The sequence below is a fragment of the Kitasatospora sp. NPDC050463 genome, assembly GCF_040655255.1.
Classification (GTDB): Bacteria; Actinomycetota; Actinomycetes; order Streptomycetales; family Streptomycetaceae; genus Kitasatospora.
In genome coordinates this window covers 1-55,963 of record NZ_JBFAJO010000049.1, presented here as the reverse complement: position 1 = coordinate 55,963, position 55,963 = coordinate 1, and the positions used below count along the sequence as shown (strand labels likewise).

The 55,963-nt window shown below is 75.0% G+C and carries 50 protein-coding genes and 1 pseudogene (1 of these 51 cut by a window edge); 26 read left to right on the top strand and 25 right to left on the bottom strand.

What is annotated here, in order from left to right; all coding sequences use genetic code 11:
• A protein-coding gene (locus tag AB0J08_RS27355; RefSeq protein ID WP_360639738.1) for an ArsR family transcriptional regulator crosses the window boundary here: on the bottom strand, positions 1-470 show its 5' end (the start). Its footprint begins 523 nt before the window's first position; 470 of the gene's 993 nt are visible here — the first part of the coding sequence; its start codon is at positions 468-470; its stop codon lies beyond the left edge, outside the window.
• Positions 471-552: 82 nt separating this feature from the next.
• Here AB0J08_RS27355 and AB0J08_RS27350 point away from each other — a divergent pair, with 82 nt between their 5' ends.
• Positions 553-1,965 (top strand): MFS transporter, encoded by a 1,413-nt coding sequence (locus tag AB0J08_RS27350; protein ID WP_360639735.1) that lies wholly within the window; start codon positions 553-555, stop codon positions 1,963-1,965.
• Positions 1,966-2,006: 41 nt separating this feature from the next.
• On the opposite strand, the gene AB0J08_RS27345 is transcribed toward AB0J08_RS27350, so the two are convergent.
• Entirely contained in the window at positions 2,007-2,432 is a 426-nt protein-coding gene (locus tag AB0J08_RS27345) for a RidA family protein (protein WP_360639732.1), read from the bottom strand.
• Between the two features lie 58 nt (positions 2,433-2,490).
• Positions 2,491-3,288, bottom strand: coding sequence for an ATP-grasp domain-containing protein (locus tag AB0J08_RS27340; RefSeq protein WP_360639729.1), 798 nt, complete (start codon positions 3,286-3,288; stop codon positions 2,491-2,493).
• A gap of 222 nt (positions 3,289-3,510) precedes the next feature.
• Between AB0J08_RS27340 and AB0J08_RS27335 the strand changes: the two genes are divergently transcribed.
• Complete coding sequence (locus AB0J08_RS27335; protein WP_360639726.1) at positions 3,511-4,284, top strand: enoyl-CoA hydratase family protein; 774 nt, start codon at positions 3,511-3,513, stop codon at positions 4,282-4,284.
• A gap of 42 nt (positions 4,285-4,326) precedes the next feature.
• Here the strand turns inward: AB0J08_RS27335 and AB0J08_RS27330 are convergent, their stop codons facing one another.
• Positions 4,327-5,127 carry a maleylpyruvate isomerase N-terminal domain-containing protein gene (locus AB0J08_RS27330; RefSeq protein ID WP_360639723.1) on the bottom strand — a complete coding sequence of 267 codons (801 nt, stop codon included), beginning with the start codon at positions 5,125-5,127 and terminating at the stop codon, positions 4,327-4,329.
• A 120-nt stretch (positions 5,128-5,247) separates the two neighbouring features.
• Here AB0J08_RS27330 and AB0J08_RS27325 point away from each other — a divergent pair, with 120 nt between their 5' ends.
• Positions 5,248-6,006 (top strand): DapH/DapD/GlmU-related protein, encoded by a 759-nt coding sequence (locus AB0J08_RS27325; RefSeq protein ID WP_360639720.1) that lies wholly within the window; start codon positions 5,248-5,250, stop codon positions 6,004-6,006.
• 85 nt (positions 6,007-6,091) lie between these two features.
• Here the strand turns inward: AB0J08_RS27325 and AB0J08_RS27320 are convergent, their stop codons facing one another.
• On the bottom strand, positions 6,092-7,369 hold the full coding sequence (locus AB0J08_RS27320; protein ID WP_360639717.1) for a helix-turn-helix domain-containing protein: 1,278 nt from the start codon (positions 7,367-7,369) through the stop codon (positions 6,092-6,094).
• A 114-nt stretch (positions 7,370-7,483) separates the two neighbouring features.
• Here AB0J08_RS27320 and AB0J08_RS27315 point away from each other — a divergent pair, with 114 nt between their 5' ends.
• The gene (locus tag AB0J08_RS27315; RefSeq protein ID WP_360639714.1) at positions 7,484-8,449 is read left to right on the top strand and encodes an alpha/beta fold hydrolase; all 966 of its coding nucleotides are present in this window, start codon (positions 7,484-7,486) and stop codon (positions 8,447-8,449) included.
• A gap of 158 nt (positions 8,450-8,607) precedes the next feature.
• Here AB0J08_RS27315 and AB0J08_RS27310 read toward each other — a convergent pair whose 3' ends face one another.
• Together AB0J08_RS27310 and AB0J08_RS27305 are read right to left on the bottom strand one after the other, a co-directional pair.
• Positions 8,608-9,183: a HutD family protein gene (locus tag AB0J08_RS27310; protein ID WP_360639711.1), complete on the bottom strand. Its 576-nt coding sequence runs from the start codon at positions 9,181-9,183 to the stop codon at positions 8,608-8,610.
• Between the two features lie 218 nt (positions 9,184-9,401).
• Positions 9,402-10,607 carry an MFS transporter gene (locus tag AB0J08_RS27305; protein ID WP_360639767.1) on the bottom strand — a complete coding sequence of 402 codons (1,206 nt, stop codon included), beginning with the start codon at positions 10,605-10,607 and terminating at the stop codon, positions 9,402-9,404.
• A 200-nt stretch (positions 10,608-10,807) separates the two neighbouring features.
• Between AB0J08_RS27305 and AB0J08_RS27300 the strand changes: the two genes are divergently transcribed.
• Both AB0J08_RS27300 and AB0J08_RS27295 read left to right on the top strand, forming a co-directional pair.
• Positions 10,808-11,989 (top strand): ROK family protein, encoded by a 1,182-nt coding sequence (locus AB0J08_RS27300; RefSeq protein WP_360639763.1) that lies wholly within the window; start codon positions 10,808-10,810, stop codon positions 11,987-11,989.
• A 165-nt stretch (positions 11,990-12,154) separates the two neighbouring features.
• On the top strand, positions 12,155-13,273 hold the full coding sequence (locus tag AB0J08_RS27295) for a PLP-dependent cysteine synthase family protein (RefSeq protein WP_360639708.1): 1,119 nt from the start codon (positions 12,155-12,157) through the stop codon (positions 13,271-13,273).
• Between the two features lie 91 nt (positions 13,274-13,364).
• On the opposite strand, the gene AB0J08_RS27290 is transcribed toward AB0J08_RS27295, so the two are convergent.
• The gene (locus AB0J08_RS27290) at positions 13,365-13,838 is read right to left on the bottom strand and encodes a DUF4267 domain-containing protein (protein ID WP_360639705.1); all 474 of its coding nucleotides are present in this window, start codon (positions 13,836-13,838) and stop codon (positions 13,365-13,367) included.
• 118 nt (positions 13,839-13,956) lie between these two features.
• On the opposite strand from AB0J08_RS27290, the gene AB0J08_RS27285 reads away from it, so the two are divergent.
• A complete protein-coding gene (locus AB0J08_RS27285) occupies positions 13,957-14,553 on the top strand; it encodes a TetR/AcrR family transcriptional regulator (RefSeq protein WP_360639702.1) in 597 nt (198 codons plus the stop codon).
• A 108-nt stretch (positions 14,554-14,661) separates the two neighbouring features.
• On the opposite strand, the gene AB0J08_RS27280 is transcribed toward AB0J08_RS27285, so the two are convergent.
• The 10 genes and pseudogenes from AB0J08_RS27280 to AB0J08_RS27235 form a co-directional block, all read right to left on the bottom strand.
• Entirely contained in the window at positions 14,662-17,064 is a 2,403-nt protein-coding gene (locus tag AB0J08_RS27280) for a right-handed parallel beta-helix repeat-containing protein (RefSeq protein ID WP_360639699.1), read from the bottom strand.
• 416 nt (positions 17,065-17,480) lie between these two features.
• Positions 17,481-18,359, bottom strand: coding sequence for an MOSC N-terminal beta barrel domain-containing protein (locus AB0J08_RS27275; RefSeq protein ID WP_360639696.1), 879 nt, complete (start codon positions 18,357-18,359; stop codon positions 17,481-17,483).
• Between the two features lie 628 nt (positions 18,360-18,987).
• Positions 18,988-19,404, bottom strand: a pseudogene (locus AB0J08_RS27270) (DUF6643 family protein); the annotation flags it as partial.
• Between the two features lie 355 nt (positions 19,405-19,759).
• Entirely contained in the window at positions 19,760-20,215 is a 456-nt protein-coding gene (gene mscL / locus AB0J08_RS27265; RefSeq protein WP_360639693.1) for a large conductance mechanosensitive channel protein MscL, read from the bottom strand.
• Positions 20,216-20,343: 128 nt separating this feature from the next.
• Positions 20,344-21,537 carry an aminotransferase class I/II-fold pyridoxal phosphate-dependent enzyme gene (locus AB0J08_RS27260; RefSeq protein ID WP_360639690.1) on the bottom strand — a complete coding sequence of 398 codons (1,194 nt, stop codon included), beginning with the start codon at positions 21,535-21,537 and terminating at the stop codon, positions 20,344-20,346.
• A complete protein-coding gene (locus AB0J08_RS27255; protein ID WP_360639687.1) occupies positions 21,534-23,222 on the bottom strand; it encodes a hypothetical protein in 1,689 nt (562 codons plus the stop codon). The genes AB0J08_RS27260 and AB0J08_RS27255 overlap by 4 nt, the downstream gene beginning before the upstream one ends.
• Complete coding sequence (locus AB0J08_RS27250; RefSeq protein ID WP_360639684.1) at positions 23,222-24,388, bottom strand: GNAT family N-acetyltransferase; 1,167 nt, start codon at positions 24,386-24,388, stop codon at positions 23,222-23,224. The genes AB0J08_RS27255 and AB0J08_RS27250 overlap by 1 nt, the downstream gene beginning before the upstream one ends.
• A 68-nt stretch (positions 24,389-24,456) precedes the next feature.
• Complete coding sequence (locus tag AB0J08_RS27245; protein WP_360639681.1) at positions 24,457-25,596, bottom strand: glycosyltransferase; 1,140 nt, start codon at positions 25,594-25,596, stop codon at positions 24,457-24,459.
• On the bottom strand, positions 25,593-27,446 hold the full coding sequence (locus tag AB0J08_RS27240; protein ID WP_360639678.1) for a P-loop NTPase: 1,854 nt from the start codon (positions 27,444-27,446) through the stop codon (positions 25,593-25,595). Before AB0J08_RS27240 ends, AB0J08_RS27245 begins: the two co-directional genes overlap by 4 nt.
• A gap of 328 nt (positions 27,447-27,774) precedes the next feature.
• Complete coding sequence (locus tag AB0J08_RS27235; RefSeq protein ID WP_360639675.1) at positions 27,775-28,911, bottom strand: glycosyltransferase family 4 protein; 1,137 nt, start codon at positions 28,909-28,911, stop codon at positions 27,775-27,777.
• A 300-nt stretch (positions 28,912-29,211) separates the two neighbouring features.
• Here AB0J08_RS27235 and AB0J08_RS27230 point away from each other — a divergent pair, with 300 nt between their 5' ends.
• The 5 genes from AB0J08_RS27230 to AB0J08_RS27210 all read left to right on the top strand — a co-directional run bounded on the left by AB0J08_RS27230 (position 29,212) and on the right by AB0J08_RS27210 (position 34,580).
• Positions 29,212-30,324 carry a glycosyltransferase family 4 protein gene (locus AB0J08_RS27230; RefSeq protein ID WP_360639672.1) on the top strand — a complete coding sequence of 371 codons (1,113 nt, stop codon included), beginning with the start codon at positions 29,212-29,214 and terminating at the stop codon, positions 30,322-30,324.
• Between the two features lie 124 nt (positions 30,325-30,448).
• The gene (locus AB0J08_RS27225) at positions 30,449-31,126 is read left to right on the top strand and encodes a thiol:disulfide interchange protein DsbA/DsbL (protein WP_360639669.1); all 678 of its coding nucleotides are present in this window, start codon (positions 30,449-30,451) and stop codon (positions 31,124-31,126) included.
• Positions 31,127-31,282: 156 nt separating this feature from the next.
• Entirely contained in the window at positions 31,283-32,188 is a 906-nt protein-coding gene (locus tag AB0J08_RS27220) for an ABC transporter permease (RefSeq protein WP_360639666.1), read from the top strand.
• Positions 32,178-33,377: an ABC transporter ATP-binding protein gene (locus tag AB0J08_RS27215; RefSeq protein WP_360639663.1), complete on the top strand. Its 1,200-nt coding sequence runs from the start codon at positions 32,178-32,180 to the stop codon at positions 33,375-33,377. The genes AB0J08_RS27220 and AB0J08_RS27215 overlap by 11 nt, the downstream gene beginning before the upstream one ends.
• Before the next feature lie 3 nt (positions 33,378-33,380).
• The gene (locus tag AB0J08_RS27210; RefSeq protein ID WP_360639660.1) at positions 33,381-34,580 is read left to right on the top strand and encodes a glycosyltransferase family 4 protein; all 1,200 of its coding nucleotides are present in this window, start codon (positions 33,381-33,383) and stop codon (positions 34,578-34,580) included.
• Here the strand turns inward: AB0J08_RS27210 and AB0J08_RS27205 are convergent.
• Together AB0J08_RS27205 and AB0J08_RS27200 are read right to left on the bottom strand one after the other, a co-directional pair.
• A complete protein-coding gene (locus AB0J08_RS27205; protein WP_360639657.1) occupies positions 34,560-35,333 on the bottom strand; it encodes a class I SAM-dependent methyltransferase in 774 nt (257 codons plus the stop codon). The genes AB0J08_RS27210 and AB0J08_RS27205 overlap by 21 nt on opposite strands.
• Positions 35,334-35,358: 25 nt before the next feature.
• Positions 35,359-36,498 (bottom strand): glycosyltransferase, encoded by a 1,140-nt coding sequence (locus AB0J08_RS27200; RefSeq protein ID WP_360639654.1) that lies wholly within the window; start codon positions 36,496-36,498, stop codon positions 35,359-35,361.
• Positions 36,499-36,555: 57 nt separating this feature from the next.
• Here AB0J08_RS27200 and AB0J08_RS27195 point away from each other — a divergent pair, with 57 nt between their 5' ends.
• Positions 36,556-37,335: an aspartate/glutamate racemase family protein gene (locus AB0J08_RS27195; protein ID WP_360639651.1), complete on the top strand. Its 780-nt coding sequence runs from the start codon at positions 36,556-36,558 to the stop codon at positions 37,333-37,335.
• Positions 37,336-37,447: 112 nt separating this feature from the next.
• On the top strand, positions 37,448-37,735 hold the full coding sequence (locus AB0J08_RS27190; protein ID WP_360639648.1) for a hypothetical protein: 288 nt from the start codon (positions 37,448-37,450) through the stop codon (positions 37,733-37,735).
• Positions 37,736-37,868: 133 nt separating this feature from the next.
• Here the strand turns inward: AB0J08_RS27190 and AB0J08_RS27185 are convergent, their stop codons facing one another.
• Positions 37,869-39,071, bottom strand: a complete 1,203-nt coding sequence (locus AB0J08_RS27185; protein ID WP_360639645.1) for a polysaccharide deacetylase family protein — start codon at positions 39,069-39,071, stop codon at positions 37,869-37,871.
• A 400-nt stretch (positions 39,072-39,471) separates the two neighbouring features.
• On the opposite strand from AB0J08_RS27185, the gene AB0J08_RS27180 reads away from it, so the two are divergent.
• The 7 genes from AB0J08_RS27180 (at position 39,472) to AB0J08_RS27150 (ending at position 45,108) form a co-directional block, all read left to right on the top strand.
• Positions 39,472-39,696 carry a hypothetical protein gene (locus AB0J08_RS27180; RefSeq protein ID WP_360639642.1) on the top strand — a complete coding sequence of 75 codons (225 nt, stop codon included), beginning with the start codon at positions 39,472-39,474 and terminating at the stop codon, positions 39,694-39,696.
• Positions 39,697-39,968: 272 nt separating this feature from the next.
• Entirely contained in the window at positions 39,969-40,820 is an 852-nt protein-coding gene (locus tag AB0J08_RS27175; RefSeq protein ID WP_360639639.1) for a polysaccharide deacetylase family protein, read from the top strand.
• 31 nt (positions 40,821-40,851) lie between these two features.
• Positions 40,852-42,033, top strand: a complete 1,182-nt coding sequence (locus AB0J08_RS27170) for a glycosyltransferase family 4 protein (RefSeq protein WP_360639636.1) — start codon at positions 40,852-40,854, stop codon at positions 42,031-42,033.
• 42 nt (positions 42,034-42,075) lie between these two features.
• Complete coding sequence (locus tag AB0J08_RS27165) at positions 42,076-42,783, top strand: sugar transferase (protein ID WP_360639633.1); 708 nt, start codon at positions 42,076-42,078, stop codon at positions 42,781-42,783.
• A gap of 26 nt (positions 42,784-42,809) precedes the next feature.
• Positions 42,810-43,439, top strand: a complete 630-nt coding sequence (locus tag AB0J08_RS27160) for an acetyltransferase (protein ID WP_360639630.1) — start codon at positions 42,810-42,812, stop codon at positions 43,437-43,439.
• A gap of 53 nt (positions 43,440-43,492) precedes the next feature.
• Positions 43,493-43,981 (top strand): NUDIX domain-containing protein, encoded by a 489-nt coding sequence (locus tag AB0J08_RS27155; RefSeq protein ID WP_360639627.1) that lies wholly within the window; start codon positions 43,493-43,495, stop codon positions 43,979-43,981.
• A complete protein-coding gene (locus AB0J08_RS27150; protein ID WP_360639624.1) occupies positions 43,978-45,108 on the top strand; it encodes a GDSL-type esterase/lipase family protein in 1,131 nt (376 codons plus the stop codon). Before AB0J08_RS27155 ends, AB0J08_RS27150 begins: the two co-directional genes overlap by 4 nt.
• A gap of 72 nt (positions 45,109-45,180) precedes the next feature.
• Here the strand turns inward: AB0J08_RS27150 and AB0J08_RS27145 are convergent, their stop codons facing one another.
• Positions 45,181-46,110 carry an NAD-dependent epimerase/dehydratase family protein gene (locus tag AB0J08_RS27145; protein ID WP_360639621.1) on the bottom strand — a complete coding sequence of 310 codons (930 nt, stop codon included), beginning with the start codon at positions 46,108-46,110 and terminating at the stop codon, positions 45,181-45,183.
• A 119-nt stretch (positions 46,111-46,229) separates the two neighbouring features.
• Positions 46,230-46,769, bottom strand: coding sequence for a PTS fructose transporter subunit IIA (locus AB0J08_RS27140; protein ID WP_360639618.1), 540 nt, complete (start codon positions 46,767-46,769; stop codon positions 46,230-46,232).
• A gap of 353 nt (positions 46,770-47,122) precedes the next feature.
• Between AB0J08_RS27140 and AB0J08_RS27135 the strand changes: the two genes are divergently transcribed.
• The 3 genes from AB0J08_RS27135 to AB0J08_RS27125 all read left to right on the top strand — a co-directional run bounded on the left by AB0J08_RS27135 (position 47,123) and on the right by AB0J08_RS27125 (position 50,181).
• Positions 47,123-47,356 carry a DUF397 domain-containing protein gene (locus AB0J08_RS27135; protein WP_360639760.1) on the top strand — a complete coding sequence of 78 codons (234 nt, stop codon included), beginning with the start codon at positions 47,123-47,125 and terminating at the stop codon, positions 47,354-47,356.
• Positions 47,357-48,100: 744 nt separating this feature from the next.
• On the top strand, positions 48,101-48,595 hold the full coding sequence (locus AB0J08_RS27130; RefSeq protein ID WP_360639615.1) for a hypothetical protein: 495 nt from the start codon (positions 48,101-48,103) through the stop codon (positions 48,593-48,595).
• A gap of 338 nt (positions 48,596-48,933) precedes the next feature.
• Positions 48,934-50,181, top strand: coding sequence for an acyl-CoA dehydrogenase family protein (locus AB0J08_RS27125; RefSeq protein WP_360639612.1), 1,248 nt, complete (start codon positions 48,934-48,936; stop codon positions 50,179-50,181).
• A 108-nt stretch (positions 50,182-50,289) separates the two neighbouring features.
• Here the strand turns inward: AB0J08_RS27125 and AB0J08_RS27120 are convergent, their stop codons facing one another.
• A complete protein-coding gene (locus tag AB0J08_RS27120) occupies positions 50,290-51,504 on the bottom strand; it encodes a phosphotransferase (protein ID WP_360639609.1) in 1,215 nt (404 codons plus the stop codon).
• A gap of 475 nt (positions 51,505-51,979) precedes the next feature.
• On the opposite strand from AB0J08_RS27120, the gene AB0J08_RS27115 reads away from it, so the two are divergent.
• Positions 51,980-53,461, top strand: coding sequence for a hypothetical protein (locus AB0J08_RS27115; protein ID WP_360639606.1), 1,482 nt, complete (start codon positions 51,980-51,982; stop codon positions 53,459-53,461).
• A 156-nt stretch (positions 53,462-53,617) separates the two neighbouring features.
• Here the strand turns inward: AB0J08_RS27115 and AB0J08_RS27110 are convergent, their stop codons facing one another.
• Entirely contained in the window at positions 53,618-54,076 is a 459-nt protein-coding gene (locus AB0J08_RS27110; protein ID WP_360639603.1) for a hypothetical protein, read from the bottom strand.
• Between the two features lie 317 nt (positions 54,077-54,393).
• Here AB0J08_RS27110 and AB0J08_RS27105 point away from each other — a divergent pair, with 317 nt between their 5' ends.
• Complete coding sequence (locus AB0J08_RS27105; RefSeq protein ID WP_360639600.1) at positions 54,394-55,902, top strand: HEAT repeat domain-containing protein; 1,509 nt, start codon at positions 54,394-54,396, stop codon at positions 55,900-55,902.
• The last annotated feature ends 61 nt before the right edge of the window (positions 55,903-55,963 follow it).

Below are 55,963 nucleotides of genomic sequence, written 5' to 3'. Positions count from 1 at the left end.
TCCAGGACGGCGCGGGCCTGCGGCCACCAGGCGGGAGCCAGGCAGACCTCCCAGTACTCCTCCACCGCGTCGGCGATCCGGGCCAGCAACCGGGCCGGATCGGTGAGCCCGGCCGCCAACGGGGTGGGCAGCGGCCAGCCGTGCGGCAGGAAGGTCCGCTCCAGCTCGGGGCGCAGCTGCTCGGGTGGCAGCGCCCGGACCACGGCCAGCTCGGCACGGAAGTCGGGCCCGGGGCCGGGCGGGCGGGGCGTCAGGAAGTCGGGGATCCACCGGTTGGCGGCGACCAGCGAGAGCAGCAGTGTGGAGTCGAGCCGCTCGAAGCTCGGGCGCAGCCGCTCGAAGGCGGCGGACTGCAGCGGGTAGGCGCCCGGGTGGGTCCACATCCGCAGGCTGAGCGCGGCCTCCTGGATCGGTGAGCAGGCGAACCAGGTGGTGGCGAGATCGGCGAGGTCCAGCCTGAATCGGTGCATCTCTTCCCCCGCCTGCCCAGCTGCTTTGAGGCAGAGCCTAAATCAGTACTGCGGGCGGCGGGAACGCGGTGGGATCGGGGACATGACCACCCCACCGGCGCGAACCGCCGCGCCTTCGCCTGCCGCCGGCCCGCCCGGCTCCTCGGATCCGCACGACCCCGTCGAGTCGGTCGGCCCCACCGGCGCCGGTCAGCCCGCAGACGGCCCCGCCCGGGGCCGGCGGCTGCTGCACCCCGACCCGATGGTGCGCCGGCTCGCCGGAATCACCCTCGTCAACACCGTCGGCAGCGGGCTCTCGCTCGCCGTCGGCGTGCTCTTCTTCACCCGCGTCCTCGGGCTGAGCGCCGCCCAGCTCGGGTTCGGGCTCACCGCCGCCGGTCTCTGCGGAGTCGTCGCCAGCGTGCCGGCCGGGCGGGCCGCCGACCGCTGGGGTGCGCGGCCGGTGCTGGTGGTGCTGATCGCGCTGAACGCGGTGGCCACCGCCGGCTACGCCCTGGTGCACAGTTACCCGGCCTTCCTGGCGCTGGCCTGCGTGGTGAGCGCCGTCGACCGCGGCGCGGCCGCCGTGCGCAACGCGCTCTATGCCGAGGTGCTGCCCGCCGACCGCCGGGTGGCGGGCCGGGCCTACCTGCGGGTGGTGACCAACGTCGGCATGTGCCTGGGGACGGCGCTCGGCGCCGTCGCACTCCAGGTGGACAGCCGGCCGGCCTATCTGACGGCGATCCTGGTCGATGCCGTCTCCTACCTGGTGGTCGCGGTGCTGTTCCACCGGCTGGCCGCCCCGGCGTCGGTTCGGACGGCGTCGTCGGCAGGGCCGGCGCCGGCTCCGACGGCCGGGGAGAGCGGTCCGGCCGGAGGCGGTCCGGCCGGGCAGGCCGCCCGGCGGCGCAACCCCGCCCTGCGGGACGGGCCCTTCCTGGTGGTGACGGTGCTGAACGCGCTGCTCTGCCTGCAGTTCGCGATGCTGGAGGTCGGCGTGCCGCTCTGGGTCGTCCAGCACACCGAGGCGCCCCGGATCACGGTGGCCGGCACCCTGATCGTCAACACCCTGCTGGTGATCACCCTGCAGGTCCGGGCCACCCGGGGCACCGAGGATCCGGCAACGGCCGCCCGGGTCTGCGGCCGGGCCGGGTTGATCCTCGCCGCCTCCTGCCTGGTGCTCGCCCTCGCCCACGGCCTGCCCGCCGCCGTCGCCGCCGTGGTGGTGCTCGCCGGGGTGGCGCTCCAGGCGTTCGGCGAGGTGCTGAGCCAGGCCGGCGGGTGGGCACTCAGCTACGACCTGGCCGGCGAGCGCGACCACGGCGCCTACCAGGGCGTGTACAACGCCGGGTCGGCCGCCTCGCTGATGATCGGGCCGGCCGTGGTCAGCACCGCCGTCGTCGGATGGGGTCTGTTCGGCTGGGTCGCCCTCGGCGTGCTGCTCGCCGCGGCGGGCCTGGCCATGGGCCCCGCCGTCCGGTGGGCCCGGCGTCAGGGCCGGGCCACCGGAGGGTAGCCGGGGGTTGGAAACCGGGGCGGCCACGGCGGCCGGACCGGTCAGGGCCGTGCGGGAACCAGGGCGAGCGCCTCGATCTCGATCAGCACCTCGGGCAGGAACAGCGCGGCGACCTGCATCGCCGAACTGGCCGGGAGCGGCGTGGAGCCGACGTACTCGTCCCGGGCCTCCCGCACGGCGGGCATGAACGCGATGTCGGTGACGAAGTAGGTCAGCTTGATGACGTCGGCGAAGCCGGCGCCGGCGGCGGCCAGGCAGCGGCTCAGGTTCTCGAACACCTGCCGCGCCTGCGCCTTCGGGTCGCCGACCCCGACCAGCCGCCGCTGCTCGTCGAACGCGACCTGGCCGGAGACGGCCACCAGGCGGCCGGTGCCGGTGACGACCTGGGTGTAGCCGGTGGCGGGGGCGACCCCGGGTGGCTCGGCGATGTGGGTGAGGTGGGGGAGGCGCGGGGCATGGGAGGTCATGCCCTCCATCGTGCTCGACGGATGATCACCGCACCAGCGCCTTTCGCCGCCGCGCAGGTCAGTGCACCACCTCGGGCAGCTTCCGGCAGTACCGCCGGTCCGTCTCCGGGAGGTCGCCGGCCGGTCCGCCGGCCCGCAGCACCACGTCGAGCACGGCCTCCGGGGCGCAGGCGTACCCGCCGCTGGCCCAGGCCGAGTTGGCCTCCACGACCGCCCAGCGGTCGCCGTCCAGCGGGCCGACGTCGATCACGACGGCGCTCGGCAGCACCGCGGCCGAGGCGGCCAGCACGTCCGCGGCGAAGGCGGTCACCTCGGCGTGGTACGGGTCCTCGTCGAGCGGTGCGACGTCCAGGTCACCGTCCACCGCGTAGCGCGAGGCGGCGCGCACCTCGCCGTCCAGGACGAACAGCCGGTACTCGCGGTGGAACCGCACCACCTCGCTCGTCAGCACCGGGGTGTCGTCGTCCAGCGCGTCCGGACCGGGCAGGCCGGACCCGTCCGGGTAGACCTTGGCGGGGAACAGCTTGTCGCCCGGCGGCTTGAGGAACATCGGGCGGCGCAGCCGGCGGGCCTCGGCCAGCGTGGTGAGGGCGAGCCGCCGGCCGGTCAGCTCGGCCGGAAGGCCGGCCGCGAAGTCGTCCGGTGGCTGCAGCAGGGCCAGGCCGAACGCGCCGCCGACCGCGTCGGCGAACAGCGGGCCGCCGTAGAGGTGCACCGGCGAACCGAGCAGCTCCTCCGGGGCGCGCCAGGCGGTCGCGGTGTGCGTGCGCAGGCCGCGGTGGCCGGCGGCGGTGCGCAGCTGCAGGCCGGTGTCGTTGATCCGGGGTGTGAGCAGCAGGACGGCGTCGGTGGTCATGGTCCGATGCTCCCGTGGCGGGCGGCGGGCCGACCACCGGTTTTCCGGGCGAAGGGGTGACGGGTTTCGCGGCGGGTGGCTCTGGCCGAGCGGCGGGTGGGCGTGTCAGAGTCGTCCGGGCGCCGTCCGATCAGGTCCGGTCCGGCACGATCGGCCGGACCGGGCCCGGGGCGGACGCCGCGCAATCCGACCCACCCTCAGCCGGAAAGCAGGCCCGCACCGATGACCCGCGAAGTGCCCTTCGTCCGTGTCGCCACCACCGATGCCGTCACCACCCTGACGCTCGACTCGCCGCACAACCGCAATGCGCTCTCCACCCGGCTGATGGCCGAGCTGACCGCCGGCCTGGCCGCCGCCGCGGCCGACCCGGACGTGCGCGCGGTGGTGCTCGGCCACACCGGCAGGGTGTTCTGCGCCGGCGCGGACCTCTCCGAGGCGACCGGCACGGACCCGACGGTCGGCCCGCGCGGCCTGGTGGACCTCCAGCGGGCCATCGTGGACTGCGCGAAGCCGGTGATCGCGGTGATCGACGGGCACGTCCGGGCGGGCGGCCTCGGACTGGTCGGCGCGGCCGACCTGGCGCTGGCCGGCCCGGCCGCCACCTTCGCGTTCACCGAGGTGCGGCTCGGTCTGGCACCCGCCGTCATCTCGCTGCCGCTGCGCCCCAAGCTGGACCCGCGCGCGGCCTCCCGCTACTACCTGACCGGCGAGGTCTTCGACGCCACCGAGGCCGCCCGGATCGGCCTGATCACCGAGGCGACGGACTCCGCGGAGTCCACCGGCACCGCGCTGAAGGGCCTGCTGGACGCGCTGCGGCTCGGGTCGCCGCAGGGTCTCGCGCAGTCCAAGCGGCTGGCCAACGCCGAGGTGGTGCGGTCCTTCGAGCGGGACGCGGACGAGCTGGTCCGGCTCTCGGCGCGGCTGTTCGGTTCGGACGAGGCGCAGCAGGGCATGCGGGCGTTCCTGGAGAAGCGGCCCGCGCCCTGGGCGCGCTGAGGCCGTCCGGGCGCGGACTCGGCCCCGGACTCCGTCGCGGCCTCAGCTCCAGCGGACGACGGCCGTCTCCCGCCAGAGGTCCAGCAGGGCGCGGTCACCGGTGAGTTCGACCTGTCCGGCCTGCTCAGCCGGCAGCCGGTTCCAGAGCAGCAGGTAGAGGTCGCGGGCCGGCCCGTCGAGCGTGAGGTCGACCGGGCCCGCGGCCTCGTCGGCCGCGCTGTCGCGGCGGGCGACGGCGAGTGGCTCCTGGCTGATGGTGAGCAGCCAGTCGCCCGGCCCGTCGCCGGGCGCGGCGTCGGTGGCCCGGACCAGGACGGTGCGCGGCCGCTCGCTGCGCACCCGGGCCCGGCCGCGGGACATGAACCCGCGCAGCAGCTCGTCGATCCCGTCCAGTGCCAGGCCGGTGGCCACCCGGGGGCCCTCGGCCCCGGCGGCCGCGTCGGCGTCGAAGCGGTGCACCGCCGTCTCGTGCGCCTGGCGGCGGGCCCAGAACGCCTGCGGCGTCGGCGCGGGCAGGAAGCTCCAGCACTCCAGGTCGGCCGGCGCCGCCGCGAGCGCCTCCACCAGGGTGCTGTGGCCCGCGCGGAACCAGTCGACCAGGGTCGTGTCCGACGGCTCCGGCCCCCAGGCGGCACGCTCGCCGTCGGCGTCCAGTGGCGCCCGGTGTCCGTGCCGCACGTACGCGGTGGCCCAGCGGTGCACCCGGCCGGTGTGCAGCACGAGGTCGCGCAGCTGCCAGTCGGGGCAGGTGGGGACGGGCGCGGCGAGGTCGGTGCGGGCGGCCGCGTCGGCGAGCAGGACACCCTCGCGGTGCAGTGCGTCGATGTGCTCGGTGATCTCCATGGTCGACGAGTGTGGCACCGTTCGCGGATTTCGGACCCGCGGTGGCCGGGCCGCCGGGGCGGATGTGATGTTGGCCGCCTCCTCGGTGGCGGCGCCGGGGCGACCGGTAGCGTGGCCCGCATGTCGATCACCAGTTCCCTGCTCTCCGGCGTCCGGGCCGGCAGCCGACGCGTCGCGGGCCGCCTCGTCCACCGGGGCTGGACGTGGGTTCAGCGAGTCGGCGCGGTGTCCAGCGAGAGCCCCGGCCTGTACCGGTTCGGCGAGTTGGGCGCGGGGACGAAGCTGACCTTCCCGCTCGGCGCGGTCTTCAACGAGCAGTGGATCACGATCGGCCCGTTCTCGATCATCGGCGAGCGCGTCACCATCAGCGCGGGATTCCTGCCCGGCCTCGACCTCGGGCCGGAGCCGATCGTGCGGATCGGCGGCGGCTGCGTGATCGGCCGGGACAGCCACATCGTCGGCCACCAGTCGATCGTCCTGGGCGACGACGTCTGGACCGGCCCCGGCGTCTACATATCCGACCAGGCGCACGAGTACCGGGCCACCGACCTGCCGATCGGCAAGCAGTGGCCGCGCAACGAGCCGATCGAGATCGGCGCCGGCAGCTGGATCGGCACCGGCGCGGTGATCCTCCCCGGTGCCCGGCTCGGCCGCAACGTGGTGGTCGCGGCCGGCTCGGTGGTGCGCGGCGAGGTGCCCGCCCACGCTGTGGTGGCCGGTGCCCCCGCGAAGATCGTCCGCCGCTGGACCGCCGAGGAGGGCTGGCAGCCGCCGTTCCGCACCGACCCGCCCAGTCCGCTCCCCGACGGCATCACGGCCGACCAGCTGCGCGCCCTCGCGGGCTGGGACCTGCGGCTCCCCGGTGAGACAGGGGTGTGAGGCGCGACCTGGGGACGAGGCGGGCATCGGTGTGAGGCGCGGGGTGTGAGGCGGGCGGGTTCGACGAGGTGTGGGGCGCGGCCGGTCAGGCCGGCTCCTGGGCGCGCTCGGCGTCCCGGGCGGCGATGGCGGCGGTGATCCGGAGCAGGTCGGCCGGGCGGGTCGGGTCGAGGCCGGTGAGGACGGCCACCCGGCGCAGCCGGTAGTCGACGGTGTTCGGGTGCAGGTGCAGGGCACGGGCCGTGTGGCGGCGGTTGAGGCCGCCGGCCAGGTGGGTGCGGAGGGTGGCGAGCAGCTCGCCGCCGTCCTCCAACGGGGCGAGCAGCGAGGCGAGTCGGGATCTTGCCAGGCTCGGGCGGCTGAGCTGGTACTCCAACAGGACGTCGTCCAGGCGGTGCAGCCCGGGCGGGCGGCCGAACGCCCGGGCGACTCCCAGCACTTCGGACGCGAGAGCGACGGCCGCGGCCACCCCGGCGGGCGCGGCGACGGCCGCCCCGGCCTGGACGGGGACCCCGGCGGCCCGGGCCGTGCCGTCCACGGTGTCCGCGAGGCGCTGCCACGCGCCGGCCGGTACGCCGTCCGCCCGGTGGTCCAGCGGGATCAGCACCGGCCCGCCGGAGGAGGAGAGCGCCGAGAGCGCCGAATGCCGGGTGCGGTGGTCGAGTTCGGTGCGCAGCCGGCGCAGCTTGCGGTGGCCCGCCACGGTCCGGTCGACGCCGGGTGCCCGTTCGTCGGGGTGGTCGGCGACGGCGAGACACAGGACGGCGTAGCAGGGCGGCAGCCGGATCCCGGCTCTGGTGGCGGTCTCCTCGGCGGGGGCGCCGTCGAGCAGTGCGGCGAGCAGGGCGTGGCGGGCGGCCTGCTGCTCGTCGGCCATGGTGCGGCGTTCCTCGACGTAGCCGGCCCCGGCGGCGGAGGTGGCCTGACGGAGCTGGTCGAGCAGCAGTCGGTTGAGGACCAGGAGGTCGGCGGCGTCGTCGTCGCGGGCGTCCCGGGTGACCAGCTCCCAGCAGACCTCCATCCCGAGGTGGTGCGCGAGCAGGACGGCGTCCAGCGGCAGCCCCTCCTCGGCGCGCCGGGCGGCGGCCTCCCGGACGGAGCTGAACTCCTCCTCGTCGGCGGGCAGTCCGGTGCGGACGGCCTGGGCGAGGGCGCGGATCCGGCGTTCGGTGACCTGGCTGAGCTCGCCCGCCACCTGCTCGTGCGGCAGGCGGCGGTAGGTCGGCACCCGCGCCAGCAGGGTGGCGATGACGGCCTCGACCAACGCGGGCACGGCGCCGAGCAGTCGCTGGTCGGCGGGCACTCCGCCGATCACCGGGATCCGCCAACCGGGGGCGCAGGCGGGTGAATTGTGACCGGTCACAGAAAACACCGTCCAGGTCTGGGGGACACCCAAGGGCCGGGTCGGAGGGGCGACCGCATGATGGAGGCACTCGGGTTACCTGTTGGTAACAAACTTCCGCTGTGGAGGCAACAGTTGAGAACCCCACTTCTCCGCTACTCCGCCGAGCCGCTGCGCCGCAGACTCCTCGGAGCGCTCGGCTCGGCCCTGCTGGCCGGCGCGCTGCTCGCCGGTGCTCCCGCCGCCGCGCACGCCGCCGCCGTACCGGACGCGACCCCCACCGCGTCCGGCCCGGCGGCTCAACTGCCCCCGGACGGTGACTCGGTGGCCTCGCCGCCGGGGGCCAACGACTGGTCCTGCAAGCCGACGGCGGCGCACCCCAACCCGGTGGTCCTGGTGCACGGCACCTTCGCCAACCGCTACGAGAACTGGCTCGCGCTCTCGCCGCTGCTGAAGAGCCAGGGCTACTGCGTCTTCGCCCTGGACTACGGCATGGTCCCCGGCGTCACCTCCTCCGGCAGCGGTCTGCTGCTGCCGATCGGCGGCCTCGGCCCGGCCGCCGAGTCCGCCGCCCAGCTCGGCCGCTTCGTGGACCTGGTGCGCGGTGCGACCGGCGCGGCCAAGGTCGACCTGGTCGGCCACTCCCAGGGCGGCATGCTCCCGAACTACTACGTGAAGTTCCTCGGGGGAGCGGCGAAGGTCGACAAGTTGATCGGTCTGGCGCCCTCCAATCACGGGACGACGCTCTCCGGCATCGCCAACCTCGCCCCGTACTTCCCCGGGGTGGCCGATCTGATCTACACGGTCTGCGCGGCCTGCGAGGACCAGGTGGTGGACTCCGCCTTCAACCGGAAGATGGCCACGGCGGCGGACACCGTGCCCGGCGTCACCTACACGGTGATCGCGACCGTGTACGACGAGGTCGTCACGCCGTACCGGACGCAGTTCCTCGGCGGGGCGAACGTGAACAACGTTGTCCTGCAGGACCGTTGCCCGCTCTCGCTCGCCGAGCACGTGGCCATCGCGTTCTCGCCGACCGCGCTGCACCTGGTCGCCAACGCACTCGATCCGGCCCACGCGTCCCCGGTGTACTGCGGCTGACATCCGGTCGCCGATGGCCGGGGGCTGCACGGGAAGTCGGCGGGTCCGACTTCCCGTGCAGCGGTGTTCCGGCGGGCGCGGCGTGCTGCCGGGTGCGGCGTCCTGTCGGGCGAAGCGCGCTGCCGGGCAGGTGCGGTGGCGGGTGAACGGGAGTGGTGTCAGGCGGGCGGCGTGCGGAAGGTGACGGTGGCGGTCACGCCGTCGGGCCGCAGCTCGTACGGGCCGGGCCCGTCCAGCAGGGCGGCGTCGAAGCGGTCCAGGGCGGTGTCGGCGACGACGGCGCCGCCGGCCAGGCAGACCAGCAGGACGGTACCGCCGGCCGGGACGTCCACCGCGCGCGGTCCGGTGGCCAGCGCGAGTTCGGCGGTGGTGCGCCCGCGCCGGGTCATCACGTTGAAGTCCACCACCGGACCGTCGAGCAGCCGGCACCCGGTGTCGGCCTCGCCGGAGAACGCGAACGGGCGGAACGGGGTGTCGACGAGGTGCTCGACACCGTCGACGGTCAGGGCCATGCCCGGGCCGTCGACCAGGGTGATCACCCGGTCGACACCGGGGAACGCGGAGAACGGACCGGCGGTGGCGACGTCGGCGAGGCTGACCCGCCAGTCGAAGGCGTCCAGCCCCGCCCCGGCGGGGGACCCGGCGACCTCCCTGGTCACCCCGCCCCCGTTGAGCCACGCCGTCGCCGGGCGCTCACCCGCCCGCAGTACCTGGATCCGCCCGCTCGTCGTCATGGCGGCATCCTGCCACGGCGTCGGGCGGGCCGCGGAGCAGGACCACTTCGATCCGGCGCACCCGGCGCGGTAGGCGGACGGGAGAGGCGGCGGGCGGGGCCCGGCGCGGAACGGGTCGGTGGCGCCCGGGCATCGGCCCGGGGGCGTCGCCGGTCGGGCGCCGACGGGTGTGACACCCGTCGGATCGGGACGGGGTGCTCGACGGGGTACGCGGGTCGTCAGCGGCTGCGGGCGGTGAGGGGGAGGAGTGCGGCGAGCACGGCGGCGAAGGCGACCGTGGTGAGCGCGAGCGGGAGGCCGACGGCGTCGGCGAGGAACCCGATCACCGGTGGGCCGATCAGCATGCCGCCGTAGCCGAGGGTGGAGGCGAGGGCGACGCCCTGCGGGCCGCCGGTGGCGCCGGCCCGGGCGATGGCCAGCGGGAAGATGTTGGCCAGGCCGAGACCGACCAGCACGAACCCGGTCAGCGCGAGCGGGACCGACGGCGCGAGGGCGGCGAGCAGCATGCCGGCCGCGGCGGTGAGGCCGCCGAAGACCATCACCCGGGTCTGCCCCAGCCTGATGGAGAGCCAGGTGCCACCGACCCGGCCGCTGGTCATCGCGAAGGCGTACGCGGCGTAGGCGGCGGCGGCGGTGCCGGCACTGGCGTGGACGTCGTCGGTGAGGTGCAGGGTGGTCCAGTCCGCGATGGCGCCCTCGCCGTAGGCGCAGCAGAGTGCGGTGAGGCCGAGCAGCAGGACGAGCAGCCGGGCGTGCGGCACCCGGGCCGCCGCCGTGCGCGCGGCGGAGGAGGGGGCGTTCGAGGCGGGGGAGGTGGCGTCGGAGGAGGTGGCGGACGGGGCGGCCGGGCGGCCGGGTGCGACGACCGGTGCGGCCGGGCCGCGGAGCAGGACGACGCCGGCGCCCACCGTGACGGCCAGGCCCAGCAGGCCGCTCAGGCCCAGGGCCCACGCGGTGGTCAGGGTGCCGGCGAGCAGTCCGCCGACGCCCGCGCCGACCAGGCCGCCGAGGCTGTACCCGGCGTGGAAGCTGGGCATCACGGGACGCCGGAGCTGGGCCACCAGGTCGACGGCGGCACTGTTCATCGCGACGTTGGCGCCGCCGTACCCCGCCCCGAAGAGCAGCAGGACACCGCCGAGCGCCGCCACCGAGTGGGCGTGCGCGGGCAGCGGGACGGCGAGGGCGAGCAGAGCCAGCGAGCCGACGGTGACGGGCCGCGAGCCGTAGCGGAGGCAGAGCCGGCCGACCAGGGGCATGGTGGCGACGGCGCCGGCCGAGACGGAGAGCAGCGCGAGCCCGAGCGCGCTGTGGGAGGCGCTGACCTGGCTGCGGATGTCCGGGATGCGGACCACCCAGGCGGCGAAGAGGAAGCCGTCGACGGCGAAGAAAGCGGTGAGCGCGAGCCGCGCGGCACTCCAAGAGATGTCGGACGCACCCGGAGTGCTGCGAGACTGGGGGGACGGCCGGTCGGTTCGGTCATGGACGCGGATTTTGTTTCGGAGCGGCACAAAGTAACAATAGGGGTGTGCAGCTCACTCCATCAAGTCCGAAGCCCGGCTCCGCGGTCGATCACGACGCCCAGCGCGACGCCCACCGCCGCTCGGCCCCCGATCGCGGCCGCACGCTGCTCGGCCCGGCGCTCTCGCTCATCCACACCGGTCAGACCCCGACCCGTTCGGCGCTCACCCGCGCGCTGGACGTCACCCGGGCCACGGCCGGCGCGGTCACCGCGGAGCTGGAGGCGCTCGGCCTGATCACCGTCGACTCCAGGCCGGCCGGCGGCGGCCGGGGCCGCCCGTCGCACCGGCTGGCCATCGACCCCGCAGGCCCGGTCGTGATCGCCGGCCAGATCCACGCCGACGGACTGAGCGTCACCCTCGCCGGGCTCGGCGGACTGCTCGAACCGCCGGTGCACCGGCCGCTGCCCGCCGCCACCGACCCGGTCCGGATGCTGCGCGCCGTCGCCGAGGCCGGCGCCGAACTGGCCCGCCACAGCGGTCGCCGCTGCCTCGGCGCCGCCCTCGCGCTGCCCAACCCCGTCACCGAGCCGGACGGCACCGCGCTCGCCGCCCTGCACTTCGCCTGGCCCAGCGGCACGCCCGTCGCCGACCTGTACGACGTCGAGGTCGGCCGCGCGGACAACGGACCGCTCGCGCTCGACCCGCTGCCCACCTCCATCGCCAACGACGCCAACCTGGCCGCCCTCGCCGAGTACCGGCACGGCGCCGGCCGGGGCGCCCGCCACCTGCTGCTGGTCACCTCCGGTCACCGCGGCGTCGGTGGCGCCCTGGTGATCGACGGTCGGCTGCACACCGGCAGCGCCGGGCTCGCGCTGGAGGTCGGCCACCTCACCGTCGACCCGCAGGGCCGCCCCTGCCAGTGCGGCAACCGGGGCTGCCTCAACTCCGAGACCGACCCGGACGCGCTGTTCGCCGCGGCCGGGCTCACCCCCGGGCCGGACCGTCCGCTGCTCGACCAGGCCCGCGAGCTCTGCCGCGCCGCCGCCACCGACGAGCGGGCGCGGGCGGCCGTCGAGCACGTCATCGACCGGCTCGGCCTCGGGCTGGCCGGTGTCGCCAACATCCTCAACCCGGACCGGGTGGTGCTCAGCGGTCTGCACCTGGACCTGCTGGAGGCCGCACCGGACCGGCTGCGCGCGGTGGTCGCCGAGCGCAGCCTCTGGGGGCGCAGCGGTCGGGTGCCGATCGTCGGCGCCGAGCTGGCGCACAGCGCGCTGGCGGGCGCGGCCGAGCTGGCCTGGCGGCCGTATCTGGCCGACCCGCAGTCGGTGCAGGCGGGGGCGTAGCCGCGCGGGGGTGCCGGCCGGGGCGGTCCGCCGAGGGCCGTTGAGAGCTGTGGTGAGCGCCCGACCCGCGGATAAGCGGAAGCTGGGGCTGCGAAAACCGTCACTTATCGTGACTCTCATATACTCGTAGTGAGCAACCGGGGGGTTCGAGCGAGGAGAGTGACCATGGGTGCCCAGCTGAGCGCCGAACGGACCGACGATGTGGACCGCTCCGACGCGGCCTACCGGGGCTGGCTCAAGGAAGCGGTGCGCAAGGTCCACGCCGACGCCAACCGCTCGGCCGACACCCACCTGCTCCGCTTCCCGCTCCCCGTCGACTGGGGCATCGACCTGTACCTCAAGGACGAATCCACCCACCCCACCGGCTCGTTGAAGCACCGGCTGGCCCGCTCGCTCTTCCTGTACGGGCTCTGCAACGGCTGGATCCGCCCCGGCAAGCCGGTGATCGAGGCGTCCAGCGGCTCCACCGCCGTCTCCGAGGCCTACTTCGCCCAGCTGATCGGCGTGCCGTTCATCGCCGTGATGGCCAAGTCCACCAGCCAGGCCAAGATCGACCTGATCGAGTTCCACGGCGGCGAGTGCCACCTGGTCGAGCGCTCCGACGAGGTGTACGCGGCCTCCGCCCGGCTCGCCGAGGAGACCGGCGGCCACTACATGGACCAGTTCACCTACGCCGAGCGGGCCACCGACTGGCGGGGCAACAACAACATCGCCGAGTCGATGTTCGCTCAGCTGCGCCTGGAGCCGCACCCCGAGCCCGCCTGGATCGTCGCCACGGCCGGGACGGGCGGCACCTCGGCGACCATCGCCCGGTACGTGCACTACATGCAGCACGACACCCGGATCTGCGTCGCCGATCCGGAGAACTCCTGCTTCTTCGACGGCTGGGTCGGCCACGATCCGGACGCGGTCTGCGAGAGCGGGTCGCGGATCGAGGGGATCGGGCGGCCCCGGATGGAGCCGAGCTTCGTACCCGGGGCGATCGACCGGATGATGAAGGTGCCGGACGCCGCCTCGGTCGCCGCCGTGCGGGTGCTGGAGCAGATGCTCGGCAAGAAGGCCGGCGCGTCCACCGGGACGGGGCTGTGGAGCGCGCTGAAGATCGTCGCCGAGATGCGGGCGGCGGGGGAGCGGGGCAGCGTGGTCACCCTGATCTGCGACCCGGGCGACCGGTACCTCGACAAGTACTACTCGGACGACTGGCTGGCCGGTGAGCGGATCGACCTCGCGCCCTACCGCGCCCACCTGGAGGCGTTCCTGGCCGGCGCGGCCTGGGTCGGCTGACCCGGCTCGCGCCGAAGGCCGACCGTTCACGGCCCGGTGCCGCTTCCGGCACCGGGCTCCGTGTCGTGGGCGGTCAGGCGGGTCGGGCAGGTCAGGCGGGTCGGGCGGTCAGGGCGTGCGGGGCGGTCCGGCGCTCGGTCAGCAACAGGGCGGCGGTCACCGCGACGACGACGGCCGCCGCGCCGTGGACGCCGAAGGCGGTGGCCACTGAGCCGTGGTGGGTCAGCAGGGTGACGGCGTCGTCCAGCGGGATGAGCGCGTCCACCAGCAGCAGCCAGCCGAGGGCCCGCCGCTGGCCGGTGGCGAGCAGGACGAGCGGGGCGATGCCCGAGGCGAGATCCCGGATGCCCTTGGTGGAGAGGAACTCGGCGGCCTCGCCGCGCGGCCACTCGGGCAGGCCGAAGCCGGAGGCGGTGCTCTCCGGGGCGAACAGGTAGCTGACGCCCACGTAGCCGATGCCGAGCGCGATCAGCACGGTCAGGACGGTGGCGATCCGCCGTCGGACGGAGCCGGCGGCCGGGACGGCGGACGTGCGGGCGGTGGCTGCGGTGCTGGTGCCGGACATGGTGAATCCCCCTTGGAACCGTGAGGCTTGCGCTGAACTGACTGCTAGCGCCGCTAGGAACGAGAACGAAGCTAGCGCGTTCAGTGCTCGACTGTCTAGCGCTGCTAGGATCGATGTCATGGCAATCCAGGAGCGCCGCGAGCGCGAACGCGCCGAGCGGCATCAGCTGATCATCCGAATCGCCCGTGAGCTGGCGGAGGCCGAGGGGTGGGAGGCGGTGACGACCCGTCGACTGGCCGAGCGGATCGAGTACAGCCAGCCCGTGCTCTACAGCCACTTCGCCGGCAAGGACGCGATCGTGGCCGCCGTCGCGCTGGAGGGCTTCGCGGAGCTCGCCGCAGACCTGCGGGCGGCCACCCGGGAGGAGGCCGGGCCGGTCGAGGCCTTCCGTGCCGTCGCGGGCCGCTACCTGGCGTTCGCGGCGGCCAATCCGGCGCTCTACGACGCCATGTTCACCCTGGCGACGGACCTGCCGTTCGGGCGCCCGGACTCACCCGCCGCGCTGAAGGAAGGTTTCGCAGCCCTCGCCGGACCGGTGGCCGAGGTGGCCGGGGCCGAGGATCCGGAGCCCTTCACGGAGGTGGTCTGGGCGGCCCTGCACGGCCTGGCCACCCTCGGTCGGAGCGGCCGGCTCCGACCGGACCACGCGGAGTACCGCCTGGAGCTGCTGGTGGAGCGGATGCTGGGGAAGGAGGCGGCCCCGGAGCGCCGCTGAGCCCGTACCGCCGACCGGCATGGACAGGCCCGGCCCGGCATGGACCGCCCCGGTCAGGGCAGCGGGCCGGGTCACGCCGGTCGGCCACCGAACCCGGCCCCGCCCCGGTCAGGGCAGCCGGGCTCCCGGCAGGTCGGCGGGGACGAGCAGTTGGAGCTCCTCGGTGGACGGATCCGCGAGCTGGGCGACCCGCATGGCATGCCGTTCCACCATGGTCTCGAAGACCTGTCGGGCGGTGCGCCCGTTGCCGAAGTTCGGCCCGCGCTCCAGGGTGCCGAAGTGCTGGAGCAGCGCGCCCTCGGTGGCCTCGGCCAGCGCGTACTCGTGTTCGGCGCACTGCGCGCGGGCGATCTCCAGCAGCTCGTCCGCGGTGTAGTCCGGGAAGGTGACGGTGCGGGAGAACCTGGACGAGACACCGGGGTTGGCGGAGAGGAAGCGTTCCATCTCGACGGTGTAGCCGGCCACGATGACCACCACTTCGTCCCGGTGGTCCTCCATCAGTTTGACCAGGGTGTCGATCGCCTCGCGGCCGAAGTCCCGGGCGCCGTCCTCGGGTGCCAAGGCGTACGCCTCGTCGATGAAGAGCACCCCGCCGCGCGCCCGGTCGAAGGCGGCCGCGGTGCGGATCGCGGTGGAACCGATGTGCTCGCCGACCAGGTCGACCCGGGCCACCTCGACCAGGTGTCCGCGCTGGAGCACCCCGAGCGAGGCCAGGATCTCGCCGTAGAGCCGGGCCACCGTGGTCTTGCCGGTGCCGGGGGCGCCGGTGAAGACGAGGTGGCGGCGGAGCGAGGGGGCCTTCAGCCCGGCCTGACGGCGGCGGCGTCCGACCGCGATCAGGTCGATCAGGGTCCGGACCTCCTGTTTGACGGTGGCCAGGCCCACCAGCGCGTCGAGTTCGGCCAGCGCCTCGTCGGCGGGTCGGCAGTCCGGGATCGGCCCGATCGCCACAGGGGCCGTCAACCTCGGGGCCGTGGTGGTCAGTTGGGCGGCCCGGGCGGAGCGGGGGGCCGGCAGGTCGGCCGCGGGGGCGGCCGGGACGACGTCGTCCGAGGTGCAGGCCTCCACCACCGGGCCGGGTTCGGAGAACTCGAAGCCGGCCCGTTCGTTCTGCTCGGCCCGGCAGCGGGTCAGGACGGTCCGGCAGCCGTCGATGATGTGGAAGCCGAAGCCCTTGCCGTGCGAGACCCGGCAGTCCTCGAAGGTGCCCCGGCCCTGGGCCGAGACGTAGACGCCGGCGTCCGAGCTGGCCCGGACGGTGCAGTCGCGCAGGACGGGGTCGGCGCCCTTGGTGACGATCACGCCGGTGGCGACGTCGGAGATCTCGCAGTCGGTGAGCAGCCCGCCGCTGCCGTGGTCGCGGAACCAGAGCCCGGTGCCCGCCTCCTGGACCCGGCAGCCGCTCAGCGTCACCCCGGCGCCGCCGCTGACCGAGACGGCCGAGCTGCGGATCCGGCTGAACGAGCAGCCCTCGGCGGTGGCGGCGGAGTCGCGGTCCAGCACGAAGAGCGCGTCCGGCAGGTCGTGCAGCGAGCAGTCGGTGAGGGTGAGCCGGGCGCCGTCGCTGACCCACAGCGCCGGGTACTCGCCGGTCGAGCTGTGGATCTCGCAGGACTCGGCGGTGGCCTCGGTGCCCTGGTCCCAGACCGAGAGCGCGCCGCGCCCGAAGTCCCGCACGGTGCTGTTGGTCAGGGTGAGCCGGGCCCGGCCGCGCAGGTCGGCGCCGTTCTCCGGCAGGTCGTGCACCCGGCAGCCGGTCAGCACGAGTTCGGCCTCGCCGTCCAAGGTGATCCCGTTGCCGGTGACCCGGTGGATGTCGCAGTCGACCAGCCGCCCGCCGGCGTGGGCCTCGGCCTGGACGCCGCTGCCGCGGATCTCGTAGATCTCGCAGCCGGTCAGTTCGGCAGCGCTGCCCGGGTCGGTGAGGAGCACCCCGGCGCCGGTCGCGTGGTGGACCCGGCACCGTTCCAACGCGGCGGTGGCGCCGCCGAGTACGGCCAGCCCGGCCTGTCCGGCGGCGGCGACCTCGCAGTCCTCGAAGGCCGCAGCGGTGCCCTCGCCGCGCAGCCGCAGGCCCAGCCCGGTGGGGTTGGTGACCACACAGCCGCGCAGGGTGGGCCGGGCACCGTCGGTGACCTCGATGCCGGTGGCCGAGCGGGTCTCCACCCGGCAGCCGCTGAGCGCGGGCGTCGCCTCGGGGCCGGTGACCAGCACGGCCGGGAGGGAGCTGTCGCTGCCCTCGATCACCAGGTCGCGGACGGTGGCGGCGGCCGTGACGGTCAGCGGTACGCCGCTCGGCGGGTCGATCCGGACCGTGCCGGGGCCCTGCGCCGGGACGACCGTGACCGGTTTGTCCAGGACCACGTTCTCCCGGAAGGTGCCCGGCCGGACGGTCACGGTGTCACCCGGTTCGGCGGCCGCGAGGGCTTCCGTGAGGGTGTCGTACTCGCCGGCGCGGCGACGCCAGCGGGATGCGCTGTCCTGGGTGACTCGGACCCTGTGCTCAGCCATGACGGTCTGTCGTCCCCACCTTCGTCGAGCCGGCGATCAACGGGCCGTACGCGCGGGTGCGCGGCGGCCCGCCCACCGTAGCGCGCTCGCGCGGGTGGTCCGGCCGCCGCCCGTCGGGCCCGGCCGGGGACCGTTTCGTGTTCACCACATGTTTCAACGAGCGCGCACAGTTCGGGTTCCGAACGGGGCGCCGCACTCACCGGCCGGGGTGGCGCCGTACACGCTGGTGGAGACGGCGCCGCAGGCGGCGACGGCCGCGCCACCCGGGCGCACCCGAGGGTGGCGGAGCCCGGTGGCGGCCGCCTCGGGACCCGTCTGCCGAGCGCCCCGGAGCGGCCGGCGGAGGCGACGGCGGTCCGCGTACCGACGGCCCGTCGGCGGAGGGGGCGCCCCCACGGTGCGCGGGCGCCCCCGGCTCACACCCGCTCGTCCGCCGGCCGGTGCGCGCCGCTCTCCAGCACCTCGACCTCGTCGCCGAGGTGGAGCGTACCGAGCACGTCCCCCTCGACGCCGACCGGACGCTCGGGGATCAGGTTCTGCCCGAAGGCCGCCTTCTTCAGCAGCCGGTGGTGCCGGGCCAGGGTGCGCAGCGGCTCGGGGCCGCGCCGTTCGCCGCTCTCCTGGTCGATGGTGGTGACCACGCAGCGCCCGCAGGACTTGACCACCCTGAAGGTCAGCTCGCCGATCCGGATCCGGCGCCAGCCGTCCTCGGCCCACGGCTCGCTGCCGGAGACGATCACGTTGGGGCGGAACCGGTCCATCGGGAGCGTCTCGGGGCTCTCGGGGTGCTCCTGCGCGATCAGGGTGTTGAGCCGGTCCAGCGAGGCGGTGGTGGTGAGCAGCAGCGGGAAGCCGTCGGCCATCGAGACGGTGTCGCCGGGCGCGCTGAAGGAGGGGTCGACCGGGCGCGCGCGGGGGTCGTCCAGGTGCACCAGCCGGTAGTCGCCCAGTTGCTCGGCGATCCAGAGCTGGGCCTCCTTGGCGGCTTCGGCGGCGTGGAACCGGGTGCCCCAGACGTCGACCTCGGTGAGCGGGCCGCCGGCGGCGACGGCGGGGGCCGGGACCTCGATCCGGGAGCCGCCGGGGACGGTGAGCGCCAGCGCGCCGTCGGCGGTGGGCTCGGCGCGGATCTGGCCGAGGGTGGGGTGCTCACGCTGGCTGACGCAGCGTCCGGTGGCGTCCGCCAGCATCCAGCGCCGGTCGCCGGCCAGTCCCCACGGCTCGACCTGGGCGTGCTCGGGGCTCAGGCGGTACATCGACTTGACGGGGTAGACGTGAAGTCCGGTGAGCAGCATGCCCCCATCCTGCCAGCTCCCCGTGGACGGCCGGACCCCCGCCCCGGCGGTCCGCCGCACCCCGGACGCGCACGGACCGCCCGGCCGCCGTGGGGGTGGCGGTCCGGGCGGTCCGTGGATGACCCGTTTCTCCGTACGCCCGGCGCGGGGTGGCGTCGGGGTGGTGCTCAGGTGCTGTGGGTGGGGCCGGGTGGGGCCGGCCCGGAGGCGTCGGTCAGTAGCCCTGCCCCTGCGGCTGGTAGCCCTGCTGGAACTGGCCGGGCTCGCCGTACGGGCCGGGGCGTTGCGGCTGCATCGGGCGGATCGGCGCGACCGGGGCGACGGCCGGGCGCAGCTGGCCGCCGCCGAATCCCTGCTCGCCACCGTGGCCCTGGAAGCCGGAACCGGCCTGGCCCGAGCCGCCGAACGACTGCTGGCCGCCGAAGCTCTGCTGCCCGCCGAAGCTCTGCGGACCGCCGTGCTGCTGGCCGGCGGCGTTCGGCTGGCCGCCGAAGGAGCCGGGAGTGCCCAGCGGCTGCGCGCCGAAGGTCTGCTGGCCGCCCTGGCCGGCGCCGACGAAGGTGTTCTGGCCGCCGAAGCTCTGGCCGCCGGAGGGCTGGTAGCCGCCACCGGTGGCCTGCGAGAAGCCGGGGGCGGGAGCCTGCGGCCGCTGCCCGGACAGGTACGGCTGGGGGCTGCCGTAACCGGGGGCGGGCGGCTGGGGCGCGGCGGCGTACGCGGGCGCGGGCTGCGCCGGGATGTACGCCGGGGTGGGGCCGGCGGAGGGAGCGCTGCTCGGGCCGGGGCCCAGGGCGAGGCGCGCGGGCGGCAGCGCGGGGAGGTTGCTGCCGGGGGTGTCGTACCCGGTCGCGTACCGGTTCTCGTAGGACGGGCCGAGGCCGGATCCGTAACCGGACGAGAGAGCCGGCGGCAGGGCGGCCGGCACGTTGATGGGTGCGATCTGCGGGACACCGCGCTCTGCGACGAGGCTGTCGTAGATGGGCGTGCCGGAGGAGAAGGACGGAGAGGGGTAGCCGACTCCGTCGTAGGAGCGGGGCGAGGTCATGGGGCATACGGTAAGCCCACAATGCGCCTGCTGAGGAGAGTGGGAGGCCGAGCAGTTCGAGTGTTTACACAGTCTTCGCTCGCACAAAAGTTTCGAAAGTGTGAAGAACGGACATTCCGGCGGCGACTTCAGGCCAGCTCCGAACGGGGGTACGCGGTCGAACGGAGCCCGGACTGGGCCGGGGAAGCCCCCTGCGATGACGGGCCGGTGGACGGTTCGGGGCCGGCCGAAGAAACTTTTGCGGTCGGGGCGTGCGCCGGCGCATTCGAGCCCCCGCCGACGGAGCGGCGAGGGCTCGTGAATGTTTCGGGGATAAAGTTCCCGTGAGAGCTGCTCGGGGCGACAGAACCCGAGGTCAGCGTGCCTGTGCCGGGGCCGGCACGGCCTGCGCGGGGAAGCCCGGGCGGCCGGCCACCTCCGAGGTGCAGAACGAGCAGCGTACCGCCGCCACCGGGATCGGGCTCAGGCACTCCGGGCAGTCCGCCTTGGCCGCCGGGACGGGCTTGGCGCCCTCCAGCCTCGCCTGCAGCCGGCCGACCGGGACCACCACGATGAAGTAGATCACCGCGGCCACCAGCACGAAGCTGATCAGCGCGTTCACGAAGACGCCGTACGGGAAGTCGGTCCCGGCCACCGCGAAGGTCTTCTGGGTGAAGTCGCCGACGGCGCCGGTCGCGACCCCGATGAGCGGGGTCAGGAAGGCCGTGACGAATCCGGTGACGACAGCGGTGAACGCCGCACCGATGACGATGCCGACCGCGAGGTCCACGACGTTTCCGCGCAGCAGGAAGCTGCGGAATCCCTTGAGCACCGGGTGACTCCAAATCCGTACGGAGGAGGGTGAGATGGGACCACGGGCCCCGGCCGGACATCCTGCCGACCGGGCGTGCCCGCGGTCCAACCGCGTTCACCCGATCCGCCTAACGGGGCGGGGTGGCGTCAGGCGGCGCGCAGGCGCTCCGCGTACGGCTGGATCCGGACCACCGCCCCGGCGATCCGACGCACCGTGGGCGCGTCCATCTGGGTCCAGAGCGGCACCGTCAGGACCGAGTCCGCCAGCCGGTCGGTCAGCGGGAGCGACTCGGCCTGGTCGAGGTGGGCGTAGGCCCGCTGGCGCTGCACCGGCGGGTGGAAGTAGCGGCGCGAGTCGATGCCCTCCGCCCGTAGTGCGTCGGCGAGTTGGCGAGCGGTGAGCCCGAAGGCCGCGGCGTCCAGGATGAGCGTGAGGTCCTTGAAGGTGGAGACGTCACCCTCCTCCGGTAGGGCCAGGCGCAGCCCCGGCAGCCCGGCGGTCGCGGCGGCGAACTCGGCGACGAGTGTGCCCCGACGGGCCACCCTTTCGGGCAGGCCGGCCAGCCAGTTGAGACCGACGGCGGCGTGCAGCTCGCTCATTCGGGCATTCAGGCCGGGGAAGAGCGTGTCGTAGTCACCCGGGTTGCCGTAGTCGCGGGCGGTGCGCAGCCGCGCCGCGAGGGCGGCGTCCCGGGTGGCGACCAGGCCGCCCTCGCCGGCCACCGCGACCTTGGTGGGGCTCATCGAGAACACCTCGGCGTAGCCGAAGTTGCCGATCGGCACGCCGCGCCGGCTGCTGCCGAACCCGTGCGCCGAGTCGTACACCAGGGGGACGCCGGCCGCGTCGGCGACCTCCTGGAGGCGCTCCACCTGGCAGGGTGTGCCGTACACATGAGTGGCCATCAGCGCGGCCGGGCGGTCGGCGGCGGCGAGGCGGGCGGCGGCGTCCTCCGGGTCCAGGGTGATGTCCTGCTCGCGGGCCTCGGCGAACAGCGGGGTGCCGCCGGCCCAGTGCGCGGCGTGGGCGGTGGCGGAGAACGTGAAACCGGGCATCACCACCGGCCGGCCGTCGGCGACGCCGGCCGCCTGGAGCACCAGCATCAGGCCGGCGGTGCAGTTGGAGACGGCCACCACGTGCGGCACGTCCAGCAACCCGGCGGCGGCCTCCTCCAACTCGGCGACGGTCCGGCCGTTGGTCAGCTGCCCGCTGTCCAGCACGGTGCCGAGCCGCTCCAGCAGGGCGGCGCGGTCGGGGACCTGGACGCGGGTGAGCGGCAGGCCCTGCGGGAAGGCGGGCGTACCTCCGAGGGCGGCGGGCAGGGCAAGGGTGTCGGTGGTCATGGCGCGGTGGATCCCCCCTGGGTCGGTGACTGGGTCGGTGACTGCGGCGGTGACTGGACCGGCGGCTGCGGCGGTGACTGGACCGGTGACCGGACCGGCGACTGCGTCGGTGACCGGACCGGTGACCGGGTCGACGACCGGACGGGCGACCGGATCGGTGACGCTTCGTCGGACCCCGGCCCGCCGATGCTTACGGGGTGGGCCTCGGGCGGCCGCCGGCGCCCGCCCCACTGGCCCGGCGCGACCCGCCAGACCGGCGGCGGGCGGCGCCCGGCGGTCCCTCGGGTGGCGGTGGTGGAGGCGGCCGGGACCACCAGCAGGACCAGGACCAGGGGCAGCACCTGGACGCGCTCGCGCGACAGGATGCCCATGTTGTTGATGGTCGAGAAGGCCCAGCAGAACAGCAGGGTGTAGACGGCGGTGAAGGCGATGTACGCGCGTTGCACGAAGAGCCGGGGAAGCCGGCTGAGCCGTGGCCAGGCCCGGATGAACATCACCAGCAGCGCGAAGCACTCCACCGACTGGATCAGGTTCTGGATGTTCGACGCCTCGAACGGGAACGGCCGGAACAGCACGCTGACCACGGCGACTGGCAGCCCGGCCGGGTTCAGGCCGAACCGGGGCGCGGCGTCCTCCGGGGCGCTCGCGCTGATCATCGAGTTGCCCTGGCTGGTGCGCCGGGAGGTCTCCGAGAGGACCTGGTTCACGGCGTCGCCGCCGGTGCCGTCGGTGCCGAAGAAGGTCGAGACCTGCTGCAGCATCAGCACCGCCATCGCGCCGAGCACCAGGGCGGTCAGGATGGTCCGCAGCGGCCCGAGCGCGCTGACCTGCCGCGGGCGCTTGCGCAGCACGTAGGCGACCATCAGTCCGGCCCCGGCGAGCGCGGTGACGTGCGGGCGGACCATCGCGGTGCCGACCGACCCGAGCGCGATGCAGGCGAAGGCGCCGAACCGGCGGTCCAGCAGACGGGCGGTGCCGTAGGTGGTCAGGCCCAGGCAGAACATCATCCAGGCGTCCTTGCCGATGCTGGACGGCCAGAACAGCAGTGAGGGCAGGAAGAAGACCAGCTTGGCGTACTTGCGGGTGTCCGCCTCGGGGAAGGCGATCTGCAGGGCCCGCCAGAACAGCAGCAGGCCCCAGAAGCCCAGCCAGGAGAACACCAGGAAGCCGCCGATCAGCGACGGGCCGGTGATCGCGTAGACCACACCGGTCACGATGATGACGAAGCCGGTGCCGGCGACCTTCATCCCGAGGTCGTAGTGGACGCCGGCGAGGAGGTCGGCCTGGTCCAGGTAGGCGGCGAGCTCGGTGCCCTTCTGGTGGTACATCTTGGCGTCGGCCGCGCCGCCGTACAGCACGAAGGCCATCAGATAGCGGGGGAAGGCGCAGAGCAGCTTGGCGGTCATGGCCAGCATCAGCAGGGGGAACACGTCGCGCTCGGGGTTGGCGGCGGCGATCCGGGCCAGGGCCGGGGTGCCGACGGCCATCAGCGCCGGGAGGATCAGCAGCGCGCCCCAGGTGTCGTACGAGGTGTGCACCATGGCGACGACGAACAGCGACACGTAGCCCGTCACCAGCGTGGCGGCGACGGCGGACGGCCAGGGCACCCGGTCCCGGACGGCCGCGACGGCGGACGGCCGGGGCACGCGGCCCAGTGCGGCCCGGGCCGGAGCCGGCCGGGCCATCAGAAGACCTCCAGGTCGCCGAGGGTGAACCGCCAGTCGGACAGCGCCAGTCCGGTCCGCCCGGCCGGGGTGCGGGCGGCCAGCGTCATCCCGGTGCGGGGGGCCCGCAGATAGCCGGCCCGCAGCGCCGCGGCCGCGGCCTCGGTGCCGGGGGAGAAGTGGGTCGCGACGTGGTCGCAGCCGGACTCGCGGGCGGCGGCGCGCAGGAGCCGGGCCGCGCTGTCCCGGTCGCCGGGGCGGACCAGCAGGTCGGCGAGGGTGAACTCGGCGAGCGGCCCGCGCCGGCGTGGCCGGCCGATGGCCAGCCCGGTCAGCTCGCCGCCCCGGTGGCAGGTGAGGACCCGGTAGTCCAGGCCGGGGGCCTCGGCGTAGCGCCAGCGCAGGAACTCCGGGGTGCGCAGGACGGCCAGTCGGGGATCGGCCCGGTCGGCGGCGGCCCGCTCGCGCAGCAGCTCGGCCAACCGGCCGTCGGCCGTCGGGCCGGCCGTACCGGTCGAGCCCTCGTTCGAGCCGATCGAGCCGTTCGGGCCGGTCGGGCCGTTCGGGGCACCAGCCGGGTCGTCGGCCGGGCCGGTGCCCGCCGGTCGGTCGGCGAACCACGACCGGGCGGTCGGCAGCCGGCAGACCGGTGGTGCGGCCGCGCCGGCCGGGGTGCGGGCCAAGGCCGCCCGCACCCCGCGGGCGAAGGCGGCAGGACGGACCGGGCGCAGCGCGACCGGCACCCGGCCGAGCTCCTGCCACCCCATCCTCCGGTACCCGGGCAGACTGTTTCCGTTGGGCGTGTTGAACACCAACTCGGCCTGACCGGAAACCTGTTCGAGCAGGTCCAGGGTGAGCCGGCGGAAGATCCCACGGCCCTGGAAGTCCGGGCGGGTGGCGGTGTCCACCGGCCGGACGGCGGTGACGGTGCGGCCGGTGCCGCCCTCGTGCCACTGCCAGCGCAGGAAGAGCCGCACGCCCGCGAGCCGTCCGTCCGGGGTCTCGGCGACCAGCCCGGGGCTGGCACCGAAGGGCCCCAGACGGTGCTTCCAGGTGAAGAAGTCGGCGGTGCGGGTGCCGGTCGGGCCGCCGGCCAGGGAGGCGGTCAGCAGGTCGAGCACCGCCGGGAGGTCGGCCTCCGCGAGCGGGCGGATGGTCAGCTCGGCAGGGGCGGGCAGGGCGCTCACGTCCGGACTCGCTCTCCGTTCGGTGCTAGGAGCCTTCGGGGGATCGACGGGGACGTCGACACGGCGCCTCAGCGCCGCAGGACCTGCTCGTACACCGCCTCGACGGCCCGCTGGGCACCCGCGACGTCGAAGTGTGCGGCGCGTTCCCGGGCCGCCGCACCGAGGCGCTCCCGCAGCTCCCGGTCGTCGGCCAGCCGGCCGAGGGCGGTGGCCAGGGCGGCCGGATCGCCCGGCTCCACCAGCAGACCCTGGTCGCCGTCGTCCAGCACCTCCGGCATGCCGCCCACTCGGGTGACGACGGCCGGCAGGCCGCTGGTCATCGCCTCCATCAGGGCGACCGGCAGCCCCTCCTGACGGGAGCTCAGGGCGAAGACGTCCAGGCCGGGCAGCAGGGCCGGGACGTCCGGCCGCGAGCCGGCGAACAGGACGCTGCCGCTCGCGCCCAACTCGTCGGCGTGGGCGCGCAGTCGGCTCTCCAGCGGTCCGGCGCCGATCAGCACCAGCCGGGCCCGGGGGTGGTGCCGGCGCAGCCGGGCGTGGGCGGCGAGCAGCGTGGCCTGGTCCTTCTTGGGCGTCAGGTTGCCGACCGTGCCGACCACGAACGCGTCCTGCGGCAGCCCGAGTTCGGCCCGTGCGGCGGCCCGTGCGGCCGGTCCTTGCGGGGCGCCGGCCAGGTCCGGTCCGTGGTGCACCACGTGTACCCAGGCGCCGGGGCGGCGGCGGGCGGCCGGGATGGTCCGCGCGACGGCGTGCGAGACCGCGACCACCGCGTCGTTGCGCCGGTACGTCAGCGCGTTGGCCCAGCGGGTGGCCGGGCGGTAGCGGTCCCAGACGTTGTGCTCGGTGTGGACCAGCCGGGGCGAGCCCGCGCCGCCGAGCCCGTACGAGAGCAGCCGGGCGGCGGTGGCCGGGACGGGCATGTGGGTGTGCACCAGGCCGTAGCGGCGCTCGGCGAGCAGGCGGCGCAGGCGCAGCGGCCAGCGCGGGTCGGCCCGGCCGGGGGTGCCCGGCGCGCCGCCCAGGCAGTGCACCCGCACCCCGGCCTCGGTGAGCGCCGGGGCGAGCGCGTCCTTCCAGGGCAGCACGTACGCGACCTCGACCTCGTAGCGTGAACCGTCGACGTGGCGGGCGCAGTTGAGCAGCAGCTGCTCGGCGCCGCCGCGGCCGAGGCCCTTGGCCAGCCAGAGCACCCGGGTGCGCCCGGTCACCGCTCCTCCGCCTCGCGCAGCAGGGCCGCTCCGGTCGGGTCGCCGTCGGCCGCGCCGGCCTCGGGGCCGTGGCCGTTGCGGCCCGGTCCGGCGGGACCGGCGCCGTTCCGCCCCGGGGCGAGGGCGTCGCGCCGGGCCCAGCTCGGCGCCGCCCGCTCCGTGCCCCGCTCCGGCCCTCGGTCCGTGCCCCGCTCCACAACCGGGGCCGGGGTCGGGGCCGGTGCCACCGCGCGCGGCAGGGCCGCCCGGTCGGACCGGCCGCCCGGTGCCGCCGGACCGCCGCCCGCCGTGGTGCGCCGGCGCCGCCCGGCCGGTCCGAAGCTGGCGAGCAGCGCCACCCCGGCCACCGGCACGCCGGTCCGGGACAGCAACTCGGCCACCCGGTCGGCCTGTTCGGGGGTCACATTGCCACTGCGCACGGTGACCAGCACCGCGTCGGCGTGCTGGACGAGGTCGTACGCGTCGTTGGCGTGCAGCAGCGGCGAGGTGTCCACCAGGATGACGTCGGCGTACCGGCGGGCCCGGCGCAGGACTTCGGCGGCGCGCAGCACCAGCGCGGCCGGGTAGGCGGTGGTGTTGCCGCCGGTGATCAGCGAGACACCCGCCACGTTGGTCGGCCGGATCAGCTCGTCCAACTCGCCGAGCTGTTCGCCGCTGAGCAGTTCGGCCATCCCCGGGCCGCCGCCCACGCCGAGGTGGGCGTGCAGCTGCGGGTGGCGGAAGTCGCAGTCCAGGACGAGGACTTCGCGCCCGGTCTCGGCGAGGGCGGCGGCCAGGTTGGCGACGGTGGTGGTCCGCCCGTCACCGCTGCTTCCCGAGGCGACCAGGACCACCGGCGCCGGATCGGCGAGCCGGCGGGGGGCGGGCTCGGCGCGCTCCCACCCGGTGTGACCGGCGGCCGAGCGGCCGAGCGCGTCCGGGCCGGTGAGCAGCAGCGTGGAGCGCAGTGAGCGGTACGCCTCGGCGGCCGGGTCCGAGGGGCGAGCGCGCACCAGCGGCTCGCGCAACCGCCGCAGCCGGCGGGAGAGTTGCGGCACCTCGCCGATCACCGGCAGGTTGAACCCCTCCTCGACGGCGTTGCGGGTGCGCAGCCGGGTGTCCATCCGGCTGAGCATCAGCGCGGCGACGACGCCGAGGCCGAGCCCGAGCGCGACCGCCAGGCCCAGCCGCACGCTCCTGCTGGGGGAGGAGAGGAGGTTGCCGGCGCTCTGCCGGGCGTCGATGCTGCCCCACTGCTGGATGGCGTCGGTCTGGGCGCCGTTCTGCAGCTTGCTGATCGCGGTGAGCGTCGCGGTCAGCGAGGTGGACGCGGCGGTCAGTTTGGGCTGGAGCTTGGGCTGGTCGCCGGCCGAGGAGCGGTTGAACTGCTGCTGGACGTCGTCGAGCTGCTTCTGCTGGGCGTCCGCCTGGGCCTGGAGCTTCTTGACGGTCTCGGCGGCGCTCTTCGCGGACTCGTCGCTGAAACCCTTGATGATCGCGGCCGAGTAGGCGGCCGCCAGGTCGGAGCAGGACTGCTGGGTCGGCCCGGTGGTGGCGATCGAGAGCATCTGGGCGCTGTCGGCCGTCACGGTCCGGCGGGCGATCACCGCCGCCGCGTCGGCGATGCCGAGTTGCCTGGCCGCCGCCGTCGCGACGTCCGAGCCCTGCGCGTACGAGAGCACCTGGTCGGCCCGCACGGTCTCGCCGGCCCCCGCGACCGGCGTGATGGCGACCTTGCACTTCCATTTGGCGTTGTCCACCGTGTCACCGGTGGGGGTCAGCAGCCAGCCGACGACGAGTGCGGCGAGCGTGCAGCCGACGAGCAGCCGCCAGTACCGCCGCAGGACGGTGAAGTGGTTTGCCGGTTCCACCGGTCGGATCCCCTCGCGTTCGTGGTGCGGTGGTGCTGTCGGGCTCCCGTCGGGAGCACGGTGGTCCGGGTGCTGCTGTCTGTCCCGCGCCACGCTCTCGGCCCGGTGGAATCCCTCGCCCGATGTCGCAACCCGCCCCCCTGACGACTCGCTTCCCCGCGGCGGGGCGGCGCCGGCCCGGGGTGCGCCGGCCCGTCCACGTCCGCGCACCGGCCCCCGCCCGCCGGTCTCCCTGCGATGCTTGCCGAGCCGCGACGTGCGGCGCAACCGCTTTGGCGATACTGGGCCCGCCGGTGGCCGGGAGTGGACAGCGAGCGGTCGGATCCCGTCAGACCGTCCGCATCCGCATCCGCAGCGAGCGTTCGTAGAACTCGACCATCTGGGCCGACACCTGGTGCAGGGTGAACGAGGTGAGGAACCGCGCCCGCGCGGCCTTCGCCCGGACCCGGGCCGACGCCCGGTCCTCCAGGGTGTCGACGAGGGCCGTCGCGAACGCGCCCGGCTGCTCCGCGGGCACCAGCCGGGCGTAGTCCTCCGAGCCCACCGTCTCGCGCAGCGCCGGGACGTCCGCGCAGACCAGCGGCACGCCGACCCCCATCGCCTCCATCGCCGCGCTGCCCAGCCCCTCCCAGCGGGACGGCACGGCGAAGGCGTCGGACGCGGCCATCAGGTCGAAGACGTCGCCGCGCGGCCCGAGGAAGCGCACATTGCCCGTCACCCCGGCGAGCGCCGTCAGCCGGGCCGTCTCGGTGCCCTCGCTGCCGGCCAGCAGCAGCACCGCGTCCGGCTCCGCCCGCAGGACCGCCGGCCACGCCTCCAGTAGCACGTCCAGGCCCTTCTGGTACTGCTGGCGTGCCGCCGCGAGCACCACCGGAGCGTCCTGCGGCAGGCCCAGCGCGGCCCGGACGGCGGCCCGGCGCTCAGGGGTGACGATGCCCAGCAGCTCCGGGTCGCGCCCGCGCGGCACCACGTCGATCCGCTCCCGCGGCACCCGCAGCCGCTGCGCCATCGCACCGGCGACGTGCCGGGTCAGCGCGTGGAACCGGCGGGTGCCCTGGGCGGTCGCGGCGTCCACCGCCTGCGCGGCCCGCACCTTCCAGGGGCTGAGGCCCCGCGCGTTGAGGTGTTCGGGCCCGTACGCCGAGTTGACGAGACTGGAGACCACCGGCGTGCGGGCCGACAGGGCGGCGGCCCGGCCGAGCACGTCCGACTCGTACAGGGTGGTGTGGACGAGATCCGGGCGGCGCTCGCGGACCAGCCCGCGCAGCGCGGTGACGGTCCGCCCGCGGGTGGCCCGGCCGACGCCGAACACGTCGGCGCCGGCTTCGGTCAGCTCCGGCTGGAAACCGGCGGGCGAGTCCTTGAGGTACGCGACATCCAGCTTCACCCCGGCCCGCACCAGTTGGGGGGCCATCGCCACCAGGCCCTGCTCGGCCCCGCCGACCCGGCTCACGCTGTCGATCACATAGAGCACATGCACAGGCCAACCCCCGCCCTCCTGGGCGCGGCCGGTCTCCCATGCCGGCCGGCACCCTGACTGTCGATCAGCATCGCAGGTGGCGGCGCCCGGCCGCCAGGTGTTCGACCAGGAGTCTGCCCGCCGCCCGGAGCGGCCAGGGGCGCGTACCGGGGCGCGCGAACGACGCGGCAGCGTACGACGGCGCTCGGCCAGCGCCCGACAGGGGTACCCGCGCTGGCGCACGGGCCACCGCCGGGTTGCGTGAAGGGGCTGCCCCGCGCCTCCCCCTGTGCCAAGGTCGTCCCCATGCCCGACGCGACGCCGGCGAAGACGGCCGGAACCCGCCCCCGCATCCTGCACGTGATCACCGACCCGCGCCGCCGCGGCGCCCAGAACCTCGCCCGGGACCTCCACCGGGAACTGCGCCGCCGGGGCCAGGCCTCCGCCCTGCGCGCCCTCGCCCCGCACCCCGACGCCGCCCCCGACGCGCCCGACACCCTCGCCACCCCGGTGCTCGGCCCCAGCCGGCTGCACCCCGCCACCCTGCGCGCCCTCCGCTCCGCCGCGCGCACCGCCGACCTGGTCGTCGCGCACGGCTCCGCCACTCTCCCCGCCTGCGCCCTCGCCCTGGCCGGTACCCGCACCCCGTTCGTCTACGTCTCCATCGGCGACCCCCGGCACTGGACGGCGAGCCCGCTGCGCCGGCTGCGCACCGGCGCCCTGCTGCACCGCGCGGCCGCCGTCACCGCGCTCGCCGACGAGGCCCGCACCCTCCTTCAGGAGCACTTCAGGCTGCCCGCCGGCAAGGTCCGCACCATCCCCAACGCCCGCCGCGCCGACCGCTATCCGCCCGTGGAGGGCGAGGCCGAGCGGCGCGTCGCGCGTCAGGCGCTCGGCCTGCCCGTCGACGGTCCGCTGGTCGCCTGGGTCGGCGCGATCGCCCCCGAGAAGCGGCTCGACCTCGCCCTCGACGCCCTGGACCGGCTGCCCGACGTCCGGCTCGCGGTGGCCGGCGACGGCCCGCGGCGCGCCGCCCTGGAGCGGCATCCGGCCGCGGCCCGGGCCCAGTTCCTCGGCACCCTCGCCGACCCGGCGCCGCTCTACCGGGCTGCCGACGCCCTGTTGCTCACCAGTGACAGCGAGGGCGTGCCCGGCGTCCTGATCGAGGCGGCGCTGGCCGGGCTGCCCGCCGTCGCCACCGATGTCGGCTGGGTCCGTTCGGTGGTCCGCGACGGTGTCACCGGTGCGCTGGTCGCCCCCGGCGATCCGCTCGCGCTCGCCGAGGCGTTGGCCAAGGTGCTGGCCGGTGACCGGGCGGCGCTCGGCGCGGCCGCCCGGGAGCACGTGCTGGAGCACTGCGAACTCGGCGTGGTGGTCGACGTCTGGCAGCGGCTCTTCACCGAACTGTGGGGCCGCTGACCGGGGGTGCGGTCGGGCACGAGGCGCAGCCGCCCGGGCCGGGCTGGGCCGATCGGGCGAATCCCGGCCGGGTCCCCTCGGGGTGAGTGGCCGATGACGAACCGTCACCGTCACACTGCCCGGTGTGAAATCCCTGCTGAGGTCCACCGTCCTGCTGGCCGTCGCCACCGGGATCGCCGCGTCCCCCGCCCAGGCCGGCGCGGCCACCACCCACCAACCGTCCCGCGAGGGCTCCCAGGCCATCCGCGTCGACCAGCTGAAGCCGGTGCGTGAGAGCGCCCGCACCGAGGCCGTCGAGTTCTTCTGGTACGACTGCGGCCACTCCCAGCAGCTGGAGCAGCCGCTCCAGGCCTGGGCCGAGAAGCACCGGGCCGACGTCAACCTGCGCCGGGTGCCCGCGATCTGGCAGGGCAGACCCGAGGAGCGCGTGCAGCGCGGCCACGCGCGCCTCTATTACACGCTGGAACGCCTCGGCCTGGTCGAGCGCCTGCAGACCAGCGCCTTCCGGGCCGTCCACTCCAACGACCAGGACCTCACCACCGAGGACACCACGGCTGACTGGGCGGTGCGCCAGGGCATCGAGCCGCAGGCCTTCCGCGACGCGTACCGCTCCGCCGACGTGCAGCGGTCCGTCGAGGACGCCGCCTCGCTGTTCGTCCGGTACCAGATCAACGAGCTGCCCACGGTGGTCGTCCAGGGCGAGGAGCGGACCTCGCCGACCAGGGCCGGCGGCGTCGAGGCGATGCCAGGCGCCCTCGACCGGCTGGTCGAGCAGGACCAGCAGCGCAACCCCCGGCACTGACCGCTCTCCGGTCCGACCGATCACCTTCACCGAACCGACCCCCGGCGACCACACTCTGTGCCAGAGTGGACGCCGGGTCGCACCGCCGGGATCGAGAACTGCCGTGGTGGCGGGCCCACTTCTCGATACCGGCGGTACCGGAGAGGGCAGGGGTCCGTGGGGGGACAACGCGCGCAGCTCGTCGACGAGCGCGACAGCCAGTCATCGGCCGCGTCGAGGCGGCCCGCGGTCGCCGACGGGCCGCCGCCCGAGCTGGTCTTCAAACGCCGGCTGCGCCCCGCGCAGGTGGTCCGGGAGCTGTGGGGCGCGCGGGAGCTGGTCCGGGCCCTGGCCGAGCGCGACCTGCGGGCCCGCTACAAGCAGGCGGTGCTCGGCTTCGCCTGGGCGGTGCTGACCCCGCTGGCGCTCTGCGCCATCTTCACCCTCGTCTTCCACCGTGCCGTGAAGATCGACACCGGCTCGGTGGCCTACCCGCTCTTCGCCTATGTCGGCCTGATCGTCTGGCAGTTCTTCAGCAACACCATGAACCAGGGCGCGCTGAGCCTGGCCAACAACCTCAGCCTGCTGAACAAGGTGTACTGCCCGCGCGAGGTCTTCCCGCTGGCCACCATGCTGGTCGCCAGCGTGGACATGGTGATCGGCGTCGGCGTCCTCGGCCTGCTCTTCCTGATCTTCTGGACCGCCCCGGCCGCCACCTTCCTCTGGGTGCTGCCGCTGCTGGCCATCCAGTTCGCCTTCACCTACGGCGTCGCGCTGATCCTCTCGGTCGCCGTCGTCTATCTGCGCGACGTCCGCCACCTGCTGCCGATCATCACGCAGATGGGCGTGTTCGCCACCCCCGTCGCGTACCCGCTGGCGCAGATCCCGCAGCGCCTGCAGGAGATCTACGTCGGCTTCAACCCGCTGGGCGCCGTCATCGAGGGCTACCGCGGCGCCCTGCTGTACGGCGACGCGCCGGACGGCACGCTCACCTCGATCGCCGCGGTCTCCTCGCTGGTGTTCCTGGTCGGCGGCTACCTGCTGTTCAAGAAGCTGGAGACGGGGATCGCCGATGTCGCCTAGCCCCGCGCACCCCCTGGGCACCATCCGCACCGACCAGGTGTGGAAGCGCTTCAAGGCCGACCAGCAGCGGATGCTGCTGCGCGACAAAGTCGACTCGATGGCCCGCCGGCTGCGCGGTGAGAAGGGTGAGGAGTGGCGCTGGGCGCTGCGCGACATCACCCTGCACATCGAGCCGGGCGAGTCGGTCGGTCTGATCGGCTCCAACGGCTCCGGCAAGTCGACGCTGCTGAAGATGCTGACCCGGGTGATGTACCCGTACGGCGGCGTGATCGACGTGCGCGGCCGGATCGGTGCCCTGATCGAGATCCGGGCCGGCATCCACCCGGATCTGACGGGACGTGAGAACGTCTACCTGTTCGGCGCGTTGCTCGGTCTGCGGCGCCGCGAGGTGGCCGCCCGGTTCGACGACATCGTCGAGTTCGCCCGGCTCGGCGGCGCGATCGACCGGCAGGTGAAGTTCTACTCCTCCGGCATGCAGATGCGGCTCGGCTTCGCCGTCGCCGCCTACCTGGAGCCCCATGTGCTGCTGGTGGACGAGGTGTTGGCGGTCGGCGACGCCGTCTTCCAGCAGCGCTGCCTGGACCGGATGCGTGAGGTCGCCGAGCAGGGCACCACCATCGTCTTCGTCTCCCACGACCTGCCCGCCGTGGAGTCCATCTGCCGGCGCGGGATCTGGCTGGAGCAGGGCTCGGTGCGGGTGGACGCGGGCATCAGGGAGGCGATGGCCGGCTACCGGAGCTCCATCGAGGCGGAGTCGGAGACCGGCGGCCGTACCGGCGAACCGCTGCAACTGCTCGGGCACGCCGTCCGGGGGGAGGACCGCGACAGCCTCACCAGCGACGAGCCGATGACGGTCGAGCTGACCCTCGGCGGCGACTACCGGGGCGACGCCACCCTGCACCTGGGCGTCAGCGAGGGCACCTCCAGTCCGATCTTCCAGATCAGCCACGAGGTCCGGCTCACCGGGGAGGACCACCAGGTCGCCTGCGTGATTCCCCGCCTGCCGCTGCCGCGCGGCCGCTACACGCTCTGGGCGGGTGTCTACAGCATCGGCCGGACCGACGGCGGCACGCTGATGGGCTGGCACCCGGTCGGCCAGTTCGACGTGTTCGGACCGATGCTGGACTCGCCGCCGCGCGCGGTCGTCCTGGCCGCGCCGGTGTTCGTCCCGCACCACTGGGAGGAGTGACCCGTGAGCCCTGTCCGGGTGCTGGTCCACCTCAACAACCTCGCCCTGGGCGGCGCCCAGCTCAACGCGGTCGACATCGCCCGCACCCTGCGCGACCGCGGGCACGATCCGGTGCTGTTCGCCCAGGGGGTGGCCGGCCCGGCCCCGCTGCTCGACGTCGCGGCCGGCCACGGCCTCGACGTGGTGGTCGCCGGCGGGCCCGACACCCCGCGTACGGCTGTCCGCCGCCGGCTGGGCCGCCTCGCCGCCGAGCACGGCAGTCAGCTGCTGCACGCCTGGGAGGTCCGGGCGGCCCGCAACTCCTACTTCGGACCCGGGCGTTACGGCCGACTGCCGGTGGTCACCACCTTCTACGGCATCCGGATGCTGCGCGGCCTCCCCCGGCACCAGCCGCTGGTGCTGGGCCTCGGTGCGCTGCTGGGGGACGGCCGGGCCTTCGGCCACCAGGACGTCAGCCTGATCGAGCCGCCGGTCAACACCACCACCGACGCGCCGGGCCGGGTGGACGGTGCCGCGTTCCGGCGCGAACACGGCATCCGGGACGACGAGTTGCTGCTCGTCATCGTCACCCGGCTGGTGCCCGCGCTGGAGAAGGACGCCGGTGCCGAGCTCACCGTCGAAGCCGTCCGGCAGCTCGACGACCGGCGCGTGCGGCTCGTCGTCGTCGGCGCCGGCCCCAGCCTGGAGCGGCTGCGCGCCCGCGCCGCTTCGGCCAATGCCGCGCTGGGCCGCCAAGCGGTGCTGGTGCCTGGGCAGTTGGCCGACCCGCGACCCGCCTACGACGCCGCCGACGTCGTGCTCGGCATGGGCGGCTCGGCCCTGCGCGGCCTCGCCTTCGCCAAGCCGGTCGTCGTCCACGGCGCCGCCGGCTACACCGCCGTCCACGAGCCGGGCCCGCTGGTCGAACCGCACGCCTCCCGGTGCATGTACGGCTTCGGCGACGGCTCGCGCGGGCCCGAGACGCTGGCGGCCCAGCTCCGCGACCTGCTCGACGACCCCGCCCGCCGGGCCCGGCTGGGCGCCTGGGGGCGGGAGTGGGTGGTCGGGCGGTTCTCGCTGGACGGCGTCACCACCGCCTTCGAGGACCTGTACACCCGGGTGCTGGCCCGCCCGGCGCGGGTGACCGGCTGGTGGAGGGACCTGGAGCAGATGACCAGGTACGAGTTCACCAAGCCGGCCGCGCTACGGCTGCTCGGGCGCTGACGGCAGGCCCTCGCGGCGCAGCAGCAGGGTGACGAAGCCGAGCGTCCCCCGGTAGCCGTGCAGCCACTCGGCGCGGTGCCGGTCGGCGGCCTCGCGGGCGGCCGCGGCGTCCGGGTGGTCCGGGTGGTCCAGCGCCCACTGCGCGAGCGAGCCCGTCCAGGAGAACTCGTAGTCGTCCCACTCCTGGAGGCTGCTGACGTAGCCGTACACCGGGGTCCAGCCCTCCGCGATCACCCGGTCCGTGGTGGTCGCCAGATCCGCGAACTCGTCCCGGGTCGCGCCCAGGCCGTCCAGCGCGGCCTGGGTGGGCTCGCGCTCCCAGAATCCGTCGCCGACCATGACCAGGCCACCCGGCGCCAGGTGCGCGCGGGCCGCCGCGAGCGTCGGCATCAGCCCACCGAAGGCGTGCGTCGCCCCGATGTTCAGTACCAGGTCGAACGGCTCGCGCGAGCTGAACTCCTCCGCCTTCTGGTGGTGCAGGCCGAGCCGGCGCTGCACCCCGAGCGCCTCCGCCGTCTCCCGGGCCCGGGTCAGTGCCGCGGCGTCGAGGTCCACCCCGACCGCCTGCCAGTGCGGGCGCGCGGTCAACGCCCGCACCAGCCAGCCGCCTTCCCCGCAACCGAGGTCCAGCGCCCGCCCGGTGTCGGTGTGCTCGGTGGCACGGGCCAGCAGCCGGGCCACCGACTCATCGGTGATCGGCGCGGCGATCGGGTGGTGGACATGGGCGAGGCGGGAGATCGTCTGACGATTCATCTGATCATTGTGGACCATGGACACCTCAGTACGTCCGGCCCTTCCACTCCGCTCCGCGGCCCCGCCAGTGCTGCACCGCCGAGTCCACCGTCATCAGCAGGTACAGCGAGGCCGTGAACGGCAGCAGCAGTGCGGCCGGCGCCGGCTGCCGGTAGTAGCGCAGCATCGGCAGGAAGGTGCCCGTCATCAGCGCCCACGCCGCACCGCCGGCCGCGGCCACCGCTCCGTGCCCGGCGACCAGCCCGGCCACGGTGGCGGCCGGTGGCACCAGGTAGACCAGCGCCAGCCCCAGCACCGTCCCGGCCAGCAGCAGCGGGGAGTGCCGCAGCTGGGCGTAGGCGCTGCGCGAGACCATCCGCCAGAGCTGGGCGAGCCGCGGGTACGGACGGACGCTGTCCACCTGCTCGGCCAGGCCCAGCCAGATCCGGCCGCCGGCCGCCTTCACCGCGCGGGCCAGCGACACGTCGTCGATCACCGCACCCCGGATCGCCGCCACCCCGCCCGCCCGCTCCAGCGCCTCCCGCCGCACCAGCGAGCAGCCGCCCGCCGCGGCGGCCGTCCGGGCCCCGGGCCGGTTGCTGCGGCGGAACGGGTACAGCTGGGCGAAGAAGTAGACGAAGGCCGGCACGATCAGCCGCTCCCAGCCGGTCTCCACCCGCAGCCGGGCCATCTGGGAGACCAGGTCGCGCCGGTCGCTCTCGGCGGCGGACACCAGCTCGGCGAGCGAGTCCGGGCCGTGCGCGATGTCCGCGTCCGTGAGCAGCAGGTACTCGGCGTCCGGGCCGGCCAGCTCGACGCCGTGCCGCAGCGCCCACAGCTTGCCGGTCCAGCCGGGCGGCAGCGGGGGAGGGGTCGTGACGGTCAGCTCCAGGCCCTCGGGCCTGCCGAGCGCGGCCGCCAGCGCGCCCGTCCCGTCCGAGCTGTGGTCGTCCACCAGGATCACCCTGGCCCGCCCCGGGTACTTCTGCGCGAGCAGGCTCGGCAGGCTGAGCGGCAGCACCTGGGCCTCGTCGCGGGCCGGTACCACCACCGCGACCTGCGGCCAGCGGGCCGGCGGCCGGCGGGGCGGCAGCCGCACGTCGGTGCGCCAGAACGACCCGTGGCAGCAGGCCAGCCAGAGCCAGACCAGCAGGGAGAGGACGGCGATCCACAGCAGGACGGTCACCCGGGCAGTCTGCCGCACCCAGGGCCCGCAGCGGTGGATCGACTAAAGTCTTGCCCTGTGAAGATCGCACTGATGGACTCGGGAATCGGCCTGCTGGCCGCCGCCGCCGCTCTTCGGGAGCTTCGCCCGGACGCCGACCTGGTGCTCTCCTCCAACCCGGCCTCGATGCCCTGGGGCCCGCACACGCCCGAGGAGATCACGGCCCTCGCGCTCGGTTGCGCGCGGGCGGCGGCGGCTTTCGAACCGGACGCGCTGGTGATCGCCTGCAACACCGCCTCCGTCCACGCGCTCGACGCGCTCCGGGCCGAGCTGGAGCCCACGCTGCCGGTCATCGCCACCGTCCCGGCCATCAAGCCGGCCGCCGCGCTCGGCGGGCCGGTCGCGATCTGGGCCACCCCGGCCACCACGGGCAGTGCCTACCAGCGCGGCCTGATCCGGGACTTCGCCGGACCGGCGGCCGTCACCGAGGTCGCCTGCCCGGGCCTGGCGGACGCCATCGAGCACGGCGACGAGGCCGCGATCGACGCGGCCATCGCCGATGCGGCGGCCCGTACCCCGGCGGGCACGGCCGCCCTCGTGCTCGGCTGCACCCACTACGAGCTGGTCGCCGACCGCATCCGCACCGCCGTCGCGCCCGCCGCCGCCGCGCACCTCACCCTGCACGGCTCGGCCGACGCCGTCGCGGCCCAGGCGCTGCGCCGGGTCGCCGACCCCGCCCGGCGGGGCACCGGCACGCTCACCGTCCTGCACGCGGGCCGCAGTGCCACCCTCCCCGCCGCGGTCCTGCTCTACCCCCAGGGCCTCGAACTCACCGCCCCCGCCGCCCCGGCCGCCTGACCTCGCGGCGGCCGCTCCGTCCCACCGCCGGCGGCCGGCGGTCCCGATCGTCCCCCCGGCCGGCCGACGCGATCGGGTGGAGATCACCGGCCCGGGCTGAGACCCTTACCCGGTGGATTCCGAACTTCCCGGCGACTGGACGATCGAGCGCGTACGCGCGCTGTCGGGGGACGAGACCGCGACGCTGCTCCCGCTCCAGCGGCTGGTCGTGGTCGAGTCGGCGGGGCAGGCCGACTACGAGGTGCTCTCGCCCGAAGTGATCATCGACTTCCGCGGCCTGTGCCTGGTGAGGGCCGCGGGTGACGACGACTGGTACATGGGACAGGTCGACTCCGACGGATCGGTGATCTGCTGGTCCTCCTACGGCAGCGACCTCGGTGCGGCCATCCTCGGCCTCTGATCCCGTACGAACGCGCCACCCGGCCACGCCTGAGACGAGCCCCGGTGCGGGCTGGCGCCCTCCGGCCGGTGCGCGGGAAGTCGGATCCGGCCGACTTCCCGCGCACCGGGCGCGTCCGCCGCGCCCCCGGCCGCTACGCCACCGCCTGCCCGCGCCAGCGCCGGTAGGCCGGCTCCAGCCCGGACAGGATGGTGTCGAACCGGCGCGAGCTGGTGGTCGAGTCGACCTGGAGGCGGCTGATCTGGAGCGGGTGGTCCGGGAGGCGGGGGCCGAGGCGGTGGTCGGAGAGGAACCCGAGCCGGTACCCCAGCTCCTGCAGGACGGTTTCGGCGCGCGTGTCGTGACCCCCGTCGGGGTAGGCGAACGCGATCGGCGGCTCGCCCAGCCAGCGGGTCAGCGCCTCGTGGGCGCCGGTGATCTCGGCCCGGACGGTGGCGTCGTCGCAGCGCCCGAGGCACGGGTGCCCCTGGGTGTGGTTGCCGATGGCGACGCCACCCTCGCGCAGGGCGATCAGGTCGGCCGGGGTGAGCTGCTCCTGCCGGGGCGGTCGCCGGTCCGCGCTGACCCGTAGCTCCTGGAGGCTGCGCCGCCGGTCGGGATCGGGCATGGCCTTGAGCCGGCGCAGCAACTGCGAGGGGTGCCCGCACTCCAGCGAGCGGGCGCGCCCGCCGTGCCGGGCCAGGAAGTCGGCCTCGTGCCACCAGAACGGCCGCTCCGTGCCGATCAGCTCGGAGATGACGAACGCGGCCGCCGGGATGCCCCGGTCGTTGAGGGCCGGCAGGGCGTGCGTGAGCACGCTGCGGTCGGCGTCGTCGAAGGTGACCAGCACGCTGCGGGCGGGCAGCGGCCGCCGCTCGGCGACGGCCTGCTGGACGGCTGCCAGTGAGACGGGCGTGGCGAGTCTTCGGAGCCGGTCGAGCTGGACGCCGAAGGACCGTGGATCGGTCACGCCGTGATAGGCGAGCACGGCGAGCCGCTGCGCGGCCCGGGCCCGGAAGAGCGGTTGGACGGGGGCGAAGCGCAACCAGTCGCCCCGCTCCTCCGGCCGGCCCGCCTCGGGCTGCGCGGCGTGCCGGCCGCGTGGCAGCGGCTGGGGCACCGCGCTCACCGCCTGCGCGGCCGTCGGCCGGCCGGGTGCGGACGGTGCGGGTGGCGCGGTCGCGGGCGGTGAGGTCATCGGTGGTGCGGCCGCCGAGCGCCCGGCGGCCCGTCGCCGGGCGGCCGGCTGCCCGGCGGCCGCCTGCGGCGACGAGCGCACGTTCGCGCTCGGCAGGGTACTGATGACGGACCCGACCCGGGCCACGGAGGTCGACATCGTGGACTTGGACTGCGGCACGGTTCCCCCTCGGTCGCCGGTGCGGCGTGGCGGTACCGCCGGAGGATGGAGCCCGGCCTCCGACTCCAGGGCGCGGCGGCTCCGCCCCCTGGTGTTTTCCGGTCCTCGGCGGGGACTCCCAACCCGCACCGCGGACGGCTCCTGGATCGCTCAATGTAGTGGAGACGGATACGCCTGGTAGATGGTTGTACCGGACAGCCGAGGATTTTTCGCGGGTCGGGAACAGGCGCCCCCGAGCGCGCGCCGGAGCGCTCACGACGCCCGTGCCGCGCCGGGTCCTGGTCGCGGAGAGTAGTCGGAAAACGGTGTCCTGCGGGCTGCCTCCGGCGCTGCTCCGGGGTACCTTGGCCTCATGGCAGATGCGGAACGTGATCGTTTGCAGCCTCATGGTGCGACCCGGATGGCGCGCGTGTGGAGCGGTGGCGCGCTGGTCACCCACCAGCTCCCGCTGGCCGTGGTCGGTCTGGCCTGTCTGGCGCTCGGCATCGTGGTCGCCGTGGTGGTTCCGGACAGTGACGGTCCCGCGTGGGCGATGGCGGTGGCCGGCTGCCTCGCGGCCGGTGTGCTGCTGCTCGGCCGGATCGCGTTCGCCCTGCTGCGGTACCGGCGCGGCGCCACCCTCTGAGGCCCTCGGGCGCGGCGGCCGGCGCGCCCGCGCGACCCGGCCCGGCCGGCCACCCGAGCGGTCCGCCACCGGTCGCCGGCTGAACAGCCGATCGAGTCCAGCCGGTCGGATCGGCCGGTTTCGGCCCATCTGCCGACTTCTTCTCGCTTCTTTCACAAATCCGGGCCATCAGCCCCACAGTTCCCCCTACTGTGATTTCCGTCCGGCAGCCAACTGCGCCGGATGCGAGGCCACTTGACGGCGCCGGGGAGGGTGCCGCAGAGGGGGGAGCGATGAGCGGCACCGCCGTGCCCGGGGCGTCCGAGGCGGCCGGATCGGCCGAAGGCATCCGCACCAGGGTCAAGCGCCAGCTGGCCCGCCGGGTCGGAGCCCGGCCGGGCGAGGGCGCCACCGTCCTGATCTACCACCGCGTCGGCGGTGGCAGCCCCGACGAGCTCGACGTCACCACCGCCGGCTTCACCGCCCAGGCCGACCTGCTCGCCGAGCTGCCGCCGGGCCGGGTGGTCTCCCTCGACGAGGCCGCGGACCGGATCGAGGCCGGCCGCCGCACCCCCGCCGTCGTGCTCACCTTCGACGACGGCTTCGCCGACGTGTACGACAACGCCTGGCCGCTGCTGCGCGAGCGCGCCCTCCCGTTCACCGTCTACCTCGCCAGCGGCCACGTCGGCGGCGAGATGCGCTGGGAGGGATCGACCGCCAAGGCCGCGGGCGCTCCCGCGCTCAGCTGGGAACAGCTGCGGGAGATGACCGCCTCCGGTTTGTGCACCGTCGCCAACCACACCCGCAGCCACGCCCGCCCCGAGCTGCTCACCGCCGCCGAGCTGGACGCCTGCAACGACGACGTCGAACAGCACCTCGGTCTCCGCCCCCGGCACTACGCCTACACCTGGGGCGTGCCGGTGCCCTCCATGGAGACGGCGCTGCGCGCCAGGTTCCGGACCGCCGCCACCGGTGAGGTCGGGCGCAACGTGCCCGGCGTCGACGCGGTCCGGCTGCGCCGGGTGCCCGTCCGCCGCACCGACCCGATCGACTTCTTCCGCGCCAAGCTCTACGGCCGGCTGATCCCCGAGCGCGCCTACGCCCGGATCGTCGCCACGGCCAAGGCGGTGGGCGCCCGTGCCTGAGCCCGCCGCCAGGCCCGGAGCACCCGCGCCCGTGCCTCGCGGACCCGCCCCGCGGCTGCGCGGCCCCGGCGGCCGGCCGCTGCGGGTAGCCCACCTCACCACCGTCGACATGAGCCTGCACCTGCTGCTCGCCACCGAGCTCAAGGTGGACCTGGAGGCAGGCTTCGAGACCTACGGCATCAGCGCGCCCGGCCCGTACGTCCCCGACATCGAGGCGATCGGCGTCCGGCACGAGCCGCTGCACGCCCTCACCCGGGCCTGGCAGCCGCGCGCCGACGCCGCCGCCGCCCGGGAACTGCTCGCCGTGCTGAACCGGCTGCGCCCCGACGTGCTGCACACCCACAACCCCAAGACCGGCGTCCTCGGCCGCGTGCTCGGCCGGCTGGCCCGGGTCCCGGTCGTCGTCAACACCTGCCACGGTCTCTGGGCGCAGGCCCACGACCCGCTCGCCAAGCGGGCGTTCGTGCTCGGCGCGGAGGCCTTCGCCGCCCGGTTCTCGCACGCAGAGCTGTACCAGAACGGCGAGGACCGCCGCACCCTGGCCAGAGCCGTCCCGGGCCGCCGCTCCCGCGTCGTCGGCAACGGCGTCGACCTCACCCGGTTCGCGACCGCTCCCGGCGACCGGGCCCGCACCAGGGCCCGGCTCCGCGCCGAACTCGGCGTCGGCCCGGACGAACTGCTGGTCGGCGGCGTCGGCCGGCGGGTCGCCGAGAAGGGCATCGGCGAGTACGCCGAGGCGGCCCGCGCGCTGGCCGGGAAGGCCCGGTTCGTCTGGATCGGCCCGGACGATCCCGACAAGCCGGACGCCCACGGGGCCGAGTCCGGGGTCGAGTTCCCCGGCCCGCGCAGCGACATGCCCGCGGTGTACGCGGCGCTCGACGTCTTCGTCCTCCCCTCCTACCGGGAGGGGTTCTCCCGCTCCGCCATGGAGGCCGCCGCCGGCGGCCTGCCGATGGTGCTCAGCGACATCCGCGGCTGCCGTGAGATCGGCACCCACGACGAGCACCTGCTCCTCGCCCCGCCCGGGAACGCCCGGGCCCTCACCAGCGCGCTGGACCGGCTTCTCACCGAGCCGGGCCTGCGCGAACGGCTCGGTGCCGCAGCACGGTGCCGCGCCACGGCGCACTTCGACCAGCGCGCCGTCGCCGGGGTCTCGCTGGAGACCTACGCGGCCGTCGCCCGCGCCAAGGCACTGCCCTGGACGGTCGACTGAGTCCACGTACTCCCACACACCGCATCAGGGGGAAGGACCGTCATGAAGCGAGGGGGGGACCTCGCGGTCACCGTCCTGGCCGGGATCGTCGCGATCCCGCTGGGCCTGCTGATCGCCCTGCTGATCCGCTGCACGATGGGCGGACCGGCGCTCTTCCGCCAGACCAGGACCGGATGGCGCGGAAAGGAGTTCGAGATCCTCAAGTTCCGCACCATGCGGGACAAACGCTTTCCCGAGGAGCCGGACGCACCCCGGATCACCCGGCTCGGCGGCCTGCTCCGCAAGACCAGCCTGGACGAGCTGCCGCAGCTGTGGAACGTCGCCCGCGGCGAGATGGGCGTGATCGGGCCCCGGCCCACCCTGCCCGAACAGGTCGTCCACTACTCCCGCCGCCAGCGCGGCCGGCTCGACGTCCGGCCGGGCCTCACCGGCTGGGCCCAGGTCCGGGGCCGCAACTCCATCACCTGGCCCGAGCGGATCGAGCTCGACCTCTGGTACGTCGCGCACCGCTCGCTCCTGCTGGACCTGCGCATCCTCGCGCTCACCGTCGGGGTGCTGCTGCGTCCCAGCGGCGTCACCGCCGCCGGCGGGGTCAACCCCGGCTTCCCCGCGCCCACCGAGCCCCTGACCACCACCCACGAGCCGGCCGCCCCCGTCGTCCGCCCGCTCACCACGATCAGCCTGCCCCGGCAGGCCACCGCGCCCCGGCTGGCGCAGCCCGTCCGCGCGGCCGCCGAGGAGGTGTCCTGAACCCGGGAACGGGCAGGATGGCCGCCATGGCCACCGAACACCGAGAACTCTGGATCGCCGGCGCCGGCGGCGTCGGCCGCGAGGCGCTGGACACCGCGCTCGCGGCCGGTGACCCGGTCGCCGGTTTCCTGGACGAGCGCGGGCACGGCGGCACCGTCCGCGGCCTGCCCGTCCGCCGGCCCGACGACATCCCGGCCGGCGCGCGCTACCTGGTCGGGATCGCCGACCCGGCGGTCCGGCAGCGGCTAGCCGCGCTGCTGGACGGCCGGGGCGCGGTGCCCGCCACCCTCGTCCACCCCCGGGCCCTGATCGCGCCCGACACCGAACTCGGCCCCGGCTGCCTGGTGATGGGTGGCGCGTACGTGTCCAGCAGCGTGCGCCTCGGCGCGCACAGCCAGGTCCACTACAACGCGACCGTGGGCCACGACAGCGTGTTCGGCGAGCGGGTGACGGTCTACCCGGGCGGCAACGTCTCCGGCGCCGTGCTGCTCGCCGACGGCGCCACCGTCGGCAGCAACGCCGTGGTGCTGCAGGGCCGCAGGATCGGCGCGAACGCCTTCGTCGGCGCGGCCGCGGTGGTGACCAGGGACGTCCCGGCCGGTGTGATCGTGGTCGGCTCACCGGCCAGGCCGCTGGTCAGGACGCCGCCCCGGTAGGCGTCCACCGATCGGTCCCGCGAGGCCGCGCCGCGCCGGATAGGGTGCGGACCATGGCTATCCCCGCGTTCCTCGCCGACCTCCGCGCCGTGGTCGGTACCCGCCCGCTCTGGCTCAGCGCCGCGGTCGCGGTCGTCCTCGACGGCGATGACCGGGTCCTGCTCGTCAGGCGGGCCGACGACGGGCGTTGGGCCCTGCCCGGCGGCATCCTCGACCCGGGCGAGCAGCCCGCCGACGGCGCGGCGCGGGAGTGCCTGGAGGAGACCGGAGTGGTGGTCGTCCCGGAGGCGCTCGCCTCGGTCGACGTCTCGCCCGAAGTCATCTACCCCAACGGCGACATGACCCGGTACCTGGTCCTCGTCTTCCGCTGCCGCCCGGTGGGCGGCGAGGCCCGGGTCAACGACGACGAGTCGCTCGCGGTCGGCTGGTTCGCTCCGGACGAGCTGCCGCCGATGGTCGAGGCGGAGCACCGGGCGCTGCGCCAGGCCCGGGAGTGCCGGGGCGCGGCGCGCTTCGAGTGGCAGGGCACGGAGCGACCGTGACCGGACGACTGGCCGACATTCCCCTCCCGGACGGGTCGGTGGAGGTTCGCGGAGCCCTGCACCTGGAGCGCACCGCGCACGGTCTGCGGCCCTGGCGGCTGCCGGCCTGGACGGCCGCGCAGTTCCCGGACGAGGCACTGCTCAGGGTGGCGCAGATGCCGTCCGGTGTGCGGCTGGCCTTCCGGACGGCGGCGACGGTGCTCGAACTCGCTATCCAGGCGCCGCCGGAGCCCCCGCGCCCGGGCGCGGTCGAGCTGATGCTGGACGGCCTGCGGACCGACCGGGCCGCGCTGCCGGCGGCCGGCGGGCCCGCGGTGCTGCGCTTCACGGTGGGAGCGGGAGCGGCCGTCGCCGGCGGCGCCGAGCGGGAGGTGGAGCTGTGGCTGCCGCAGTGGACCTCCGTCGAGCTGGTCGCCCTGCGCGCGGACGCGCCCGTGCTGGCGCCCCGCCCGAGCGGCCGCCGCCGCTGGTTGCACCACGGCAGCTCGATCAGCCAGGCCCCGGAGGCCGATTCGGCCGCGGAGACCTGGCCCTGGATCGCCGCCGACCGGGCCGGCGCGGACCTGCTGAACCTCTCACTGGCCGGCAACGCCCATCTGGACCCGTTCACCGCCCGGACGGTGCGGGACCAGCCGGCCGACCTGATCAGCCTCAAGATCGGCATCAACGTGCTGACCGCGGCCTCGTTCCGGCGGCGTGCCTTCGGACCGGCCGTGCACGGCTTCCTGGACACCGTTCGCGAGGGCCATCCGGACACCCCGCTGCTGCTGGTCTCCCCGGTGCTCAGCCCGCCGTTCGAACGCACGCCCGGGCCGGGGCGGTACGAGCAGACGGCCGACGGCCCCCGGTTCGCCGCGCTCGGCGACCCGGCGGACATCCCGGCCGGGGCGCTCACCCTGGAGACGGTCCGCGCCGAACTGGCCCGGATCGCCGCCGCGCGGTCGGCCGGCGATCCCCACCTGCACTACCTGGACGGGCTGGCGTTGCTCGGGCCGCGGGACGCCGACGGGCTCGCCGACCTGCTGCACCCGAACCCGGCCGGGCACCGGCTGATCGGCGAGCGGTTCGCCGAGCTGGCCTTCGGCCCGGGCGGTGCCTTCGCGCCGGCCCGACCCGGCGCGGCCTGACCCCGCGGGCCTGACCTCGCGGGCCTGAGTGACCCCGCACGAGACTGAGCCCGCGCGGGCCCCGGCCGGCCCTCAGAGCGTGCGGAACCACTCCGCGGTGCGCTCCAGCCCCTCACGCAGCGGCACCGGCCGGACCTGAGGGAACAGTTCGCGCAGCCGCGCGTTGTCGGCCTGCGAGTCCCGGACGTCGCCGGGCCGGGGATCGGTGTGGGCCACCGTGACCGGCTGTCCCAGCACCGACTCCATGGTGGTGACCAGCTCCAGCAGCGACGTCCGGGTGCCGAAAGCCAGGTTGACCGGGTCGGGGTGCACCACCCGGCGCAGCACCGCCTCGGTGATCACCTGGGTGACGGTCCCGACGTAGGTGAAGTCCCGGCTCTGGCCGCCGTCCCCGTGCACCGTCACCGGCCGCCCGGCCAGGGCCGCGGCCAGGAAGGCCGGCACCACGGCCGCGTACGCGTGCCCGGCGGGCTGGAGCGGGCCGAAGACGTTGAAGAACCGCAGCGGCAGCACGCCGAGCCCGTAGCAGTGGTGGTAGGCGGCCAGGTAGGACTCGGTGGCCAGCTTGCTGACCGCGTACGGGCTCATCGGCGCGGTGCGCATGGTCTCGCGCTTGGGCAGCTCGCGGTTGGCGCCGTAGACCGAGGACGAGGAGGCGGCGGCCACGTACGGCCCGCCGGCCCGGCGGGCCGCCTCCAGCACCTCCAGGGTGCCGGTCGCGTTGGCGTGGTGGCTGGCCAGCGGGTCCGCGACGGAGCGCGGGACGGACGGCAGCGCGGCCAGGTGCACCACGGCGTCGGCCCCCGCGAACGCCTCGTCCAGCAGGGCGCGGTCGAGGATGCTGCCCTCGTACAGGGTGGCGTCGACGCCGGCCAGGTTCGCCTTGCTGCCGGTGGACAGGTTGTCCACCACCCGGACCTGGGCCACCTCGGGGCGGGCCAGCAGGGCCCGGACCAGGTTGGCTCCGATGAATCCGGCTCCGCCGGTGACGACCACGCGCATGGCTGAGGCTCCCCCTCCGCACCGCCCGGCCCGCTCGGCCCGGTCCTGTGCCGATGGTAGCCGGGCGGTCACCCGCGGTGGGGTGGAACGCCGAGACGGGCCCGACGGCCGGCGGCGGCTCAGTCCTTCTGCTGGCGGTACGCCTCCTCGGCCGCGTCCAGCACCGCCGCGAGGTCGCCGCCGGCCGTCGCGGTGGCGACCGCGGCCACCGCGCCCTCCACGAACGGGGCGTCGGCGAACCGGACGGGGAACGGCAGCCCGTGCTCGTCCGCGTCGGTGAGCAGGGCCCGGACGGTGGACACCGCGCTGCCGAGGTCGGCGAGCACCACCACGCCGTGCCCCTGGTCGACCCGGCGGGTGGCGGCGGCCACCAGTACCGCGCTGATGCCCGGGCCGGCGAGCAGGTCGCCGCCGGTCGCGGCGACCGGGGCGGGGGAGTCGGAGCCGGTCAGCGCGAGCGCCAGGGCGCGTGCCGCGGCGGCCAACTCCTGGCTGTGCGAGACCAGGACGATGCCGACCCGTCCGTGGAGGGGCGGCCGGCCGGCCGCCGGCCGGGGCAGCGGGGTGCGCGCGGGCGGGGTGCGGGGCGCCGGGGGGTGGGCCGAGGGGGCCTCGGAGATGGGGATGACATCGGCGCTGGTGCCGTCCCGGCGGCTCATCGGCTGCTCCTGGGGGCGTCGGTGTGAGGGCCTTCCACACTCTGGCAGCTCGGCCGCCGCCCGGCGGGGCGGGACACGCTCTCCGTGGGGGCGCCCGGCCCGATCCCGGCGGTGCGAGGGGTGTGGCCGGGCCCCGTCCGGCCGGGCGCCTCTCGGCGTGGGGCGGTGGCCCGCCGGGCCCGCCGGCGGAGCGTCGGCCCCGGTCGGGGGAGTCCTCGGCAACCCGCTGACCCGGGCGGCGGCGGTGACTAGGCTGGCCTCGCAAAGCCGTCGGGAGGAGACCAGAAGTGCCAGCCAATTTCGGGACTGACGTGGATTCGGCCATGGACGCGGCCGTGGAGGCGGCCGTCGAGATGCCCGCAGCGGCGCCGGAGCTCGCGCCGAGCGGGAAGCCGAAGGTGGACTTCACCGGGGCGACCTGGCTGTGCAGCAGCCAGGGGGTGGGGGACGTCCAGATCGCGTTCGTGGACGGCTACATCGGCATGCGGGACGGGCGCCAGGAGGACGGGCCGGTCCTGGTGTTCACGCCGGGGGAGTGGCGCGCCTTCGTGCTCGGTGCCCGGGACGGCGAGTTCGACCTCACCTGAGGACCGCCCGGGAGCCCACCGGCGGAGCCGGCCGGAGCGCCGGCCGGAGAGCTGGGGGAAGAGCTGGGGGAAGAGTGCCGAAACGGGCCCTGTGAGGGGCCCGTTTCCATCTTTTGATCAGCTTTGAGCGTACCCGGTCATAAATTCTGTTGACTGTTAGACAAGTGCAGCTCAGAGTATGAGCACAGGCAGACGCCGTGCCCACCGCCCCCACGCGGCCAGACACGGCGCCTGCTGTGCAGCCCGGCAGCAATGCCGGACCTGCCTCCCAGTCATCCCCTGCGCACCGGGGGTGCGTTGGCCGGTCCCGGCCCACAAGGGGCCGGCAGTCGCCGGGAGGCTGACACCGGAGCCGAGAGCGACTCGACGTCGGTGCCGGGTGCTCGGGACCCGCACGCCCCCACGCGGCGGCGTCCCGAGCAGATCCGCGGGAGCGACGGGCCGGGGCCCCGCGGACCTTGCTTGTGAGGTGGAACTGTTGGCTTGTGTGCTGTGCTGTGTGCGACGACGAAGCTGGGTGCTCGGCGGTTCGGCACGACGGAGTGCACAGTGAGGGATACGCGTGTAGGGCCGCGTTGCGACGTGCCGTCCCCCCGGAGGGTGAAAACCCAGAACGGCTGTCGTGCTGAACCGAACGTAGCCCGGACGGTTGCTCAGAGTCAACATTGGTCTCTGAGCGTGGATCTCCGTCCAGGCCCCCACCCACCCCGCGAGAGTGGTGTGCCGGGCACGTACGATGTTCCCATGTCTTTTCTCCGCCGTCGCTCCGGCCAGCCCGCCGGCCCGGACTTCGACGTGCTCGCGATGGACCCGGGCGACTGGCCCGGCGACTTCGGTGCGGCCATGATGACCGGCCCGGACGGCTCCTGCCAGGGGATTTTCCTCCGGTACGACCTGTTCGGAGGCAGAGGTCCGGCGATGTTCATCGGCAACCTCCCCGACGGCTCGCCGGCCCGCGAGACCGGGGACGAGGTGCCCTTCGAGGTCCGGCAACTGCTCGCGGCGCTGGAGAACGAAGAACCGGTCGAGTTCGTCTCGGCGGAGGACTTCCCGGTGATGCTCGGGGATGATCTGCTGATCGTGAAGAAGGTCAAGGTCAGCGAGGGCCGGGTGTTCTGCTCCCAGTTCGGGCGCAGCGACGGCGTCCAGGTCACCATCGCCTCCTGGGACCGACCGATTTCGGACGACCTCTACCAGCTGCTCAAGCCGCTTCCGGCGGACATGTTCCAGCAGGGCTGACGGGCACCCCGGCCGGGTCCCGGCCGGGGCCGGGTCCGCGCCACGGGCGCTGCTTGACGGTTTCGATCAACGCTTCGTACAGTCGCGAACATGTCGTGCCGTCTCCCGCTGCTGACCCGTCGCAGCTACCTGGACCTGCGGCGCACCGCGAGCGCGGCGTGTCGGGGCCACTGAGGGGGATTCGTCCCCGAGGCGGCGGGTGGCCGGCCGAGTGGCCGGCGCCGATCCGGGGGCGGTCGTTCCGCTGACCTCCGGGGTCGCCAACCGGTACCGCGCGCCCGTCCGGCGTGCCGCCCGCACTTGCCGAGCCCACGCTGCCGCCCGGAGGCACCAGCCCCATGACCACCATCGCCGCCGACCAGCCGCCCGTCGCCGCCGCCCTCGCCGGGCTGCCCCGGGTCGTCGACCTGCTGGCGGCCCGCGCCGAGGAACACGACCGCGACGCCACGTTCCCCTACCAGGGCATCGAGGCGGTGCACGAAGCCGGCCTGCTCACCCTCACCGTCGCCCAGCGGTACGGCGGCCCCGGCGGCACGCTCGCCGACACCGTCCGGGTGCTCGCCCAACTCGGCCGGGGGGACGCCTCGGTGGCCGTGGTCACCGCCTTCACCCTGTTGCAGCACGCCGAGCAGGCCCGGGTGTCGGGCTGGCCGACGGCCGGCTACCGACGGCTGCTCACCGAGTCCCGCCGGGGACCGGCCCTGGTCAACACCCTGCGCGCCGAGCCCGGCGGCCAGGCCGGCGCACCGCCCGCCACGGTGGCCCGGTGGGACGGCGACGGCTGGTTGCTCAGTGGCCGAAAGACGTACTGCGCCGGCGCCGAGGCGCTGGCCTGGATGGCGGTCACCGCGCGGACCGACGAGCCGGTGCCGCGGGTCGGCACCTTCCTGGTCCGGGGCGAGAGCGAGGGCATCGAGGTCGACCCGACCTGGGACCAGCTCGGCCTGCGGGCCAGCGTCAGCCACGACGTGGTGCTGGACGCCGTCCGGGTGCCGAGCGAACTCGCGCTCGGCCTCACCGCCCCGAGGAGCGGCCGAGCCGGTGAGCCCGCCCGCGACGCGGCCGCGCCGCCCGGAGCGGCCGTCACCGGTAGCGCCGGAGCCCCGGAGAATCCGGTGTCCGCCGCCGAAGTCACCCGCGCCTGGCACGATCTGGCCCTGTCCGCCGTCGCCCTCGGGGTGGCTCGCTCGGCCGAGCAGTGGCTGGTCCGCTTCCTCAACCAGCGCACCCCCGCGAACCTCACCGAGCCGCTCGGCAGCCTGCCCCGCTACCGCTGCGCACTGGGCGAGATCGAGACCCAGCTGATCGGTGCCGAGGAGCTGGTCAACGGACTGGCTCCGCGGGTGGACCGGGCCGAGCCGGACGCCGTCGCCCGGACCGGTCCCGCGCAGTTGCTCGCCACCCGCGCGGCGATAGCGGCCGTCCAGCAGGCGGTCTCGCTCACCGGCAGCCCCGGCCTGAGCCGCCGTCACCCGCTGGAGCGTTACCTGCGCGACGTCCTCAGCAGCCGCGTCCACTTCGCTCCGGACGAGTCCGTCCTGGACGCCGCCGGTCGGGCCGCCCTCGAACGCGGACGACGCCCCTGACCGGCTGGTCCCGGCAGCCCGGCTCCGCCGGAGGCACGCCCGGCCGGGCAGGTCCGACGGGACCGGCCGGACGCCTCCGACCGGCCGGACCCGTCGCCGCGCTCCTGCTCAGCGGGTGCCGACGGCGGCGCGGACGGCCCGGCGGGCCAGGGCCGCGTCGTCGTACAGCCGGCGGATCATGATCCGCTGCTCCTCGCCCGCACCGGGCACGTCGTACAGCCGGATCTCCCGCATCAGCACCAGCACCAGGTTCACCAGGAACGCGTCCCGGGCCAGGGTGCCGCCGCTCTGGGCGAGTTGGCTGATCTGCCGACGGGCCGCGGTGTCCCCGGAGAGCACGCTCCAGAGCACCGCCAGGTCGTGGCCCGGCAGGTACCAGCCGGCCTGCTCCCAGTCGACCAGCACCGGCCCGGACGGCGCCAGCAGCATGTTGCTGAGCAGGGCGTCGCCGTGGCAGAGCTGGAGCGGGGTGTGGCTCAGGCCGTGCAGCAGGCCGCGCAGATCGCCGGCGTCCCGGTCGGTGAGCTGGCCCACCGAGTGGTAGCGGGCGATCTCCAGCTGGTAGTCCATCCGCGGCTGGAACACGTCGGTCGGCGGCCGCCACAGGTTGAGCGTGCGGACGGCGGTGAGCAGGGCCCGCACCTCGCCCGGGGTGGGCGCGTTGACGGGGTGGCGCTCCCGGGCGGCGGGCCGGCCGGGGACGCGCTCCATGACGAGCACGCAGCGGTCGTGGTCGGCCGCGACCAGCCGGGGCAGCCGCACCGGCGGGCGGTGCCGCACGAAGGCCCGGTAGACCGCCACCTCGTGGTGGAAGTCGGCCACCAGCTGCTCGAAGTACTCACTGCGCACCGCCTGCGGGGCCAGGCACTTGGCGACCACCGGCGCCCGTCCGATGGTGCCCGCCACCAGGATGTGGCGGCTCCCCTCGCGCAGCACCTGGCGCGGGGTGAAGGCGGGACATATCCGGGCGACACCCGCCAGTGCGGCCCGTACCGCGGGGGTCTGCAGCGCCGCCGGGTCGATCCGCTCGGGGGCGCCGGGCTGGCCCGGCCGCATCGGCGGGCGCAGCAGCCGGCCGTCGCCCGGCCGGACGCCCGGGATCCGGGCGCCCACCGGCAGGACGGACTCGGGGCCGCGCAGCCCCAGCGCCGTCCGGGCGGCCTGGCCCCGCGCGTCCGTGGTCCGGCCGTCGGCGCCGCGCGGCACCGCGGGGCGGCTCGGCGGCGGCAGCTGCTTCGGACCGGGACGGCCGACGGCCGCGCCCGGGGGGCGCAGTGGGGTGCGGGTCGCGGTCGGCGTGGGGGAGGTCGCTGAGGAGTACATGGGGTGAGGGTGGTCCCTTTCTGTCCGTCGGCGGGTGCGCCCCGCGGTGCGGGGAGGGCCGGTGCCGCGTGCTTCCTGGCGTGACGGCGGCCCTGTCTCGGTGCGGTGGGTGGAGCGCGGGCGCCGGGCACGGACGCGGGGGCCGGAGCCCCTTGCTACGGCGGTGCTCCGGCCGTTCGCACCCTGGGGAATGCGGACGGCCGGACTGCCGTGGCCGTGCCCGGCGCCCCCGCGCCACCCGGCCGCGCCACCCCCTCGGGTGAGGACCGGGGACGCCCCGTGACACGGTCGGGGGAGTACCCCCGACCTGTCCGGGGCGCCGCCCGACCCGAGGGGCGAGGTGGCGCACCTCTACATCACACCCGGACGGCACTGGTTAGTAATGTGGCGGACCCTGGCGAAGCCTGGCGAATGCTCGCCTGGCACATGACGGAGCCTCTAGCCTCGAACCAGCCGAGGAACCTGGGGGCTTCACATGAGTAGGGGACCCAACACCCGACTCGCCGATCTGTTCGTCCTGACCGGATGGTCGAAGGGCGAGCTCGCACGGCTGGTCAACCGGCGTGGTGCCGCGATGGGACAGCAGCAGCTGTCCACCGACACCTCGCGGGTCCGGCGGTGGATCGAGCAGGGAGAGATCCCGCGCGATCCGGTGCCGAGGGTGCTGGCGTCCGTGTTCACGGAGCGGCTCGGCCGTGTCGTCACCACTGAGGACCTCGGTCTGGAACGACACCGGCCCACCAGGACCGGAGCGGCGCATCCCGCAGCACCTCCATGGGAGCCGGATCGTACGGCCGCGGTCCTCACCGAGTTCACGGGAATGGACCTCATGCTCAACCGACGTGGATTGGTGGGTGCGGGCGCCGCGCTCACGGCCGGGGCGGTCATCGCCGACACCCTCAAAGGCTGGCTGGGCGGGGACGCCGTCGCGTACGCGGCGTCGGCACCCGGACCCCGACAGGTCATCACCCAGGGCGGTGCCCGTCCGGTGGTGGACGTGTACGACGCGGGCCCGGTCGGGCTCGACGAGGTGGAGGCGCTGGAGCGCTCGGTCCAGGTGTTCCGCGCGTGGGACGCGGCGCGCGGCGGCGGCCTCCAGCGCAAGGCGGTGGTCGGTCAGCTCAACGAGGTGGGCGGCCTGTTGACGCACCGCCACGACCCGGCGGTGGAGCAGCGGCTGTGGCTGGTCGCGGCCAACCTCGCGGTGCTGGCGGGCTGGATGTCGCACGACGTCGGCCTGGAGCCGACCGCGCAGAAGTACTTCGTGATCGCCGCCGAGTCGGCCAAGGAGGCCGGCGACCGCCCCAGGGCCGGCGAGGCGATCTCCCGGGCCGCCCGGCAGATGGTGCACCTGGGCCGCGCCGACGACGCACTCGACCTGATGTCGGCGGCCAGGGCGAGCGGCGGCCGGGTGCTGCCCAGAACCCGGGCGATGCTGAACACGGTGGAGGCCTGGGCGCACGCCTCGGTCGGGCACTCGCAGGACACCTGGCGGCTGCTCGGCGAGGCCGAGGACCTCTTCGCCGAGGACGTGTCCGAGCCGCCGCCGTCCTGGATGCAGGTCTTCGACGAGGCCGAACTGCGCGGGATGCAGGCACTGGTGCTGCGCACCCTCGCGGAGCACGATCCGGCGGCGGCCCCGCAGGCCCGCCGGCAGGCCGAGCGGGTGATCAGCCTGCGCGAGGGCACCGGCCAGCTGCGCTCGGCGCTGTTCGACCGGATCACGCTCGCTTCGGTGCACTGGCTCACCGGGGAGCCCGATGCGGCGGAGTTCCAGGCCAAGATGGCGATGAACCTGATCGGTCAGAACTCCTCGCACCGCACCTGGGACCGGCTGCGCGAGATGTACCGGCTGACCGCCCGCTACCGGGGTCTGCCGGCGGTGGACGAGCTGCGCGCCCAGCTCGGGCGGGAGCTGCGGCAGGCGGACGCGAAGAACCGGCCGAAGCTCGCCTGAGCCGGTCGGTTCGGGTCTGCGGACCTGTCCGGCCGCTTCGTTCGGGTCTGCCGGGCACGCCGGGCCCGCCGGGTCTGCTGGAGCTGCCTGCTCGCCCGGTTCGTTCGGTCTGTCCGGGTTTGCCGCTGTACGGTTCGCCGTCGCCCGGGTTCGCCGTCAGGCGAGGTCGGCGGGGCGCAGCAGCATGCGCAGCGCCGTCACGGTGCCGTCGTTCCCGAGGACGGGCTCGCCCGCACACTCGACTGTGCCGCGCCCGCCGTCGGGGTGGCAGACCTGGAGGGTGCCGAAGGCGTGCCGTCCGTGCACCAGCGCGTCGGTCATCATCCGGCGCAGTTGCGGCCGGTCCGCCTCGGCGAGCCGGTCGGGCAGCCGGTCGAGGCTGAGCGGGCCGCGCCCGGGGTCGCAGCCGAGCAGGCGGAACATCTCGGCGGACCACCGGACGTCGTCGGTGAGCAGGTCCCACTCGGCCGAGCCGACCGCGGGGCCGGCCGGCGACTGCGCCGTGCCGTCCGTTCTGCCGCCCACTCTGCCGCCCACCGAGCCGTCGTCCGCCCCGGCGTCCGTCTGGCGGGCGTCGCCGGGGCGGACGGCCCGGCGGGCGGCAGGGGTAGGCATGCTCATGACGAACCCATCGGTCGAGGTGGGCGGAGGGGTGGTCGTGGGGGTGGTCGTGAGGTGGGAAACTGTCGAAGCAGTGAGAAGACTGTCGCACAGCGGAGTCACCCCTGTGGGGGATTTGGGCAGATCTCTGGCAAAATTCCTCCGGCATATGCCAGTGCGGTAGGAGGGCCGATCGCCCTGTGTGCGGCGGGCTGTCCGAGGCGGTAACCTTCGGTGATTCCGGCGCCCGGGCGCCCACCGCAGTACCGACCAGTGACCCCGGCGACGGAAATCCCGTTGCCACTACGACCGCCGCAACGGATGCTGACCTCATGTTCGAGCCAGTGATAGCACCCAGTGCCAGCCTCCTCGGCCTCCTCCAGCGAGGCCGCGGTGACGGGCAGCTCCATGCGCTGGCCGCCGACCGAACCGAAGCCCTCGCCGCGCTCGAGGAGTGCGTCACCAGGGACCCGAGAGCCGACTGGCAGGTCGAGAACCGCTCCCTCTACTACGCGCGCCTCTACATGGAACTGGAGGCACCGCTCGACGGCATCGAGGACCACCTCCACGACCCGGAGGACCTCCTCGACGACGACGAGTACCGCACCGGTCTCGCCCTTTCCGTACTGGGTCACCTCGCCGCGTACGGCCGGCGCGACGCGCTGCTGATGCTGCGCGAGTACGCCGCCACCGGCACCAACTGGGCCTGGGCGCTGGACGAGCTCGCGCTGCGCGACGACGACCGCGGCCTGCTGCTGCTCGGTACCGCCGTGCTGGACCACTTCCCGCCGGGCCCCGAGGGCGACGCCGAGCTGCGCGAGTTCATTCGCGGCGCGTACGAGCCGCGGCCCTGGCGGCTCTGGGCGGCCTACCACCCACGGGTCGCCGCGGCGACCGAGCAGTCCCCGTTCGACCTCTGGCAGCGCCAGCTGAACCGCAGCGGGGTGACCCCGGGCTGGTCCACCGCCGATGTCCTCGCCTGGGCCGACCAGGGCGAGCTCGGCGGCGTCGGTGCCGCCGCTTTCGCCGGCCGGCCCGACCGGCCGGAGCCCGCCCGCGACACCGGCGATCCCGCCGGCCCCGACGCCGTGGACCGCCGGGCCGCCGCGGCCGCCCGCTGCCTGGCCGCCGTGGTGCGCCCCGAGGACCGCCCCGCCGTGCTGGAGGCCGCCCGCAGCGGACTGCCCGGCGCCCGCCGGGCCGCCCTGCGCTACCTGGTCGACCAGCAGGATCCGGCCGCCGCCGGACTGATCGAGGCCGCCGCCGCCGATGTCGACGACCGGACGGTACGCGCGGCCCTGGAACTCCTCGGCCGGATGCGCGGCCCCGAGGCGCTGGCCCACGCCCGCCGCTGGGCCGACCCGGCGACGGGCGGCGCCGACAGCGCCCTCGGCGAGGCTGCCGTCCAGTTGCTCGCCGACGCCGGGGAGCCCGGCGACGAGGCGCTGGTGGTGGCCGGGCTGCGCCGTTGGATCTCGGTCCGCGGGGTCACCGGCTCCGGGCTCGGATCGTTGGTCGACGGTGCGGGGCGGCTGGCCGCCGCCGAAGCCGTCCCCGTCCTGCGCCACATCTACGGCGAGGCCGCCTCGTCCGAGCTGCGCGGCCGTGCGGCCCGCGCGCTCGCCGCGACCGATGCGGCCTTCCCCGCGGGCCCGGCCGTCGAGTGCCTCTGGGACTGCGAGGAGTCGACCCGGGAGCTCGCTGCGAGGCACGTCGCCACCACGGGCGACGCCCGCGTGCTGGAGCGCCTGCGTCGCCTCGCGGCCGACCCGGCCGAGGAGGCCGAGGTCCACGCCGCCGTGCGCGGCCGGCTGACGGCCGCGCGCGAGCGGAGCCGCTAGGCCCTGCTGCACCGGTACGCCGGTACGACGAAGCGGGCCGGGCACCCTGATCAGGGTGCCC

Bases quoted from the DNA above. Each gene is read 5' to 3' on its own strand.
- AB0J08_RS27180 (WP_360639642.1), top strand. From the start codon at position 39,472: ATGGCGCGCGTGTGGAGCGGTGGCGCGCTGGTCACCCACCAGCTCCCG.
- AB0J08_RS27325 (WP_360639720.1), top strand. From the start codon at position 5,248: ATGTCGATCACCAGTTCCCTGCTCTCCGGCGTCCGGGCCGGCAGCCGA.
- AB0J08_RS27290 (WP_360639705.1), bottom strand. From the start codon at position 13,838: ATGTCCGGCACCAGCACCGCAGCCACCGCCCGCACGTCCGCCGTCCCG.
- AB0J08_RS27135 (WP_360639760.1), top strand. From the start codon at position 47,123: ATGCCCGCAGCGGCGCCGGAGCTCGCGCCGAGCGGGAAGCCGAAGGTG.
- AB0J08_RS27130 (WP_360639615.1), top strand. From the start codon at position 48,101: ATGTCTTTTCTCCGCCGTCGCTCCGGCCAGCCCGCCGGCCCGGACTTC.
- AB0J08_RS27165 (WP_360639633.1), top strand. From the start codon at position 42,076: ATGAAGCGAGGGGGGGACCTCGCGGTCACCGTCCTGGCCGGGATCGTC.
- AB0J08_RS27340 (WP_360639729.1), bottom strand. From the start codon at position 3,288: ATGACCACCGACGCCGTCCTGCTGCTCACACCCCGGATCAACGACACC.
- AB0J08_RS27335 (WP_360639726.1), top strand. From the start codon at position 3,511: ATGACCCGCGAAGTGCCCTTCGTCCGTGTCGCCACCACCGATGCCGTC.
- AB0J08_RS27345 (WP_360639732.1), bottom strand. From the start codon at position 2,432: ATGACCTCCCATGCCCCGCGCCTCCCCCACCTCACCCACATCGCCGAG.
- AB0J08_RS27115 (WP_360639606.1), top strand. From the start codon at position 51,980: ATGAGTAGGGGACCCAACACCCGACTCGCCGATCTGTTCGTCCTGACC.
- AB0J08_RS27295 (WP_360639708.1), top strand. From the start codon at position 12,155: ATGGGTGCCCAGCTGAGCGCCGAACGGACCGACGATGTGGACCGCTCC.
- AB0J08_RS27205 (WP_360639657.1), bottom strand. From the start codon at position 35,333: ATGAATCGTCAGACGATCTCCCGCCTCGCCCATGTCCACCACCCGATC.
- AB0J08_RS27280 (WP_360639699.1), bottom strand. From the start codon at position 17,064: ATGGCTGAGCACAGGGTCCGAGTCACCCAGGACAGCGCATCCCGCTGG.
- AB0J08_RS27255 (WP_360639687.1), bottom strand. From the start codon at position 23,222: ATGGCCCGGCCGGCTCCGGCCCGGGCCGCACTGGGCCGCGTGCCCCGG.
- AB0J08_RS27215 (WP_360639663.1), top strand. From the start codon at position 32,178: ATGTCGCCTAGCCCCGCGCACCCCCTGGGCACCATCCGCACCGACCAG.
- AB0J08_RS27230 (WP_360639672.1), top strand. From the start codon at position 29,212: ATGCCCGACGCGACGCCGGCGAAGACGGCCGGAACCCGCCCCCGCATC.
- AB0J08_RS27350 (WP_360639735.1), top strand. From the start codon at position 553: ATGACCACCCCACCGGCGCGAACCGCCGCGCCTTCGCCTGCCGCCGGC.
- AB0J08_RS27260 (WP_360639690.1), bottom strand. From the start codon at position 21,537: ATGACCACCGACACCCTTGCCCTGCCCGCCGCCCTCGGAGGTACGCCC.
- AB0J08_RS27110 (WP_360639603.1), bottom strand. From the start codon at position 54,076: ATGCCTACCCCTGCCGCCCGCCGGGCCGTCCGCCCCGGCGACGCCCGC.
- AB0J08_RS27125 (WP_360639612.1), top strand. From the start codon at position 48,934: ATGACCACCATCGCCGCCGACCAGCCGCCCGTCGCCGCCGCCCTCGCC.
- AB0J08_RS27310 (WP_360639711.1), bottom strand. From the start codon at position 9,183: ATGACGACGAGCGGGCGGATCCAGGTACTGCGGGCGGGTGAGCGCCCG.
- AB0J08_RS27330 (WP_360639723.1), bottom strand. From the start codon at position 5,127: ATGGAGATCACCGAGCACATCGACGCACTGCACCGCGAGGGTGTCCTG.
- AB0J08_RS27285 (WP_360639702.1), top strand. From the start codon at position 13,957: ATGGCAATCCAGGAGCGCCGCGAGCGCGAACGCGCCGAGCGGCATCAG.
- AB0J08_RS27175 (WP_360639639.1), top strand. From the start codon at position 39,969: ATGAGCGGCACCGCCGTGCCCGGGGCGTCCGAGGCGGCCGGATCGGCC.
- AB0J08_RS27155 (WP_360639627.1), top strand. From the start codon at position 43,493: ATGGCTATCCCCGCGTTCCTCGCCGACCTCCGCGCCGTGGTCGGTACC.
- AB0J08_RS27105 (WP_360639600.1), top strand. From the start codon at position 54,394: ATGTTCGAGCCAGTGATAGCACCCAGTGCCAGCCTCCTCGGCCTCCTC.
- AB0J08_RS27120 (WP_360639609.1), bottom strand. From the start codon at position 51,504: ATGTACTCCTCAGCGACCTCCCCCACGCCGACCGCGACCCGCACCCCA.
- AB0J08_RS27275 (WP_360639696.1), bottom strand. From the start codon at position 18,359: ATGCTGCTCACCGGACTTCACGTCTACCCCGTCAAGTCGATGTACCGC.
- AB0J08_RS27140 (WP_360639618.1), bottom strand. From the start codon at position 46,769: ATGAGCCGCCGGGACGGCACCAGCGCCGATGTCATCCCCATCTCCGAG.
- AB0J08_RS27145 (WP_360639621.1), bottom strand. From the start codon at position 46,110: ATGCGCGTGGTCGTCACCGGCGGAGCCGGATTCATCGGAGCCAACCTG.
- AB0J08_RS27160 (WP_360639630.1), top strand. From the start codon at position 42,810: ATGGCCACCGAACACCGAGAACTCTGGATCGCCGGCGCCGGCGGCGTC.